The sequence below is a fragment of the Caulobacter sp. Root487D2Y genome (genome assembly GCF_001427165.1).
Lineage (GTDB): Bacteria > Pseudomonadota > Alphaproteobacteria > Caulobacterales > Caulobacteraceae > Caulobacter.
In genome coordinates this window covers 95,416-151,181 of record NZ_LMFD01000001.1, presented here as the reverse complement: position 1 = coordinate 151,181, position 55,766 = coordinate 95,416, and the positions used below count along the sequence as shown (strand labels likewise).

Sequence of the window (55,766 nt, the reverse complement as noted above, 5' to 3'; positions counted from 1 at the left end):
ATCCAGGGCGGGGCGGCCGCCGAGGGCCGGGTGCCGGTCGGCGCCAACGCCGCCGAGATCGTCATCGCCGCCAAGGACCGTCGCGGCCTGTTCGCGGATCTGGCCCTGGCCATCTCCTCGCTGGGCGGCAACGTCGTGGGGGCCCGGGTCTTCACCTCGCGCCAGGGCCAGGCCCTGGACGTGTTCCATGTGCAGGACGTGACCGGCGCGGCCCTGGGCTGCGAGAACCCCCGCGCCCTGCGCCGCCTGGCCGACGCCCTGGAGGCGGCCGGCCGCGGCGAGCCCCTGACCCTGGAGCCGCGCCGCGGCGGCGAGCCGTCGCGCACGGCGGCCTTTTCGATCGCCCCGACCGTGGTCATCGACAACGAGGCGTCCAACGAGGCCACCGTGGTCGAGGCCTCGGGCCGCGACCGTCCCGGCCTGCTGCAGGCCCTGGCCCGCACCCTGGCCGACAACGGCCTGTCCATCCAGTCGGCCCACATCGACGGCTACGGCGAGCGGGCGGTCGACGCCTTCTACGTCCAGACGTCCGAGGGCGGGAAGGTGGCCGACGCCAAGAAGGTCACGGCGTTGAAGGCCGACCTGCTGGCGGCGCTGGAGCAGAACGAGGCCGGGGCGCCGAACACGCGGCCGGGGCTCAAGCGGGCGCGGGCCAGCGTGGCGCGGTAGTTGGGGCGGGCCTCCGTCGGCTCTAGGCTAAGTGCTCGGATCCATTTGGTCGCCAAACCCGAGATCGAGGCACAAGGCGCTGACCGCATCGACAAACGCCTGAGCGGATTGAACTAGGCGTTCGCGTTCGGCTGCGAGTTCGGACCGTCGGAAATAGCGCTTTTCGATCTTGTCTGGGGTGGTCTTGGTCCCAGGAACAAAGCGCCGAAATTGAACTGCCATGTCGCCCGCGAGGGTGAAGTGGAACTCGCAAAATCCGTGGACCAACAGATGGCGGGTGGCTGCCAGTGCCGGATCACAAAACTCTTCGATGAGAGGGCCGATCTTGGATGCATAGGGATTGAAGGGGCCATGCTTCAACATATCGCGGACTTCGCTTGCTCGGCGTTCTAAGTTGCGTTGAATTCGCCAACCCTCCTTGCGGTATTCGGGCACCCGCTGTGCGGCGACTGTTAGATGCCCGAGAAGAAATTCGACCTGTGCATAGCTGTTTACAATCCAGCCGCGATGCAGAGCGATTGCTTCAAGCTCGTCCTTCCATTCCTGCTTGACCTCATCCATGTGGTTCTGAGTAGCTCCCCATCCGCCCCGGATGGGGCCACGCCTTAAAGCCTTGGTGGATCGGAGCTCTGGCGTCTGGCCGTGTCAAGGACGGCGCGTCGCGCCGCCGCGACGCGTCCTTGACACGGCCAGACGCCAGAGCAGGCTCGCCATCAAGGTTTCAAGGCGCGGCCTCGCCGCTGGCGATGACGTCAGGAGTGTTTCCGGCAAACGCCCAGTCCCTCCCCTTGCGGGGAGGGTGGCGGCGAAGCCGACGGGTGGGGGATCGGTGCAGGGTGTTGGACGCGGGGCTTGTGCTGCTGACTCAGCAGCCCCCCACCCGACCCTGGCGCTGCCAGGGCCACCCTCCCCGCAGGGGGGAGGGAAGGGTTTGCGCTCAGCGGATAGCGAACGAAGTCCAGCGATTTCAACGCCCTGAACTTTCTCGACCCGATTTGGTCCTCACCCCTTTTGACCACCCGCATAATGATCCCACCTGAGGGCACGGGGAGGGCGCACGTACGGCGACCGCTGCGGCTTTCGGGGGTGGTCGAACGGGAAGCGCTTGTCGGTGGTCTTCAGTGACAGCCTTCGCGACGGTCCTGGGCAGGTTCCTTGCAACACAGGACGAAGCCCAGGCGGCGGGGGATCGACGGACGCGGCAGGCCTGGGCTGAAATCGCCCAGGCGGTCCAGGACGCGCCAACGTCCCGCCCGTCGGGGGCCTCCATCGGAGCGGGTTAAGAATCCGCGATCCGAAGGCTTCCGGATAACGGCCGCGCGAAGCGCCTGACTTCGTCGAAACGGTACACACATCAAAGCTGCTCCGGGCGAGGCCCGGGCGCTTCGCACCCTCCCCACTAGCTCAGCGGGTTTCCGCGTGAGACCGAAAAGCCGTGCCCGCTAACACTTGCCCCCTACGGACCGCTTCGCGGTCGTCTTCCCCCACAGGGGGAAGAGGTTCCGCCGCCGCCGCCGCCGCGCGCGCGTCCTCCGCCCCCCATGGGGGCGGACAGACCGCGAAGCGGTCCGGTGGGGGCAAGTGCGTGAGCGTCCCCCTACCGCCGATCGCTCATCTGGAACGGCGGGATCAGGACGCAGCGGGCCTTGCCGTCGACCACCCCCACCCGGACGGCGCTCATCAGGGGCGGCGCGAAATAGGCCTGGGTTCCGGGCGTCTTGACGGCCAGCAGGACCGGTCCGGTGAACTGGCAGACCGGATGCTCGCCCCAGCCTTTCGCGTCGGGCCGATGGACGCACATCATGTGGCCGACCCGGTATTCGAAGCTGGCGTCCTCGAAGGTGGTGACCTTGGCCACGCCGGGAGCGGCCACGTAGGTCGCCGCGTCGACGGTCGGGCAGGGCGGTCCGTCGAGACTCCAGGCCGCCGCCTCGGCGTCGTCGCCCTGTCTCTGCGTGACATAGATGTGAGTGAAGGCCGCCAGCCCCAGCAGCACGACGAACGCCGCGCCGAGCATCTGGCCGCGACCGAAGATCCTGTTCGCCATGGGCATGGAAGTCCGGTTCCAGGGTTCGGGAAGGTCAAGCCTAGCGGCGCCGTGGGCGGCGCGCCAGGGCGCCGGCGGGAGGTCCGGCGACGTCGCGTCGGCGAACACTTGCCCCCACCTGACCGCTTCGCGGTCTGTCCGCCCCCACAGGGGGCGGAGGGCGCGCGCACAGTCCCTCTTCCCCCTGTGGGGGAAGACGACCGCGAAGCGGTCCGTAGGGGGCAAGGAGGCGGTGCACTGGAAACCCTCCGGAAATCCCCAAACCCTCGCTTGACGGCCTCTCGCCCAGCCCCCAGAAGCCATGCGTGACCGACATCGCGCCCCCCGAACAAGCTCCGACCGACCCGGCCCCCGCCAAGAAGGCCGGCGGGCTGCTCAAGTCGTCGATGATCTATTCCAGCCTGACCCTGGTCAGCCGGTTCATGGGCTTCGCGCGCGACCTGGCGGTCTCGTACCGGATGGGGGCCAGCGCCACCCCGGCCGCCGACGCCTACAACGCGGCCCTGGCCTTCCCGAACCTGTTTCGCCGGTTCTTCGCCGAGGGCGCCTTCGCCGCGGCCTTCGTGCCGGCCTACGCCAAGTCGCTGCAGACCGACGGCGAGGAGACGGCCGACATCCTGGCCGCCGACGCCATGGCCACCCTGGCGGCCTCGACGATCATCATCACCGTGATCTGCCAGTTGGCCATGCCCTGGCTGATGATGCTGATCAGCCCGGGTTTCGGCTGGGGCACCGAGAAGTACAAGCTGGCGGTGCTGCTGACCCAGATCACCATGCCCTACCTGCCGTGCATGGCCATCGTCGCCCACCTGTCGGGGGTGCTGAACGCCCGCGACCGTTTCGTGCTGTCGGCCGGGGCGCCGGTCCTGCTGAACATCGCCACCCTGGTCTTCATCCTGCCCCAGACCACCGCCGTCTCGGCCGCGACCTGGGGTTCGGTGGGGGTGATCGTGGCCGGCGTCGCCCAGGCGGCCCTGCTGACCTGGGGGGTCAACAAGTCCGGGGCCAAGGTCCACTGGCGGCTGCCGCGCCTGACGCCCGAGGTGAAGGCCCTGATCGGCAAGGCCATCCCCGGGGCCCTGGCGGCCAGCGCCACCCAGGTCAACATCTTCATCTCCGGCAACCTGGCCAGCAACGTGCCCGGCGGCCGCACCTGGCTGGCCACGGCCGACCGCCTGTACCAGCTGCCGCTGGGCCTGGTGGGCGTGGCGATCGGGGTGGCCCTGCTGCCGCGCCTGTCGCGGGCGGTCAACACCGGCGACGGCCACGACGCCCAGACCGCCATGGACCAGGCCATCACCCTGGCCATGGCCCTGACCATCCCCGCCGCCGCGGCCCTGGTCTCGATGCCGGGCTTCCTGTCGGACGCCCTCTACACCCGGGGCCAGTTCACCACCTTCGACGCCAGCCAGACGGCCTCGGCCCTGTTCTTCTACGGGCTGGGCACGCCCGCCTTCGTGCTGCAGCAGCTGTATTCGCGGGCCTTCTTCGCGCGGGGCGACACCAGGAGCCCGATGCGCTTCGCCCTGATCTCGGTGGCGATGAACATCGGCCTGGGCATTCTGCTGTTCAACCTGGTCGGGGTGAAGGGCATCGCCGCCGCCACCGCCGTCGCCTCGTGGATCAATGTCGGCCAGATGGCCTTCGGCCTGTCGCGCAAGAACCACTACAGCCCGTCCCTGGCCACCTGGTCGCGGGTGGCGCGGATCCTGGCGGCCAGCGTGGCCATGGGCGGCGCCCTGGCGGCGGCCTCGCACTGGCGGACGCTGATCGAGGCGCCGCTGCGCGAGCTGGGCCTGCGCGGCCACACCCTGGGGGCCAAGGAAGCGGCCCTGCTGCTGACCGTGCTGGTCGGCGGGGCGCTGTATCCGCCGCTGGTCTTCCTGTTCGGCGGGGTGACGCCGGCCGAGCTGAAGGGCGTGCTCAAGCGGGGCAGGGGGTAGGGGGCCTGGCATTTGCCGCCGCAGAGCCGCCCTCGTCCTTCGACAAGCTCAGGATGAGGGCTATTTTCAGCGCCGGCGCAGTAGGAAACCTCATCCTGAGCTTGTCGAAGGACGAGGTTTTCGGACCAAGAACGCGACTATCCACGGAACCTGGCGCCTTGCCCTCTCAGCCCCGGCCCGGTAACGAACAGCCATGGCTTCGATCGGTTCTTCCGCGCCGCGATGGCGCCGCTTCTTCTGATCCGTTCCGCCGCGCTTCCGGCGCGGACCGCGCAGTTGCGCGTTCGCCATACCGCTTTCAAGTACCAAGGCTGAAGCCATGACCGACCACACCCCTGTCGCCTACACGGGCCCGACCCGCGTGCTCTCCGGCGTCCAGCCGTCCGGCGCCCTGCACCTGGGCAACTATCTCGGCGCCCTGGTGAAGTTCGCTAAGCTGCAGCACGAGATGGACACCTTCATCTTCGTGGCCGACCTGCACGCCATCACCGTCTGGCAGGACCCGGCCGCCCTGGCCCAGCAGACCCGCGAGATCGCCGCCGCCTACCTGGCCGCCGGCCTGGATCCGACGAAGGCGACGATCTTCCCGCAGTCGGCGGTGCGCGAGCATTCCGAACTGGCCTGGATCTTCCAGTGCGTGGCCCGCCTGGGCTGGCTGGACCGCATGACCCAGTTCAAGGAGAAGAGCGGCAAGCACAAGGAGCGCTCCAGCGTCGGCCTCTACACCTATCCGGTGCTGCAGGCCGCCGACATCCTGGTCTACAAGGCCACCCACGTGCCGGTCGGCGAGGACCAGAAGCAGCACTTGGAACTGACCCGCGACATCGCCGGCAAGTTCAACCACGACTTCGGGGTTCCCGCCTTCTTCCCGCAGCCCGAGCCGCTGATCCAGGGTCCTGGGGCGCGGATCATGTCCCTGCGCGACGGCTCGGCCAAGATGAGCAAGTCCGATCCGTCGGACTACAGCCGCATCAACCTGACCGACACGGCCGACGACATCGCCGCCAAGGTCCGCAAGGCCCGCACCGACCCGGAGCCTCTGCCCGAGACCCTGGAGGAACTGACCGCCCGCCCCGAAGCCGACAACCTGGTCGGCATCTTCGCGGCGCTGTCGGGCCGGACCAAGGCCGAGGTGCTGGCCGAGTACGCCGGCAAGGGCTTTGGGACCTTCAAGCCGGCCCTGGCCGACCTGGCGGTCGACAAGCTGGCCCCGGTCGGCGAGACGATGCGCCGGTTCTTGGCCGACCCGACCGAGATCGACCGCATCCTGAAGGCCGGCGCGGAACGGGCGTCCGACGTCGCCGCCCCGACGGTGGCCGAGGTGAAGAAGCTGGTCGGGTTCTGGGGGGCTTAGCCTTGAACCCTCTCCCAAAGGGAGAGGGAGGGGCCCGCCGCGTAGCGGTGGGAGGGTGAGGGGTTAGGGACGTTCGACGGCGTGCCGGCACGCCGGCTGGCGGCGTCACCCCTCATCCTCCCACGCCGGACGGCGCGGGCCCCTCCTTCTCCCCTCCGGGAGAAGGTGTTTAGAGCCGCGACGGAATCCGCACCGGCAGGCTCTCATAGCCCTTCACGAAGCTGGAATAGACCCGCTTGGGCTCGCCCATCACCTCGATCTTCGGGAAGCGCTTGAGGATCTCCTCCCAGATGATCTTCAGCTGCAGCTCGGCCAGGCGGTTGCCGACGCAGCGGTGGATGCCGAAGCCGAACGACAGGTGGCGGCGGGCGTTGGGACGGTCGATCAGGAAGGCGTTGGGGTTGTCGATGACCGTGTCGTCGCGGTTGCCCGAGACGTACCACATCACCACCTTGTCGCCCTTCCGGATGGTCTTGCCCGACAGCTCGAAGTCCTCGATGGCCGTGCGGCGCATATAGGCCAGCGGGGTCTGCCAGCGGATGATCTCCGAGACCATGTTGGGGATCAGCGACGGGTCGGCCCGCAGCTTGGCTTCCTGGTCGGGGTTCTGGGAGAGGGCCAGCAGGCCGCCGGTGATCGAGTTGCGGGTCGTGTCGTTGCCGCCGACGATCAGCAGGATGATGTTTCCCAGATACTCCATCGGCGGCATGTTCCGCGTCGCCTCGCCGTGGGCCAGCATCGAGATCAGGTCGTTGCCGGGCTCGGTCGAGTTGACGCGCTGGTTCCACAGCTCGGTGAAATAGGCCAGGCACTCCATCAGCTCGGCCCGGCGCTGCTCCTCGGTGTCGACGACGCCGGCGCCCGGCACGGCGGTCGAGACGTCGGACCAGCGGGTCAGCTTGCGGCGCTCCTCCCAGGGGAAGTCGAACAGGGTGGCCAGCATCTGGGTGGTCAGCTCGATCGACACCTTGTCGACCCAGTCGAAGGTCTCGCCGATCGGCAGGCCGTCGAGGATGCCCCCTACCCGTTCGCGGATCGTGCCCTCCAGCATCGCCAGGTTCACCGGCGAGACGATCGGGCTGACGGTCTTGCGCTGGATGTCGTGCTTGGGCGGATCCATGGCGATGAACATCGGCAGGACGAAGTCCTCGTCGAAGTTGCGGATCGTGATGCCGCCGAAGCTCGAGTCCGACGAGAACACCTGGTGGGTGGTGTCGACGGTCATGATGTCGTTGTAGCGGGTGACCGACCAATAGGGCCCGTGTTCGCTGTCGGCGCAGTAGTGCACCGGGTCCTCGGCCCGCAGCCGCTCGAAATAGGGCCAGTGGGCGTCGGCCTGGAACAGGGCGGGATCGGCGACGTCGATCTGCTCCAGCGGCATGGCGTAGGCCTTGGCCCGCGCGGCCTCCTTCTGGGCGTCGCCGGAAAGATCGATGGCTCCGTCGCTCATGGCGACCTCCCCTGAAAACTTGGGTGTGAAACGTTTGTTTTGATCATGGAGACATAACGCGGTTCGTTTGTCACGATGACGCAAGCGGCAGCCTGGCACTTGTCCTGGCGGCTTCCCGGGTCCATTTCTCCGGCATGTTCATCCAGACCGAAACCACGCCCAATCCCGAGGTCCTGAAGTTCCTGCCCGGCCGCGAAGTGCTGGGGGAAGGCGCGCGGGAGTTCAAGACGGCCGAGGAGGGCGACGCCTCGCCGCTGGCCGAGGCCCTGTTCCGCCTGGGCGACGTCAACCGCGTGTTCTTCGGCCCGGACTTCTTGACGGTGACCAAGGCCGAGGGCGCCGAATGGCCGCACCTGAAGGCGCCGATCCTGGCCGCCATCATGGACCACTTCACCAGCGGCCGCCCCTTGCTGCTGGACCAGATCGAGAGCGGCCACGACGAGGACGGCGTCTACGACGAGGAAACCTCGCAGATCGTCGCCGAGATCAAGGACCTGCTCGACACCCGCATCCGCCCGGCCGTGGCCCAGGACGGCGGCGACATCGTGTTCTCCAAGTTCGAGCCGGCCACCGGCGTGGTCTGGCTGCACATGCGCGGCGCCTGCTCGGGCTGCCCCTCCTCGTCGGCCACGCTGAAGGCGGGCGTCGAGAACATGCTCAAGCACTATGTGCCGGAAGTGACCCGGGTCGAGCAGACCCTCTAGGGCGCCTTCATCGTGCGCGCGAGCGCGAGGGAATGCGCCTCGGGCGCCTTGCCAGCGCCGCTGAGCGTCCTTATCGTAACTGTATAAGTTGCAATTATATCGCTTACAAGGATCGCTGATGGCCAAGCTCGCCGACACGACTCTCGACCAACTGTTCACGAAGGCCCGCACCCGCAACGGCTGGAGCGACCAGCCCATCCCGGAAGCGGTTCTGCGCGAGCTCTACGACCTGGTGAAGTTCGGCCCGACCGCGGCCAACACCACGCCGGCCCGGTTCGTGTTCGTGCAAAGCCCCGAGGCCAAGGCCCGGCTGGCGGCCCTGTCGTCGGGCTCGAACGGCCCGAAGATCCTCAAGGCCCCGGTGACGGTGATCGTCGGCTACGACCTGGACTTCCCCGAGACCCTGGACCGCCTGTTCCCCAACGCCCCGGGCGCCAAGCACTGGTTCGGCGACGCCGTGGCCAAGGAGTGGGGCGCGCTGCGCAACAGCTCGCTGCAGGGCGGCTATTTCATCATGGCCGTGCGGGCCTTGGGCCTGGACGCCGGTCCGATGTCGGGCTTCGACAACGCCGCCGTCGACAAGGAATTCTTCGCCGACACCAACATCAAGTCCAACTTCATCGTCTCGATCGGCTACGGCACCGAGGAGAACCTGTTCCCGCGCAATCCGCGCCTGGACTTCGAGGAAGCCGCGAAGATCATCTGATCGACCGCGACGCCCCCTCCGTCGGGCTTCGCCCGCCACCTCCCCCGTTTCACGGGGGAGGAGAGGCTGATCCGTTTCCTCCTCACCCGCGAAGCGGGGGAGGTGGCGCGATGCGAATACGCATCGCGACGGAGGGGGCGTCTCGCCGCCTGGATGAAAGATGCTAAAAGGCGCCCCATGACCCCGCGCCTCGCCCTGATCGCCGCCCCGCTGCTGCTGCTCGCCGCCTGCGGCCCCGCCAAGCAAGCCGACACCGCCGCCCCGTCGGCCGTCGAAACGCCGAAATCCGGACCGGTCACGATCGCGGTCACGCCCTATGTCGGCGGGCCGTTGCCTGTCCGCGCCGACGGGGTGGGTCCGATCACCGGCGAGACGGCCTTCGACGCGGCGACGATCAAGGCCCTGTTCCCCAAGGCGGTGGTCAAGAGCGCCTTCATCCACACCGGCGAGGGCCCGCCCGGACCGATCCTCACCGTCGAGCAGGACAACGTCCCGCTGCTGGAGATCGGCAAGGACGCCGAGGGCGGCATCGGCGAGATCCGCCTGGCCGGCGGGCCCGTCGAGGGCCCCAAGGGCGAAGCCCTGCTGGCGAAATGGACCGACCTCGGCTTCGACATCGCCCAGTGCCGGGCCGGCGAGGGCCGCACGGTCAACCAGACCGTCTGCGTGCGTCCCGAGGCCCCGACCGTGTCCTATGTGTTCGGCGTGCCGGGCTGGACGAGGGGCGGCCTGCCGCCGGTCGAGGTGCTGAAGGCCAAGGGCCAGCTGAACGAATTCGTCTGGCGGCCGGCCGAGAAAGCCGCCGTCGGCGCGGCCTGATCCGATGGTCCGACACCTCCTCCTCGCCGCGCCGCTGCTGGCCCTGGCCGCCTGCGGTCCGGCCGACAAGCCCGGCGCTTCCAAGACCGCGCCGCCCGCCGGGGCGCCGGCCCCCGCCGTGGTGACCCGCCAGGACGCGTCCGGCGCCGTCGATCGTTTTACGCCCTATGAAGGCGGCCCGCTGGCCCTGGACGAGTTCTCGGTCGGCCCGCTAATGGCCCAGACCGAATTCTCGATGGAGGCGATCAAGCCGCGCTTCCCAAAGGCGAAGGTCGAGGGTGTGTTCATGCGGGAAGACGGCTCGAAATCGACCCTGATGGGAATCACGGTCGAACAAGACGGCGGCGTGATCGAGATCCATGGCAATCCCGGTACGGCCACGGTCGGCGACATCCGGATCAGCGGCGGAAAGCCGGAAGGTCCGCGCGGCGAGATCTTGGGCATGAAGTGGGCGAACGCCGACATGGACTATCCGCGCTGCTGGATGGGCAAGGACCGCGACGCTCACGCCGTGATCTGCACCCAGCCCGGCGAGCCGGTGCTGCGCTACGTGTTCGCCGTCCCCGGCTGGACCCAGGACGCGATGCCGCCCGAGGCGGTGCTGCGCGACAAGGCGGTCCTGCGCGAGTTCCTGTGGCGCGGCGGGGCGCCGGTCCAATGATCCCCTCTTCCTTGATTTTGGCCATCGACACCTGCCTGGCCGCCAGCTCGGTCGCGGTGCTGGACGGCGACGTCGTCCGCGCCGCCCGCAGCGAGCCGATGACCCGCGGCCACCAGGAGCGCATCGCCGTCCTGGCCCGCGAGGTCATGGCCGAGGCCGGGGTAAAGTTCACCGACCTGACCCGCATCGCCGTCACCGTCGGTCCGGGCTCATTCACCGGCCTGCGCGTGGGGCTTTCGTTCGCCAAGGGCCTGGCCACGGCCCTGTCGATCCCCTGCGTCGGGGTCAACACGCTGGAGGCCCTGGCCGCTTCGACCGACGCGGCCGGCCTGGTCGCCGGGGTGCTCGACGCCAAGATGGGCCAGGTCTATCTGCAGGTCTTCGACGGCGGAAAGGCGCTGATGGCTCCGGACGCCCTGGAGGTCGGGGTCGCCGCCGCGCGCCTGGCCGAGCTCTATTCGGGCGGCTCGGCCACGCTGGTCGGCTCGGGGGCGCCCTTGATCGCCGACGTCCTGCCCCATGCGGCCGTGCTGACCCCGGCCTACGCCGATCCGGTCGCCGTCGCCCGCCTGGCCGCCGCCAAACCGGCCCCCACCCATTCGCCCCGGCCGCTCTATCTGCGCGCCCCCTACGCCGTGGCGCCCGCCGCATGATCCTGCGTCCCGTCGGGCTGGAAGCCTGCTTCACCCTGGCCGACCTGCACGACCGGGCCTTCGACCGGCCTTGGTCGGCGGAAGAGCTCGAGACCCTGCTCAAGGGCCCCGGCGCCTTCGCGGTGCTGGGCGAGGCGGGGGATCCGGAAGACGCCAAGGGCTTCATCCTGTGCCGCGCCGTCGCCGGCGAGGCCGAGATCCTGACCGTGGCCGTCGATCCGGCCGCCCGTCGCCGTGGCTGGGGCGCGGCCCTGGTCGAGATGGCGGCCGGGATCGCCCGGGAGGCCGGCGCCTTGGAGATGTTCCTGGAGGTCGCGGCCGACAATGTCGCGGCGATCAAGCTCTACGAGGCCGCCGGTTTCGGACGCGTCGGCCTGAGAAAGGGCTATTATCCCCATCCCGATGGGGCCAAGGACGCGGTGGTGATGCGTCGGACGCTTAACAGCTAGCGCCCAAGCCCCTATCTTGCCCGCGAATCTCGCTTGGATTCATCTTTCCGGAGACGCCGCCGTGGACCGCCTCGAAAAGCTCTGCATCGAAAAGGGCATGCGCATGACCGACCAGCGTCGGGTCATCGCCCGCGTGCTGTCGGCGGCCACCGACCACCCGGACGTCGAGGAGCTGCACCGCCGCGCCCACGCCGTGGACCCGCACATCTCGATCGCCACGGTCTATCGGACGGTTCGCCTGTTCGAGGAGAGCGGCATCATCGAGCGGCACGACTTCCGCGACGGTCGCTCGCGCTACGAAGAGACCCCCGACCATCACCACGACCACCTGATCGACATGAAGACCGGCAAGGTCGTCGAGTTCGTGGACGAGGAGATCGAGGCCCTGCAGAACGCCATCGCCCGCAAGCTGGGCTACAAGCTGGTGGATCACCGGCTGGAGCTCTACGGCGTTCCGATCGAGGAGTGATCCTCCACTTGCCCCCACCTGGCGGCTTCGCCGCCTGTCCGCCCCCATAGGGGGCGGAGGACCGCCACGCGACTCCTCTTCCCCCCATGGGGGAGGAGGGCCGAAGGCCCGGAGGGGGCAAGGGTGTGGCGCCCGCGTCCTTGCAAGGTCGCCCCCTCGCGCCCATAACCTCGCCGCATGAGCGAGACCCCGCAAAAGCGCCTCTATATCAAGACCTACGGCTGTCAGATGAACGTCTATGACAGCGAGCGCATGGCCGATGTCCTGCGTCCGCTGGGCTATGGCGTGGTCGACGATCCCGAAGGGGCCGATCTGGTGGTGCTCAACACCTGCCACATCCGCGAGAAGGCCACCGAGAAGGTCTATTCCGAGCTCGGCTACATCAAGCAGATGAAGAACCGCAAGGCCGAGGCCGGCGGCAAGATGACCATCGCCGTGGCCGGCTGCGTGGCCCAGGCCGAGGGCAAGGAGATCATGCATCGCCAGCCGGCGGTCGACCTGGTGGTCGGGCCCCAGGCCTATCACCAGCTGCCCGAGCTGATCGCCCGCGCCCATCGGGCGACCGGCGAGCGCCTCTCCGCCGACTTCGCCGCCGACGAGAAGTTCGACGCCCTGCCGGCCGAGCGCCAGGTCAACGGCGTCACCGCGTTCCTGACCGTGCAGGAGGGCTGCGACAAGTTCTGCACCTTCTGCGTGGTGCCCTACACCCGGGGCGGGGAGTGGTCGCGGCCGCCCGAGGCCATCGAGGACGAGGCCAAGCGCCTGGCCGACCAGGGCGTGCGCGAGGTCACCCTGCTGGGCCAGAACGTCAACGCCTATGACGGCGGCGGCTACACCCTGGCCAGGCTGGTCCGTCGTCTGGCCAAGATCCCGGGCCTCGATCGCATCCGCTACACCACCAGCCACCCGCGCGACATGGGCGACGACCTGATCGCGGCCCACGGCGAGCTGCCCGAACTGATGCCCTATCTGCACCTGCCGGTGCAGGCCGGGTCGGACAAGATCCTCAAGGCCATGAACCGCGACCACACGGCCGAAAGCTATGTGCGGCTGATCGAGAAGATCCGCGCCGCCCGGCCCGACATCGCCATGAGCGGCGATTTCATCGTCGGCTTCCCCGGCGAGCGCGACGGCGATTTCGAGAAGACGCTGGAGCTGGTCCGCGAGGTCGGCTTCGCCTCGGCCTTCTCGTTCAAATACTCGCGCCGCCCCGGCACGCCGGCCTCGGCCATGCCCGGCCAGGTGGACGAAACGGTCAAGGCCGAGCGTCTGGATCGCCTGAACGCCCTGCTCGACGAACAGCAGAAGGCCTTCAACGCGCTGCAGGTCGGCAAGGTCATGCCGGTGCTGTTCGAGAAAAAAGGTCGCAACCCCGGTCAAATCGTCGGCCGCAGTCCCTATCTGCAAGCGGTGCACGCGGTGGGCCCCGACAGCCTGCTGGGCCAGATCGTTCCCGTCCGCATCGAGTCGTCGGCCAAGATGAGCCTGGGCGGCGTGCTCGAAAGCCAAGTCATCCTGGAGTCCGTTTGAGCCGTACGCCCGAGTTCCTGCCCCTGTCCGACACCGCCGTCCGCGCCGTTTCCGGCCCGAACGGCCGTCACGCCGCCCTGATCGAGGACGCCTTCAAGGTGCTGATCGAGACCCCGGGCGGCGGGGTGACGATCACCGGCGACGTCAAGGCGCGCTCCAGCGCCAAGCGGGCGATCCAGGCCCTGGCCCACCGGGCCGACGCCGACGACGAGGTGGTCGAGGCCGACGTCCGGGTGGCCGTGGGCGAGGCTCACAGCGCGTCGGGCCAGGCCTCGCCGCGCGCCGTGCGCAAGGGTTCGGTCTCGCCCAAGACCAAGGGCCAGGCCAAGTACATGGAGGCCATGACCAGCCATCCGCTGTGCTTTGGCCTGGGTCCCGCGGGCACCGGCAAGACCTTCCTGGCCGTGGCCCACGGCGCGGGCATGCTGCTGCGCGGCGAGGTCGATCGGCTGATCGTCACCCGTCCCGCCGTCGAGGCCGGCGAGAAGCTGGGTTTCCTGCCGGGCGACCTGAACGAGAAGGTCGACCCCTACATGGCCCCCGTCTGGGAGGCCCTGACCGACATCATGGGCGCCGACCAGCTGCGCCGCCGTCGCGAGAAGCTGGAGATCGAGGTCGCCCCGATCGCCTTCATGCGCGGCCGCACCCTGGCTCATGCGTTCGTCATCGTCGACGAGGCCCAGAACTGCTCGCGCCTGCAGATGAAGATGGTCCTGACCCGCCTGGGCGAGGGCGCGCGGATGGTGGTGACCGGCGATCCGACCCAGGTCGACCTGCTCAATCCCCGCGATTCCGGCCTGGCCCACGCTGTGTCGATCCTGGAGGGCGTCGAGGGCGTGGCGGTGTCGCGCTTCACCTCGGCCGACGTGGTGCGCCACCCGCTGGTCGAGCGCATCGTCAAGGCCTACGACGCCGACGCCCTGCAGACGACGACGCGCTAGATGGCCATCGCTTCCCAATGATCACGGTCGACATCGAGATCGAGGACGAGGCCTGGATCCAGGCCGAGCCAGACGTCGAGGCCCTGGTCTGGCGCGCCGCCCAGGCGGTGCTGGACGCCCACGAGGCCATCGAGGGCCACGGCATCGTCATCCTGCTGGCCGACGACGACAGCGTCCAGGCGCTGAACCGCGACTTCCGCCAGAAGGACTACGCGACCAACGTCCTGTCCTTCCCCTCGCCGCCAAATCCGGAGGGCCAGATCGGCGACATCGCCCTGGCTTTTGGCGTCTGTCGGCGCGAAGCGGCCGAGCAGGGCAAGCCGCTTGCGCATCATTTGCAACATCTGGTGGCGCACGGGGTGCTTCATCTCTTAGGATACGACCATCAGGACGACGCCGAGGCCGAGGCCATGGAAGCGTTCGAGCGCGAGATCCTCGCGGGCTTGGACATTCCGGACCCCTACGCCGACCCGCCGTCCCCAAAGGGATAACCAAGCCAGGGCATGCCCAGCGACGACCAGAGTTCCTCGCCCGCCGGTTCGGCTCGCCTGAGCCGGGGCGTGCGGGCGTTCTTTCGCAAGATGCGCAAGGACCTGGCCGGCCGGGGGGCGCCGCGCCTGTCCGAGGCCACGCGCTCGGCTGACTCCGCCCTGGTCCACGAGGTCGACATGGTCGACCAGGCCGAGGCCTTCCAGAGCCTGCGGGTGGCCGACGTGATGACCCCGCGCGCCGACATCGTCGCCGTCGAGGTGGGCGCGCCGTTCGAGGCGGTGGTGGCCCAGTTCACCGAGGCCGAGCATTCGCGGATGCCGATCTATCGCGAGACGCTGGACGACCCGGTGGGCGTGGTCCACGTCAAGGACGTGTTCCGCCTGCTGGCCAGCGACCAGAAGCGTCCGGCCTCCGGCGACCAGATCCTGCACCGGCTGCGGCGCGAGGCCCTGTACGTGCCGGCCTCGATGCGGGCCGCCGACCTGCTGCTGCGCATGCGCACCAGCCGCATCCACATGGCCCTGGTCATCGACGAGTTCGGCGGCACCGACGGCCTGGTGACCATGGAGGACCTGATCGAGGCGGTGGTCGGCGAGATCGACGACGAGCACGACGACGCCCAGGTCTCCAGCATCGTCGCCCGCCCGGGCGGGCTGTTCGAGGTCGACGCCCGCGCGCCGCTGGAGGATCTGGAAGCCGCCCTCGACCGCGACCTGGCCCCGCCGGACATGGAAGAGGACATCGACACCGTCGCCGGCCTGGTCGTGGCCCTGGCGGGCCGCGTGCCGCAGCGGGGCGAGGTGATCGCCCACCCCGCCGGCTTCGACCTGGAGGTCGTCGAGGCCGATCCGCGCCGCGTGCGCCGGGTGCGGGTGCGGCCGGCGGCCGTCGTGGAGGCGGCTGAACCGCCCGGGCGGATGGCCGCTTCGTGAACCTGCCGGCCCTGCCGAAGCTGACGCCGTGGCGGGCGCGGGGACTGGCCCTGGCCGCCGGCCTCGCCGCGGCCCTAGCCCATCCGCCGTTCGGGATCCTGCCCGGCCTGCTGGGCTACGCGGCGCTGCTGTGGCTGCTGGACGCCGTCGACGGACCGCGCCCCCTGCGCTCGGCCTTCCTGCGCGGCTGGCTGATGGGCTTGAGCTACTTCGCCCTGGGCACATGGTGGATCGCCGAGGCCTTCATGGTCGACGCCGCCAACCAGGGCTGGATGGCCCCGTTCGCGGTGGCCGCCATGGCCGCGGGCATGGCGCTGTTCTGGGGCCTGGCGGCGGTGCTCTACCGCCTGATCCGTCCGGCCGGCGTGCGGCGGCTGCTGGTGTTCGCCGGGGCCTTCGCGGTGCTGGAATGGACGCGCGGCCACATCCTGACCGGCTTTCCCTGGAACCTGCCGGGCGAGACCTGGCGGGCCGGCTCGGCGCCCTCCCAGGCCGCCGCCCTGGTCGGCGCCTACGGCCTGACCTGGATCACCCTGGCCATCGCGGCGGCGCCGGCCGTGTGGCGCGACGGCAGGCGGGGACGGATCGCGGTCGGCGCGGCCGTCGGCGGCCTGGCCCTCCTTTACGCCGGCGGCGCCGCCCATCTCGCGCGGCCGCGCGACACCGAGGTCCACGCGCCGACGAGGGTCCGCATCGTCCAGGCCGACATTCCCCAGGAGTCCAAGTGGGACGCCGAGCGCTTCGGCCAGATCGTCCAGGCCTATGTCTCGCTGACCGCCAAGCCCTACGCCGGCAAGCCCGCCGACATCGTGGTCTGGCCCGAAGGCGCCCTGCCGCTGGCCATCAACGACTACATGGTCCCCGGCAGCTGGGTGCGGCAGGCGATCGTCGACGCCCTCCAGCCCGGCCAGCTGATGCTGATCGGCGGCTACCGCTACGAGGGCACGCCCGACAAGCCGGTCTATTACAACAGCCTGGTCGCCCTGCGCCGCACGGCCGACGACGTCGTGGTGGTCGGGATCTACGACAAGCACCGACTTGTGCCGTTCGGGGAATATCTGCCCGCCGACGCCCTGATGACCAAGCTGGGCGTCAAGAGCATGGCCCATCTGGGCGAAGGCTTCGCCACCGGTCCCGAACCCGCGCCGCTGCGTGTGGCTCCGGACCTGCTGATCCAGCCGCTGATCTGCTACGAAAGCCTGTTCCCGCGCCTGGCCAAGCCGGTTCCCGGCGTGCGCGCCATCGTCAATGTCTCGAACGACGCCTGGTTCGGAGTCACCTCCGGCCCGTTGCAGCACCTGAACCTGGCCAGCTATCGCGCCATCGAAACCGGAACGCCGATCATCCGGGCGACCCCGACCGGCGTTTCCGCCCTGATCGACGCTCAGGGAAGAATTTTGCACGGCGAGCGCTTGAAACTTGGCGAATCAGGGGTGATCGACGGTAATGTACCGTATGTTGGATCGCCGACCTTGTTCTCCAAGCTTGGGCACTGGCCGTTCGGGGTGCTGCTTTTGGTTTCATTTGCCGCCGCGATTCGCGTTTCAGGAAGTCGACGCTTGGAAAAGGTCGTAAATTGAAACAGACAAGCTTCCAGATACCCGTGGCTTCCTCCCAGTGATTGAAACGGCATGAACACGATTCCTGACCAAGAACGCTCTCCCAATCCGGTCGACCTGCACGTCGGCGCCCGGATCCGCATGCGGCGTAAGATCCTCGGCGTCAGCCAAGAGCGTTTGGCGGATGATCTCGGCCTGACCTTCCAGCAGGTGCAGAAGTACGAGCGGGGCGCCAACCGCGTCAGCGCGTCCAAGCTCTACGAGATCGCCAAGAGCCTGCAGTCTTCGGTGTCCTACTTCTTCGAAGGCCTGGCCGATCCCACGGACCTCGAGGGTTTCGAGGAAAACGGTTCGGAACAGTTCGTGCACGACTTCCTGATGACCCCGGAAGGTCTGGAGCTGGCCGCGCTGTTCCCGCGCATCGGCAAGTCCCGCGTGCGCCGGCGCATCCTGGACCTCGTCCGCTCGATGGCCGAGGACATGATCGAGGAAGAACCGGAAGCCTGATCCTGGCCCTGATCCGGCGAAAGCCGGACAGGGCGGCTTGCGGACATAAACATATCTTTATATGTTCACGTGGTCCCTCGGGCAGATCGTCCGTGCGGGCGATGTCATGTCCGGAGCTGACCCTTGAGCCGTTCTTCTTACATCTTCACCAGTGAAAGCGTTTCCGAAGGTCATCCGGACAAGGTCGCCGACCGGATCAGCGACACCGTCGTCGACGCCTTCCTGAGCGCCGATCCCGAGGCGCGCGTCGCCTGCGAGACCCTGGTCACCACCAACCGCATCGTCCTGGCGGGCGAGGTCCGGGCCGGCAAGCCCGGCGGTGACAAGGCCGCCAACAAGCAGCTGACCAAGGACATCATCAAGTCGCTGGAGCCTAAGGTCCGGGCCGCGATCAAGGACATCGGCTACGAGCAGAAGGGCTTCCACTGGGAGAAGGCCAAGTACGCCAACTACCTGCACGGCCAGTCGGCTCATATCGCCCAGGGCGTGGACGCCTCGGACAAGAAGGACGAAGGCGCCGGCGACCAGGGCATCATGTTCGGCTACGCCAGCACCGAGACCCCGGAGCTGATGCCGGCCACCCTGCAATACAGCCACAACATCCTCAGCCGCCTGGCTCAGCTGCGCCACAGCGGCGAGCTGCATGAGCTGGAGCCCGACGCCAAGAGCCAGGTGACCCTGGAATACGACGCCGCCGGCAAGCCGGTTCGCGTCGTCTCGATCGTCGTGTCGCACCAGCACAAGAAGAAGATCGACGGCAAGGCCGCGACCTCCAAGCGCGTGCTGGACCTGATCAAGCCGCACATCCTGCCGATCTTCCCGGAAGGCCTGATCACCAAGAAGACCCAGTGGCTGATCAATCCGACCGGCCGCTTCGAGATCGGCGGTCCGGACGGCGACGCCGGCGTCACTGGCCGCAAGATCATCGTCGACACCTACGGCGGCGCGGCTCCGCACGGCGGCGGCGCGTTCTCGGGCAAGGATCCGACCAAGGTCGACCGCTCGGCCGCCTATGCCTGTCGCTACCTGGCCAAGAACGTCGTGGCCGCGGGTCTGGCCGACCGCTGCACCATCCAGATCGCCTACGCCATCGGCGTGGCCCAGCCCGTGTCGTTCCATGTCGACCTGCACGGCACCGGCAAGGTCGATCCGGAAGCGCTGGAAAAGCTGCTGCCGCAACTGATCGGCGGCGCCACCCCGCGCTCGATCCGCGAGCACCTGCAGCTGAACAAGCCGATCTACGCCCGCACCGCCGCCTACGGCCACTTCGGCCGCACGCCGGACAACGAAGGCGGCTTCTCCTGGGAGAAGACCGACCTGGTGTCGGAGCTGAAGGGCCTGGCGTAGGCCTCACCCCTTCCAGATCTACCGGAGCGGGCCTCGATCATCCGATCGGGGTCCGTTCTCGTTGAGGCCGTGCGTCCTTCGAGGCTCGGCTTCGCCTCGCACCTCAGGATGAGGATGTTTGTGCGTTTCTGAATTCCTCATCCCGAGGCGCCCGCGCGGCGGGCCTCGAAGGACGCCAGGCGGCGCCGCTGGCCTCTTATGAGGATCACCGCTAAGACCCCGCCCATGACCAATCCCCAACAGCCCCACGGGCCGCTGCGCTCGTTCGGCCGCCTGAAGTCTCGGCCGGTGAAGCCGCGTCAGCAGGCCTTGCTCGACAGCCTGTTGCCGACGATCGCCGTGCCGGCCGCGCCGTTCCAGCCTCACGACCTGATGCCCGAGGCCAGGGAAGTCTGGCTGGAGATCGGTTTCGGCGGCGGCGAGCACATGGCCGCCCAGGCCGGCAAGCGCCCCGACGTGCTGGTGATCGGGGCCGAGCCCTTCGTCAACGGCGTGGCCAGCGCCGTGCGTCACGTCGAGGAGCAGGCGCTCAAGAACGTCCGCATCCACGAGGGCGACGCCCGCGACGTGGTCGGCTGGTTGCCGGACGCCTCGGTGGACCGCCTTTTCATCATGTTCCCCGACCCCTGGCACAAGGCTCGGCACAACAAGCGCCGCCTGATCCAGCCGGCCTTCGTGGCCGAGCTGGCGCGGGTGTTGAAGCCCGGCGCGGCCTTCCGCTTCGCCACCGACTGGGCCGACTACGCCGAGTGGACGGTCGAGCGGGTGCTGGCCGACCCGGCCTTCCGCTTCGCCGAGCCCGACGCCGACCGCAACGCCGCGCCGGCCGACCACGTGACCACCCGCTACGAGGAAAAGAAGCTGGGCGACTGTGCGCCGGTGTTCCTGGATTTTGTTCGAACTTGAGTTCGTCCCTCCCCCTTGCGGGGAGGGTGGCCCTGGCGGAGCCAGGGTCGGGTGGGGGCTTGCCGAGTCAGCGGACCCCACCCACCAGCTTCGCTGGTCCCCCCTCCCCATAAAGGGGAGGGAAGAAATCCAAATCAGTAGCTTTCGTCGTGCCGCTTGATCGCCGCGCGGATGATCTCGGCGGTTTCCTCCGGATCGGCCCAGCCGGTGATCTTGGTCGACTTGCCCTTTTCCAGATCCTTGTAATGCTGGAAGAAGTGGGCGATCTGCTCGGTCAGGATCACCGGCAGGTCGCGCCAGCTGGACACGCCCGTATAGAACGGGTGCAGCTTGTCGACCGGCACGGCCAGGATCTTTTCGTCGCAACCGGCCTCGTCGACCATCATCAGGGCGCCGATCGGGCGGCAGCGGATGATCGCGCCGGGCACCACCGGGGTCGGGCCCACGACCATGATGTCGGCCGGGTCGCCGTCGTCGGCCAGGGTGTGGGGGATGAAGCCGTAATTGGCCGGGTAGAACATCGCCGTGTGCAGGAAGCGGTCGACCATCAGCGCGCCGCTGGCCTTGTCGATCTCGTACTTCACCGGCTCGCCGCCTTGCGGGATCTCGATGACGGCGTTCAGGTCGTACGGCGGGTTCACGCCGACGGCGATCTTGGAGAGGTCCATTGTGACTCTTCGTGTGGGAGAGGTCCCGCGGGGAGGCGGGCCTGCGCGGGGGCGCTTATAGGCCACAAGTGCTGCAATGCGGAAGGGGCGACGACGCCTCGCGACGGCAGGGGCTTCCAACGGCCCAAACATCGCGCTATATAGCTCCTACATCGTCCGTCAGCGCTGATAGCGCTTTCGAGCGGCGGCCCGAAAGGCTGCCGCTTTTTCTTTGGCCGTTCGCCAGCTTGGCTTTTGTCGAGCGTCGGGCGGCCGCCAACGAGTTGAGAGAACCGTGCGCGGCAAGACGCAGGAAGATATCGGTCTGGTCGAACTGCTGGATCCCGTCGCCGAGTCCGTCGGCTACGAGATCGTCCGCCTGCGCCTGATGGGCGGGGCCGAGCAGCGTCGCCTGCAGATCATGGCCGAACGACCGGACGGCGACATGAACGTCGAGGACTGCGCCAGGCTGTCGCGCGCCATTTCCGAGATCATGGACGCCGCCGACCCGATCACCGGCGAATACACCCTGGAAGTCTCCAGCCCGGGCGTCGACCGCCCGCTGACCCGGCTGAAGGACTTCGACACCTATGCCGGCCTCGAGATCCGCATCGAGCTGGACCGGGTCGCCGAGGGCCGCAAGCGCTTCAAGGGCGAGCTGGCCGGCGTCGAGGACGGCCAGGTGGGGCTGAACCTCGAGGGCGAGGACGACACCACCGTCTATTTCCCGTTCGAATGGATCGTCGACGCCAAGCTGGTGTTGAACGACGAACTGATGAAGCGGGGCGCCCAACAGCGCGCCGCCCGCGTTGGGGCCGATGGCGCCGACGCGGACGAAAACCTCGGCGAAGACCACGCCGACGACATTGACCTGTCCGAAAGTGAAGAGGACTGACCATGGCTATCGGCATCTCCGCCAACCGCCTCGAGCTGCTGCAGATCGCCGACGCGGTCGCGCGTGAAAAAGGCATCGAGAAGGAAGTCGTCATCGAGGCGATCGAGGACGCGCTGCAGAAGGCCGCCCGCGCCCGCTACGGCGCCGAGCACGACATCCGCGTCAAGATCGACCCGCGCACCGGCGAGACCACCCAGAAGCGGGTGATCGAGGTCGTGTCGGACGACTTCGAGCTGGAAGGCGAGATCGGCAAGGTCCAGCTGTCGTCGGCCAAGCGCACCTGGCGCGACGCCGAGGTCGGCAAGATCTACGAGGAAAGCCTGCCGCCGTTCGAGATCGGCCGCGTCCAGACCCAGATGGCCCGCCAGGTCGTCATGCATAAGGTCCGCGAAGCCGAGCGCGAGCGCCAGTACGACGAGTACAAGGATCGCGCCGGCGAGATCGTCAACGGCAGCGTCAAGCGCGTCGAATACGGCAACGTCATCGTCGACCTGGGCCGCGGCGAAGGCATCATGCGCCGCGACCAGTCGATCCCGCGCGAGAACTTCAACGTCGGCGACCGCATCCGCGCCTACATCTACGACGTCCGCCGCGAGACCAAGGGTCCGCAGATCATGCTGTCGCGCGCCCACGGCGGCTTCATGGCCAAGCTGTTCGCGCAGGAAGTGCCGGAAGTCTATGACGGCGTCATCGAGATCCGCGCCGTGGCCCGCGACCCGGGCTCGCGCGCCAAGATGGCCGTGATCTCCAACGACTCCAGCATCGACCCGGTCGGCGCCTGCGTCGGCATGCGCGGCTCGCGCGTGCAGGCCGTGGTGGCCGAGCTGCAGGGCGAGAAGATCGACATCATCCAGTGGTCCGAGGACGAGGCGACCTTCATCGTCAACGCCCTGGCTCCGGCCGAAGTCTCCAAGGTCGTCATGGACGAGGAAGACGAGCGCGTCGAAGTCGTGGTGCCGGACGAGCAGCTGTCGCTGGCCATCGGCCGCCGCGGCCAGAACGTGCGCCTCGCCTCGCAGCTGACCGGCTGGCAGATCGACATCATGACCGAAAGCCAGGAAAGCGAGCGCCGCCAGCGCGAGTTCTCCGAGCGCACGGCCCTGTTCCAGGAAGCCCTGGACGTCGACGAGGTCATCGCCCAGCTGCTGGTCACCGAAGGCTTCGCGGCCGTCGAGGACGTCGCCTATGTCGAGCCGCATGAGATCGCGGCCATCGAGGGCTTCGACGACGAGACCGCCGACGAGCTGCAGACCCGCGCGCGCGAATTCCTGGAAAAGGAAGCCGCCGCCCTGGACGCCAAGCGTCTGGAGCTGGGCGTCGAGGACAGCCTGCTCGAGATCGAAGGCGTCACCCTGCCCGTGGCCGTGGCCCTGGGCGAGGGCGACGTCAAGTCGGTCGAGGACCTGGCCGGCCTGATCCCCGACGACCTGCGCGGCTGGTTCGAGACCAAGGACGGCGAGCGCGTGCGCGAAGCCGGCATCCTGGACAGCTTCAACCTGTCGCCGGAGGACGCTGAGGCGCTGATCATGCGCGCCCGCGTCGTCATGGGCTGGGTCGAGGCTCCGCCCGAGCCGGAATATGTCGAGGAAGAAGCCGAGTTCGAGGAAGAGGCGGGCGAGGAGCCGGCCGAGGTCTCGGAAGAGGTCGTCGCCGACGAACCGGCCGAAGAAACCAAGGAAGACTGATCTGAGATCCGGGCCTCCGACGAAAGTCGGAGGCCCGGCGCCTTTCGAGACCCATGACCGACGCAGACGCGCCCCATACCCCCGTGGCGAAGACCCACGCCGAAGCCAATCGCCTGCGCAAGGACATCGTCCTGGGCGAGGCGACGGATGAAGCGCGCCTGGTGCGGTTCGTGGTCGGGCCCGACGGGACGGTGGTTCCGGACGTGGCGCGCAAGCTGCCTGGCCGCGGCATGTGGGTCGACGCCACCCGCGAGGCGGTGACGACCGCCGCCAAGAAGGGCCTGTTCTCGCGCTCGGCCAAGACCAAGCTGACCGCCCCGGCCGATCTGGCCGACCAGGTGGAACGGCTGCTGACCAAGCGGGTTCTGGACGGTCTGGGGCTTGCAAGGCGCGGCGGAACGATTATCTCAGGCTTCGAAAAGGTCTCCGCGGCCCTGGCCTCGGGAAAGACCGCCTGGTTGATCGAGGCGTCCGACGGCGCTGGGGACGGTCGCCGAAAGATTCTCACCGCGGTCCACAAGGCCCCGAACAGTCCCAAAATCTGCGGGATGTTCAGCTCGGACGAATTGGGTTTGGCCTTGGGTGGGGAGAATGTGATACACACGGCGCTCCTTGCCGGGCGCGGCACTGATCGCTGGACTTTGGACGTCGAGCGGTTATCAGGCTTCCGCCCACTCCTTCCCTCGAGTTGGTCGGCGAGTTGGCGCGAGGAGCCCTAGGCCCCTGGCTTCGACGAATGGCTCTCATTCGTCGGCGACAGAGGTCTGGAACTTGAAATGAGGAGCGTGATCCGCTCCTGAGCGAAGGGTCGGGAAACGCGCTTCCTTTGGGAAGTACGTCCAGGCCCCTTTCTCGCATGGATCAAACGGTTTTTGGCCGGCCCACGCCGGCGGAAGTACAAGCGAGCGCATGAGCGACGAGAACGATAACGGTCGGCCTGGTTCCAACCCCGGCGGGCGAGCGCCCATCACGCTGAAGCCCCGTCAAGGGTCTGTCAGCGCCGGCGTCGTGAAGCAGAGCTTCAGCCACGGCCGCACCAAGACGGTGGTGGTTGAAACCAAGCGCGTGCGTCCGCACGTGCAGCCGGCCGGCAACCTCGCCGCGCCGTCCTCGGCCGAGCGCCGCCAAGGCGACGCCCCGCGTCCGCAGTCGTCCCAAGGGGGCGGCCAAGGGGGCGGTTCGGCCGGTGGTCTGTCGCAGAGCGAGATGGTGGCCCGCCAGCGCGCCATCGAAGCCGCTCGTGAGCAGCAGGAACGCCAGGCGGCCGACCGCAACGCCGCCGCGGCCCGCGCCGCGGCCGCCGAAGCCGCGGCTCGCGAAGCCGCCGCCAAGGCCGCCGCGACCGCCAAGGCCGCCTCGGCGCCGACCCCGGCTCCCGAAGCGCCCGCCGCTCCGGCGGCTCCGGTCGCTCAAGCGCCCGCCGCCCCGACGGCTCAGGCCCCGGCTCCGGCCGCTCCCGCGCCCCAGGCTCCGACGCCGGCTCCGGCCGCGCCGCCGGTTCGGGCCGAGGCTCCGCGCCCCGCCGCCCCGCCGGCCGCCGGTCAGACCCGCACCTACGAGCCCAGCCGCGAACGTCGCGACGACCGCTCGTCGACCACCACCTATCGTCCGGGTCCGGGCGCGCACCAGGGCGACCGTCCGCAAGGCGATCGGCCCCAGGGCGACCGCCCGCAGGCGTTCAACCAACGCGCCCCGCGCCAGGACGGCCCGTACAACCAGCGCACCCCGCGTCCCGACGCCGGCGGTCCGCCGCGCGGTCCCCGTCCCGAGGGCGCCGGCGGCTATCGCAACGACCGCCCGCAGGGTGACCGTCCGCAAGGCGATCGTCCCCAGGGCGACCGTCCGCAAGGTGACCGTCCGACCCAGACCGTCCGCTACTCGGCTCTGGCCCCGCGCCCGGCGCCCGGCGCCCGTCCGGGTCCCGGCGGTCCGCGCGGCGCCCGTCCGGGCGTCCCGGCCTCGGCTCCGGCCACCCCCGAAATCCAGCGCGCCACGCGTTCGGCTCCCCGCCCCGGCAGCGACATCGGTCGCAAGCCCGAGGAGGACGATGACCGCCGCAAGGCCGCGGCCCCCGGCAAGGCCGTCAGCCGCGCCAAGGGCGCGCCGGTTCGCCGCGAAGGCCGCCTGACCATCCAGACCGTGGCCGGCGACGGAGATTCCGCCGACCGCATGCGCTCGCTGGCCTCGGTTCGCCGGGCCCGCGAACGTGAGAAGGAAAAGCGCCGCGGCGGTCCCGCCGACGTCGTCAAGGTCAGCCGCGAAGTGGTCATTCCCGACGTCATCACCGTGCAGGAGCTGTCCAACCGGATGGCCGTGCGCGGTGTCGAGATCATCAAGTTCCTGATGCGTCAGGGCGTGATGCTGAAGATCAACGACGTCATCGACAACGACACCGCCGAGCTGGTGGCCACCGAATTCGGCCACACCGTCCGCCGCGTGTCGGAAGCCGACGTCGAAGAAGGCTTCATCGGCGCCGAGGACATCGACGATCACCTGGAGCCCCGGCCCCCGGTCGTCACCGTCATGGGTCACGTCGACCACGGCAAGACCAGCCTGCTGGACGCGCTGCGCAAGGCCGACGTGGCCGGCGGCGAGCACGGCGGCATCACCCAGCACATCGGCGCCTACCAGGTGCGTCTGGAAAATGGCCAGAAGGTCACCTTCCTCGACACCCCGGGCCACGCGGCCTTCTCGCAAATGCGGGCTCGCGGCGCCAACATCACCGACCTGGTGATCCTGGTGGTGGCCGGCGACGACGGCGTCATGCCGCAGACGATCGAGGCGATCAAACACGCCAAGGCCGCCGAAGTGCCGATCATCGTGGCCGTCAACAAGATGGACAAGCCCGGCGCCGACTCCACGCGGGTCGTCAACGAGCTGCTGCAACACGAGATCGTCGTGGAAAGCCTGGGCGGCGACACCCAGATCGTCGAAGTCTCGGCCAAGACCGGCCAGGGCCTGGACGAGCTGATCGAGCGCATCCTGCTGCAGGCCGAAGTGCTGGACCTGAAGGCCAACCCCGACCGCATCGCCGACGGCGTGGTGATCGAGGCCAAGCTCGACAAGGGCCGCGGCGCGGTCTCCACCGTGCTGGTCAAGCGCGGCACGCTGAAGCGCGGCGACATCGTCGTGGCCGGCAGCCAGTTCGGCCGGGTTCGCGCCCTGCTGAACGAACGCAACGAGCAGCTGACCGAAGCCGGTCCCGCCACCCCGGTCGAGATCCTCGGCCTGGACGGCGTGCCTTCGCCCGGCGACCCTTTCGCGGTCGTCGAGAACGAGGCCCGGGCGCGCGAACTGACCGAGTACCGCATCCGTCTCAAGCGCGAGAAGTCGATGCACCCGGTCGGCGCGGGCGCCACCAGCATGGCCGACATGATGGCCAAGCTGCAGGACAAGAAGTACCGCGAGCTGCCGCTGGTCATCAAAGCCGACGTGCAGGGCTCGGCCGAGGCGATCATCGGGTCGCTGGACGCCATGTCGACCGACGAGGTCCGCGCGCGGATCATCCTGTCGGGCGCCGGGGCGATCAGCGAAAGCGACGTGATGCTGGCCAAGGGCGCCGGCGCGCCGCTGATCGGCTTTAACGTCCGGGCTTCCGCCCAGGCGCGGGCGCTGGCCGAACGCGAAGGCGTCGAGATCCGCTACTACGCGATCATCTACGACCTGCTGGACGACATCAAAGGCGTGCTCTCGGGCATGCTGGCCCCGATCCAACGCGAAACCTTCCTCGGCAACGCCGAAGTCCTGCAGGCCTTCGACATCTCCAAGGTCGGCAAGATCGCCGGCTGTAAGGTCACCGAGGGCGTGGTCCGCAAGGGCGCCAAGGTCCGGATCATCCGCAACGACATCGTCGTTCTGGAGCTGGGCACCCTGGCGACGCTCAAGCGCTTCAAGGACGAGGTCAACGAGGTCCCGTCCGGCCAGGAGTGCGGCATGATGTTCGCCGGCTTCCAGGACATCAAGGTCGGCGACACCATCGAGTGCTTCACCGTCGAGGAGATCAAGCGCCAACTCGACTAGGCGTTCGATCAAACTTCAGCTTAAGATTGAAGGCGCGGGCTCCGGCTCGCGTCTTTTTTCTTGACCCTGGGGCGGCCATGAACGGCATGCGGTCTGCGCGAAGAGGTGTTCTGGGCGCCCTGGCGGTCTTCAGTCTGGCCGGCTGCGCGCACCCGATTCCTCCCGGCACATGCTTCGGCGGCGCGTTGCGGATCACGCTTACCCTGCCGGACGGCGGCGAGGCGCCCTTGCCCGCGGAGAGCCGGCTGCAGGTCATCTCGATGGAATTCCATCCAGACTTTCCGGCGGAAGATCACGGCGTCTATCGTTGCGCGCCGACGGGTGAGTGCCGTTCGATCACGGTCGACCCGAAACTGAAGTACATGGCGCTTCCGCAGAACCTGCTGTTCTTCGTCAAGGGGGAGGCCGTGCCGCCCGAAGGGTTGGTGGTGCGAGCGGATTTCAAGGTTCTCGAGCGGCCCGCCTGTACGCCGGAGTTCTGACCTCGGCCGCCCGGACTGGAATTCGCCCGATTTCGGGCCTAACCCTAACGCCATGCGCATCCGAGCCCTCCTCGCCGTCAGCCTCGCCGCCGTCTCGCTGTCGGCCTGCGCCACGGCCACCCGCTACGACGCGGCCGGCGACGTCCACGCCCTGCTGGTGGCGATCCGCGACAACGACCACGCCGCGTTCGACGCCCGCGTCGACCGTCCGGCCCTGAAGGCCGAGATCGAAAGCCAACTGGTGCGCAAGGCGCGGGGCTCGAACCTGGGCGGCTGGCAGGCGGCGCTCGTCGCCCTGGCCGGCCCGGCCGCCGACATCGCCGGCGAGGCGTTGATCCGGCCCGAGACCTTCCGCTACGCGGCCGACTATTACGGCTACACCCCCGACAAGCCGATCCCCGACCGGATCAGCATCGCCGCCGGCCTGCGCTACATCGGCTCCGACCAGGTCTGCGCGGCCAAGACCAAGACCGGCCCCTGCCTGCTGACCTTCACCCTGGAGGGCGGGACCTGGCGGCTGTCGGGCTTCGATCCCGAAACGGCCAAGCGGCATCTGAAGCTGTGAGGTCGGCGGGGGGCAAGGCCGTGCGCAAGACAGGCCTGAAGGTCGCTCTGGGCCTTGTGTTGACGTGCTTGGCGGCCGGGACGGCGGGCGCGGCCCACGCCGAGCGCAAGATGTACTCCTACGATCCGATCTCGGCGGACGCCAAGCGGCTGACCGGGGCGGGCCTGACGGTGCTGTTCGACAAGAAGCTGACCGGGACGCGGATCGAGAAGGTCCTGGCCACAGGGGTGCCCGTCCAGGGGCGGCTGATCGACGGCCGCGAAAAGGACCTGGGTCCCGGCGGACTGAAGGCGATCAGCGGTGGCGACGCCGACGCGGCGCTGTACGAGATCGATCCCAAGTTCGAACAGGGCAGGATCTACATCCGCGCCTTCTGCCCGGGTTCCAAGCGGCTGTGGCTGAGCTTCAGCAAGCTGGCCATCCACCGGGATCTGCGCGTCCAGGCGTTCGGCGACGACCCCAAGGGCGGCCAGGCCAGGCTGTGCGGCACGCTGGACTTCTCGTACCGGGGCGAATGGAAGCTGCCGAACGGCAGCCTGCCCGACCCGATGGAGGACTGGAGCGGCGGCAGCGGACCGGGCTAGGGCCTGTCGATATTCATCGCGTCTGGCGGCTTGGTTCGGTTCTGGACCGTTCCCCTTTTCATCCCGTCATTCCCGCCCTTGTGGCGGGAACCCCTCTCACGGTCGCAGGTGCAGTGGTGTGGCGCGCCAGCGCGCCAAGGCGCTGTCCCGCCAACTGAACCAGGGGTTCCCGCCACAAGGGCGGGAATGACGGATAATTGGGGGGCGGGTTTGAATGTTGATACGCCCCAGGCGGCGCGGCTGGCGTCCTCCACGGTTTCCTTTGAGAACGGCGTTCGCCCTGTGCCATGCTCGCGCAAACAGGGCAGGGGGCGGACATGGGCGAGGCGCTGGCGGGGTTCACGAAGTTCGAGTTCGACGACGGGCGCTGGACCCGTCCGGTCTATCGCATCGGCTCCGGCCCGGCGGTGATCGTCATCCACGAGATCCCCGGCCTGCATCCGCTGGTGCTGGACTTCGCCCGCGACGTGGCGGCCGAGGGCATGACGGTGTTCTGCCCCAGCCTGTTCGGCGAGCCCGGGCGACCAGTCTCGACCGGCTACGCGATCGGCGTGATCGCCAAGACCCTGTGCGTGCGCCGTGAGTTCACCGCCTGGGCCGGCGGGCGCTCCAGCCCGATCGTCGACTGGCTGCGGGCCCTGGCGCGCAAGGCCCACGCCGAATGCGGCGGCAAGGGCGTGGGGGCGGTGGGCATGTGCTTCACTGGCGGCTTCGCCCTGGCGATGATGACCGAGCCATCGGTGGTGGCGCCGGTGCTGTCCCAGCCCTCGCTGCCGCTGGGCAAGAAGGGCGCGGCGGCGCTGGACTGTTCGCCGGCCGAGCTGGCGACCGCCAAGGCGCGGATGGAGGCCGAGGATCTGTCGCTGCTGGCCCTGCGCTTCGAGGGCGACGCCATCGTGCCCTGCGCCCGGTTCCAGACCCTGGCGCGCGAGCTGGGGCCCCGGGCCGAGCTGCACACCCTGTCCGACGCCTCGGCCCGCAAGGGAACCGGCCGCGCCCCGCACTCGGTGCTGACCCTGCACCTGAACCGCGACGACCCGGACGGCGAGACCATGAAGGTCCACCGCCGGGTGCTGGACTTCTTCCGGGAGCGGACGGGAGCGTAGAGCAGCCCCACTCAATCCGCTCATCCCGGCGAATGCCGGGACCCAGATCCCATAGCGGAGAGGGTGATTGGAAGAGCTCAACGCTTTTGGCGTCAGCCACACCGCCATTCCATCTGGGTCCCGGCATTCGCCGGGATGAGCGGATCAAAAAGAGGCCATAGGACCTAAGCCAGTCCCCGCACTGGACTTTTGCCCCCCACGCGCCTAGACACCCGCCTCCTATTTCTCCCCGCGACCCGGCGTTCGATCCGCCGGCCGGGCATCGAGGCGACCGCGCCATGAAGCGCCATTCCGAAAACAAGAAGAGCGGACCCGTGGGTCCGTCGCAGCGTCAGCTGCGGGCCGGCGAGCTGATCCGCCACGCCCTGGTCGAGATCCTGCGCGAGGAAGACCTGGTCGATCCGGCCCTGCAGGGCATTTCGGTGACCATCTCCGAAGTGCGAATGAGCGCCGACCTCAAGCACGCCATCTGCTTCGTCGAGCCCCTGGGGGCCAGCATCGCGCCGCAGATCGAGCGCGAGCCGTCCTCGCCCTCGCGCACAGTGGTCGTGCCGGGCAGTCCCGCCGAGGTGGTGGCCGGCCTCAACCGCCTGACCAAGTTCCTGCGGGGGCGCCTGGCCAAGGTCATCGACATGAAATTCACGCCCGACCTGAAGTTCCTGCACGACGAGACCTTCAACTCGGCCACCTACATGGATCGCCTGTTCGCGGACCCGCGCGTGGTTCAGGACGTGCGCCGCCTGAGCGACGTGGCCCCCAACGAGCTTGGTGACGAGGAAGCCTGATGGCGCGCCGCAAGAAGGGCGACGCCATTTCCGGCTGGGTTTGCCTGGACAAGCCCTACGACCTGACCTCGACCAGTGCCGTCAGTCGCGTGCGCCGGGCGTTCAACGCCCAGAAGGCCGGCCACGCCGGCACGCTGGACCCGCTGGCCACCGGCATCCTGCCCCTGGCCCTGGGCGAGGCGACCAAGACCGTCCCGTTCCTGATGGACGCCGACAAGGCCTATCGCTTCATGATCCAGTGGGGGCGTTCGACCACCACGCTGGATCGTGAAGGCGAGACGACCGACAGCAGCGACGTGCGCCCGACCCGCGAGCAGGTCGAGGCCGCGCTTCCCGCCTTCGTCGGCGAGATCGATCAGGTGCCGCCCAACTATTCGGCCATCAAGGTCGACGGCGAGCGCGCCTACGACCTGGCCCGCGAGGGCGTCGAGTTCGAGCTGAAGACCCGCAAAGTCGTCGTCCACGCCCTGCGCGTCAGCGCTTGTCCAGACGCCGATCACATCGAGCTGGAGATGGAATGCGGCAAGGGCACCTATGTCCGCGCCGTGGTCCGCGACCTGGCCGCGGCGCTCGGCGCCTGCGGTCACGTCGACCAGCTTCGCCGGACGAGAGTCGGCCGGTTCGGCGAGGATTCGGCGATAGGCCTGGAAACCCTGGAGAATTTGAGCTATGAGGCGCGCCTGTCGGAGGCATTGCTTCCGGTCGAGACCGCGCTGGACGACATCCCGGCGCTGGCCGTGACCGATGAAGACGCCTTCCGGCTTGCGCAAGGACGCGCCATCGTTCTGCTCCCAAGGCAGGTTGAAACGCTGAAAACCGAGCTCACGCCCGGTGATCGCACCGTTTCCGCCATGTCCGGAGGGAGGCTGGTGGCCTTGTGCGAGATGCGCGCCGGAAAGCTCAATCCGGTGCGGGTCTTCCAACTCACCTGAGCGGAGACAACCCGATGTCGATCACTGCCGAGCGCAAGACCGCTCTTATCGCCGAACACGCCCGCACCGAGGGTGACACCGGCAGCGCCGAAGTCCAGGTCGCGATCCTCTCCGAGCGCATCGCCAACCTGACCGAGCACTTCAAGACCCACAAGAAGGACAACCACAGCCGTCGTGGTCTGTTGATGATGGTTTCCCAGCGTCGCAGCCTCCTCGACCACCTGAAGAAGTCCGATCTGGGCCGTTACACGGTCCTCATCGAAAAGCTGGGTCTGCGCCGCTAGTCTAGGCGCGATTTCGCCGCCCTACGCGAGTGGGGCGGCGAAATGCATTTCTAGTCGCCGTTTCAAGACAGGCTGAAACGGATGACCGCTGCGGGACCGCACATCGCGGGACCGAATGTACGTCCGAGGATCACGATCGTCGGGAGCCTGTCGAACTGGATGAGGAAACCTCGGGACCGCCATTCGGCCGCCCGCCCCTGTCCGTCCTGAAGGAAATGGGTCCTTCGGAACCGAAAGAAGCAAAAATGTTCGATATCAAGCGCAAGACGATCGAGTGGGGCGGCAAGACGCTGGTCCTCGAAACCGGTCGCATCGCCCGTCAGGCCGACGGCGCCGTTCTGGCCACCATGGGCGAAACCGTCGTCCTGGCCACCGCCGTGTTCGCCAAGAAGGCCAAGCCGGGGCAAGACTTCTTCCCCCTGACCGTCAACTATCAGGAAAAGACCTTCGCGGCCGGCAAGATCCCCGGCGGCTTCTTCAAGCGCGAAGGCCGTCCGTCGGAAAAGGAAACCCTGGTTTCCCGCCTGATCGACCGTCCGATCCGCCCGCTGTTCGTCAAGGGCTTCAAGAACGAAGTCCAGGTCGTCGTCACCGTGCTGCAGCACGACCTCGAGAACGATCCCGACATCCTGGGCATGGTGGCCGCCTCGGCCGCCCTGGTCCTGTCGGGCGCCCCGTTCATGGGCCCGATCGGCGCCGCGCGCGTCGGCTATATTGACGGCGGCTACGTGCTGAACCCGACGCTCGACGAGCTGAAGGAAAGCAAGATGGACCTGGTCGTGGCCGGGACGTCCGAAGCCGTGATGATGGTCGAATCCGAAATCCAGGAGCTCTCGGAAGAGATCGTCCTGGGCGGCGTCAACTTCGCCCACAAGGAAATGCAGACGGTGATCGACGGGATCATCGAGCTGGCCGAGCACGCCGCCAAGGAGCCCTTCGACTTCCAACCGGAAGACACCGACGCCCTGAAGGCCGAAGTGAAGAAGGCCGTCGGCAAGGACCTGGCCGCCGCCTACACGATCCGCGCCAAGGGCGACCGCGTCGCCGCCCTGTCGGCCGCCAAGAACAAGGCCGTCGAGACCTTCGCCAAGAGCGACACCAACCCGGCCGGCATCGATCCGCTGAAGCTGATCTCGGTGTTCAAGGAACTGGAAGCCGACATCGTCCGCCGCTCGATCCTGGACACCGGCATCCGCATCGACGGCCGCACCGTCGACACGGTCCGTCCGATCCTGGGCGAAGTCGGCATCCTGCCGCGCACCCACGGCTCGGCCCTGTTCACCCGCGGCGAGACCCAGGCGATCGTGGTCGCCACCCTGGGCACCGGCGACGACGAGCAGTTCATCGACGCGCTGGAAGGCACCTACAAGGAATCCTTCCTGCTGCACTACAACTTCCCTCCCTACAGCGTCGGTGAGACCGGCCGCATGGGCAGCCCGGGCCGCCGCGAAATCGGCCACGGCAAGCTGGCTTGGCGGGCTCTGCGTCCGATGCTGCCGGCCAAGGAAGACTTCCCCTACACCATCCGCCTGGTCTCCGAGATCACCGAGTCGAACGGCTCGTCCTCGATGGCCACGGTCTGCGGCAGCTCGCTGGCCATGATGGACGCGGGCGTTCCGCTGATCCGTCCGGTCTCGGGCATCGCCATGGGCCTGATCCTCGAAAAGGACGGCTTCGCCGTTCTGTCCGACATCCTGGGCGACGAAGATCACCTGGGCGACATGGACTTCAAGGTGGCCGGCACCAGCCAGGGCCTGACGTCTCTGCAGATGGACATCAAGATCGCCGGCATCACGCCCGCGATCATGGAGCAAGCGCTGGCCCAGGCTAAGGGCGGCCGCGAGCACATCCTGGGCGAGATGAACAAGGCCATGGACGCGCCGCGTGAAGACGTCGGCGACTACGCGCCCAAGATCGAGACCATCACCATCCCGACCGACAAGATCCGCGAAGTGATCGGCACCGGCGGCAAGGTGATCCGCGAGATCGTCGCCACCACCGGCGCCAAGGTCGACATCAACGACGAAGGCACCGTGAAGGTCTCGGCCTCGGACGCCGCCAAGATCAAGGCGGCGATCGACTGGATCAAGTCGATCACCCAGGAAGCGGAAGTCGGCGCGATCTACGACGGCAAGGTCGTCAAGGTCGTCGACTTCGGCGCCTTCGTGAACTTCTTCGGCGCCAAGGACGGCCTGGTCCACGTCAGCCAGATCAGCAACGAACGGGTGGCCAAGCCCTCGGACGTGCTGAAGGAAGGCCAGATCGTGAAGGTCAAGCTCCTGGGCTTCGACGATCGCGGCAAGACCAAGCTGTCGATGAAGGTCGTCGACCAGGAAACCGGCGAAGACCTGTCCAAGAAGGAAGCCGTGAGCCCGGAGGAAGCCGTCAACACCTGAGGGTGATGGCGGTCTCCATCGTGAGACTTTAGCAGGCGGGCGGCTCCGAAAGGGGCCGCCCGTTTTGCGTTTGGGGGGTGCGCCGCAGGGGCTTGGCAGAGGCGCCGTTCTTCGGGATAGCCTCGCCGAATGGATTTCACACACTATCGCTGTGACTGGGAGCATCCCGCGTCGGAAAATCCGATCACTCTCTTCTACGAAGTGAGTGCTTCTGGAGATGTGCCGCGCGCCATCGACGTTTTCGCCAATGGCCAAACGGTGTGCCGCGCCGTCGCGGATTTCGCAGGCCGGATGAACGAACTGCCTGGCTTTAATAGTCTCGTAGAAGGCTCATTCTTCGACACCCTCGTCGGACACGAGTTGGGCGTTCCGAGCAAATCCGGTGGCGACAGGCTCACCATCTTCCAGATCCCCTATTCGGAATTCAGAAAAGTGTGGTGCGACCAACGCGGGTATTGATGGCCGCATCCGCCCGTGGATGCGGCCCCGCCTCAAATCCTTGGTGGATCGGAGCTCTGGGGTCAGGCCGTGTCAAGGACCGGCCTTCGGCCGGCCGCGCCGCGGCGACGCGGAGCGTCGTCCTTGACACGGCCTGACCCCAGAGCAAGCTCGCCTCCATGGATCTAAGGCGGGGCCTGTCCGCCGAGGGCGGCCGGTCGCCGCAAACCGCCTGTCCGGTTCGCCGGCTCCCGGCCGCGCCCCTTCCAGCCAAGCGTCCCGCCCCCAACCCGTTTTGCGTTTCCGTTCAAAGGGGTTAGCTTAACCATAAGCGTTTGGGGGGCGCTTGGGATGAACGACGATCCGAGACGAATTCACTGCGACCGCCACGGGGCGCAAAGACCCGCCTTCGTGTGCGGGCACCTGGTCTCGGGCGTCGGGCTCGGCTTCGTTGAACCGGAGGGGCCGCAGGACGAGGACGCGTCGGACGAACAGGCGGCTTGGTGCGACCGCTGCGAGACGGCCCGCCTGGCCGGCGGCGGCTGGACCGCCCAGTCCGAGGCCGCCGCGGGGATCACCCTGGTCTGCGCCGTCTGCTTCGAAGCCTCGCGGGCCCGCAACACCCATTGGATGGAAGGCGTGGCGCGCGGCTGGCGACATACCGACGCGCGCTAGGGTCGGTCGTCCTTCGACAAGCTCGCGATGAGGTTTTCCACCGCCACCTGCACTCGGTCCTCATCCTGGGCCTGTCGAAGGACGAGGACCACGCACCCTGCCTGAAGGTTGGTCGGCCCTAGCCCCTCGGCGTCACCTGCACGATCACGTCGTCCGGCGTCCCGTTCCCGCCCCGGCACGCCGCCGGCTTGAACTTCAGGTCCATGCAGATCCAGACCTCGATCAGGCGGCCCTCCTTGTTGACCCGCACGTTCAGGCCGTCGGCGGTCATGCCGCGATTGCGCTTGAGGAAGGCGGCGCGCACCTCGCCGGCGGTCAGGGTCCCGCTCGGGCCCGGCTTGAGGTCCGGAACCTTGAAGCCGTCGCGCACGGCGCGGGCCTTCTTGAAATAGGCCTCGGGCGTGTCCCACTGGCAGGTGCCGTGCGCCTGCCACTCGTGCTGCTGCAGCCAGGGCGAGGGGGTCATGCACAGATTGGCCATCACCGTGGCCGCGCTCATCGGCGGGCTGGGCTTGCAGTAACGGGGATGGACCTTGTCCGGTCCGCTGGGCCACAGGCCGTGCACCGTGAAGCCGAAGCTGTTGGTCTGGCACTGGATGACCTTGTCCGACTCCGGGATGCCCGCGCGGCACGCCTCGGGCGACCAGAACAACGCCAGCAGATAGGCGGCCGTCGGGACGTCGGTGTGGATCTCGCGGGCGGGCGGAACCTCGGCCGCGGCCGGGATCACGCTGGGCGGGATCGCGCAGGACTTCAGGCTGGAGGCCTGGGCGGCGCCGGCCAGGGCCAGGGATGCGAAAAGGCCGAGCACGGCCTGGGTGATCTTGGACGACGGCATGGGGGCTCCGGGGCTCACCGCGCCCTGTCTAGCACGTCACGACCGTCCCTCAATTCCGCTCATCCCGGCGAACGCCGGGACCCAGATCCAAAAGCTGGGTGGCTGATTGGAAGGGCTCAACGTTCTTGGCGTCAGCTCCAAAGCCATCCATCTGGGTCCCGGCATTCGCCGGGATGAGCGGATTTGAATTACCGCCGCGCCTCGGTGGCCATCCGCACCGCCAGCCCGCCCAGCACCGAGGCCATCAGCCAGCGCTGGATCAGGGCGAAACTGGGCCGGGTGGCCAGGAAGCCGGCGATGGTCCCGGCGGCCAGGCAGATGCAGCCGTTGACCGTCAGGCTGATCACGATCTGGCTGCCGCCCAGGACCAGGGACTGGCCGAAGATCGCGCCGCGGTGCGGGTCGATGAACTGCGGCAGCAGCGACAGATAGAGCATCGCCGCCTTGGGGTTCAGCAGGTTGGTCAGGAAGCCCATGCTGATCAGCCGGGCGGGGCTGTCCTTGGGCAGCTGGCGCACCTGGAACGGCGAGGCGCCGCCCGGCTTGATCGCCTGCCAGGCCAGCCACGCCAGATAGAGCGCGCCGCCGAACCGCAGGATGTCGTAGGCGATCGGCGCGGCCATCAGCAGGGCGGTGATCCCCAGGGCCGCGCAGACCAGATAGACGATGAACCCGGCCGCCGTGCCGACCAGCGACACGATCCCGGCCCAGCGGCCCTGGCAGATCGAGCGGCTGACCAGATACAGCATGTTCGGCCCGGGGGTCAGGGCCATGCCCAGGCAGACGAGACTGAAGGCGATCCAGGTCCTGGCTTCGGGCATGGGCGAGTTCCGTTTGCGAAAAGGTGGGCGCCCAGGCGAACGGCTCATGACGTCCGCGCTCCCTCAGGGTGCTCCCTGTGATCGCCAGTCACGCGGACTCGGCGTGTGTACACTGGTTCGCGGTGAAGGTTGAAGCCAGGTTTCCTGGGGGCCTTGCTAGGAACGGGCGGGGACATGCTCTCACACCAGGGCGCTGGCAGGGTTGCAGAGCGTTCGCCGTGAGTGCGTGTCCCCAACGTCATCCGCTGCGCTTGGTTGTTGTCCAGGATCAAGGTTTGACGTCGAGGATGTCGTTGGGGACACGCACTCACTCCACGCTTCTGAGGCGATTTGGCGAGGCCGTGCCGTGAGAGCATGTCCCCGGTTGGCGGCGCTCAGCGATCAAACCCTCGCGATTCAACGTCCTGAACTTTCTCGACCCGATTTGGTCCTCACCTCCCAAACCGCCCGTATCCTGATCTCTCCCTTTCCGTCACCTCAGCGGCCCGCCGCGTGAGCTTGAGACGTCGTGCCGGCTAACACTTGCCCCCACCCGACCGCTGCGCGGTCTGTCCGCCCCCATGGGGGGCGGAGGGAAACATTTTTGAGAATGATTATCATTGCACTCTTGCAACGCTCCAGCTAAGAACGCGTCGCAATTACGATTAGGGCCGCGCGTCTCGGCGGCCTTGCTGGGGTTCCTGATGCAAAAGACTTCCAAGCCCGCCGTCGCCGGCGTCCGCAGCCAAGCCCGCGCCGCTCTGGGCGCGGCCGCCGTGGCGGGTCTGGCCGGCCTGGCCATGGCCCCGTCGGCCCTCGCCTCGGCCCCGGGCGCCGATACGGCGCTCGTCACGGCGGCGTCGGCCGACGCGGCGACCGAGGTCTCGGGCGTCAAGGTCGACGGCCGGCGCGTCGCCGACGTCCCGTCGGCCAAGATCACCGCGCCGCTGGTCGACACGCCCAAGTCCATCACGGTCATCCCGCGCAAGATCATCGAGCAGACCGCCGCCACCTCGCTGACGGACATCCTGCGCAACTCGCCGGGCATCACCTTCGGGGCGGGCGAGGGCGGCCAGCCTCTGGCCGACCGTCCGTTCATCCGCGGCCAGGCCTCGGGCAACAACGTCTTCGTCGACGGCGTGCGCGACAGCGGCGGCCAGACCCGCGAGGTGTTCAACCTCGAGCAGGTCGAGGTCGTGAAGGGTCCGGACTCGGCCTATAGCGGCCGCGGCTCGGGCGGCGGCAGCATCAACCTGACCTCCAAGAGCCCCAAGGCCGACGACTTCGCCACCGGTTCGCTGGGCGTGGGCACGGACGCGTATGTCCGCGCCACGGTCGACCTGAACCACAAGATCAACGACAGCGTCGCCGTGCGCCTGAACCTGCTGGGCACGCAGGGGAACACCCCGGGCCGCAAGGCGGTGGACTTCGACCGCTGGGGGATCGCGCCGTCGGTCGCCTTCGGCCTGAACGGCCCGACCCAGCTGGTGCTCAGCTACTACCATCTCGACGGTAACAACATGCCCGACTACGGCATCCCGCTGTCGACCAAGACCGCCCAGCCGCGCACCGAGGACGGCATACTGGCGGTCGATCCGCGCAGCTTCTACGGCCTGCGCTCGCGCGACTACCAGAAGACCAAGGCCGACATCGGCACGATCGCCTTCGATCACCAGATCAACGAGAACTTCGGCGTTCGCCAGGTGCTGCGCTACTCCAAGACCCTCAACGACTACATCGTCACCAATCCTGGCGACGGCGGCCCCGCCCAACTGGTCGACGGGTCGTGGTGGATGAAGCGCGCCACCAAGACGCGCTGGAACCCGACCACGACGATCGCCGCCGTGACCGATTTCCACGGCAAGTTCGACACCGGCGCGATCAATCACAGCTTCGATCTGGGCCTGGAGCTGAGCCGCGAGAAGAACCTCAACGCCACCTACACCACCTTCACGACCAGCGGTTCGACCTGCCCGACCGGCTTCTCGATGACCGCCGCGAACTCGACCAATCTGGGGGCGGGCGACTGCACCCTGGTCTACGCGCCCAACGACAAGGACCCGTGGGCCGGCGTCATCAACCGCAGCCCGGCCAACTACAACCTCAGCAAGACGGCGGCGGTCTACGCCTTCGACACCATCGAGTTTGGCGAAAAGTGGTTGCTGAACCTGGGCGTCCGCCACGACAACTACCAGAGCTCGGGCCACGACTACTCCAGCTTCACCCAGAACCAGGGCGTGTTCTCGGGCGGCACGATCACCTATCGCGACGCCGAGTGGAGCTTCACCAACTACCAGGCCGGCCTGGTCTACAAGCCGACCGAGGACTCCAGCCTCTACGTCTCCTACGGCACCGCCTCGACCCCGCCCGGCATCGCCGGCGGCGACCAGAACAGCAACGCCACCAACGGCGCGGGCAACCTGTCCGGCCAGGTGCTCGAGCCCGAGGACAGCGAAAGCTTCGAGGCCGGCGCCAAGTGGAACGTCTTCGACGACAAGCTCGCCCTGTCGGGCGCGGTGTTCAAAACCATCCGCGAGAACGCCCAGATTCAGGTCCTGCCCGGCGTCTACCAGCAGGTCGGAGAGACCCAGGTCCAGGGCTTCGAACTGGGCGTCTCGGGCAACATCACGTCCAAGTGGCAGGCCTTCGGCGGCTACACCTACATGGACAGCGAACTGGTCCGCGGCGCCTATAACGGCGTCAACCAGGGCGATCCGCTGGCCAACACCCCCGAGCACACCTTCAGCCTGTTCTCGACCTATCGCGTGATCCGCGCCCTGTCGCTGGGCGGCGGCGCCTACTACGTCTCCGACAGCTTCGGCGGCAACCAGGGCGGCGCGGGCGGCGGGGCCAACAAGGTCTACGCCCCGGCCTACTGGCGCTTCGATGCCTTCGCCAGCTACGTGGTCAATGACAAGGTCGACCTGCAGCTGAACGTCCAGAACCTCGGCGACGAGCGCTATATCGCCAACACCAACGGCGTCCACCACGCCAATCCGGCCCCCGGCCGGCAGGCGATCCTGACCTTGAACGTCAAGTACTGATCCCCTCCCTCCCCGGAGTCCGATCGTTGACGTTCGAGCGCGTCGTCCGGGAGCGGCCTCCCGGACGACGCCATGTTTCTGATAGGAGTCGGATCATGATGATCCAGATCCCCGACGTCCTGACGCCCGCCGAGGTGTCCCACTGCCGGGCCGTGCTCGACGCGGCCGACTGGATCGACGGCAACGCCACCTCGGGCTTCCAGGCGGCGCTGGCCAAGAACAACCGGCAGCTGCCGCAGGACGGCGCGACGGCCCGCGAGCTCGGGGCGATCGTCGTCCAGGCCCTGCAGGCCAATCCGCTGTTCGTCTCGGCCGCCCTGCCGCGCACCATCCTGCCGCCGCTGTTCAACCGCTACGGCGTCGGCATGGGCTTCGCCGACCATGTCGACAATTCGATCCGCCGCGATCCCTCGACCGGCCAGCCCCTGCGCACCGACCTGTCGATCACGGTCTTTCTGAGCGATCCGGACGACTATGACGGCGGCGAGCTGGTGGTCGAGGACAGCTACGGCAGCCATCTGGTCAAGCTGGCGGCGGGGGCGGCGATCCTCTATCCGGCCTCCAGCCTGCATCACGTCACCGAGGTGACGCGCGGCGTTCGCACCGCCAGCTTCTTCTGGATCCAGAGCCTGGTGCGCGACGACGCCAGGCGCGCCCTGCTGCTGGACCTGGACGTGGCGATCCAGCGACTGTCTCTCGCGGTGGGGTCCGCCGACCCCTCGGTGCTGTCGCTGACCGGGACCTACCACAACCTCCTGCGAATGTGGGCCGAAGTCTGACGCGTGGTCGGCGAACAATGATCTCTGACGCCAACCATAAGTTTACTCTTGAGCTTCACCATCCGGCCGCCGATCCCTGGAGCCGCGATGACCTCGCCTTCGAAATCCCCACGATTGAGCGACGCCGAGAGCGCGCAATGGTTCTTCGACCATTCGCACGATCTGTTCGCCGTGGTTTCGAAGGGGCGGCTCGTCACGGTCAATCCGGCCTGGACCCGGGTGACAGGCTGGACCCGCCAGGAGCTGATCGGCCAGCCCGCCCTGCGCTTCGTGCATCCGGACTCCCGCCAGGACTTCATCGAGAGCGCGGCCCTGATCCGCGCCTCCGGCGAGGCGGTCAACAGCCTGAAGGTGCTCCGCAAGGCCGGCGGCTGGGCGTGGCTGGAGGGAAGCTCGCGCCTGGGCCCCAACGGCGAGATGATCGGCGCCCTGCGCGACGTCACCGCCGACATGGCCCGCCGGGCCGAGATCGCCGCCGCCCGCCAGACCCGCGAACTGCTGGCCTCCGCGGCCGGCATCGGCGTCTGGAGCTACGAGCCGCACGAACAGCACATCGAATGGTCTCGCGACATCTTCGCCGCCACGGGCCTTGAGCCCGACGACGTGGCCCGGCCCGACAAGTTCTGGGAGCATCTCGATCCGGCCGATCGCGAAGGCCTGCGCGAGGCCTTCGACGCGGCCGTGCGCACGGGCCAGGGCGGGACCATCGAGCACCGCCTGCGCGGCGCCCGCGACCAGTGGTTCACCTACCGCGCCACCTTCCGCACCGAGCCGCGCGCCGACGGCCTGTTCGCCCTGAAGGGCATTTCCCAGAACGTCACCGACGTGGCCCGCACCCGCGACGCGGCGGTCTGGAGCGAGCGCCAGGCCCGCCGGCTGGTGGAGGAGGCCCCGTTCGCCGTGGCGCTCTACGACCGCGATCTGCGCCTGCAGGTGGTCAGCCCGCGCTTCCTGGAAACCTTCCACGCCACCGAGGCGGAGGTCATCGGCCGCACCTTGCACGACCTGACCTCCGGAACCCGCAAGCGCTTCGTCAGGGCCGTCGAGCGCGCCTTGGCGGGCGAGACGCTGGTGCGGCGCGAGGATCAGTTGCGCGACGGACTCGGCCGCAGGCACACCCTGCGCTGGGAGGCCCGTCCTTGGCGCGACGCCCAGGGCGAGATCGTCGGCGTCATCACCTACATGGACGACGTCACGGCCCTGTCGGAGGCCCGTCGCGAGGCGCACGCCAACGCCCGGCGGCTGCGGGTCGCCCTGGGCGCGGCCCAGGCCGGAGTCTACGAGATCGACCACGCGGGCAAGAGCTTCTGGGGCTCGCCCGAGTTCCACCGCATCCTCGGTCGTCGGGTCACCTATGACGACGTGCGCAGCGCCGTCTGGCCGATGATCCACCCCGAGGACGTGGCGGCGGTCTACGAGGCCGCCGCCACGTCGCGGCGCCACGAGGACGGCCAACCGGACTCCAAGGGGCGCTCCTTCGACGTCCGGGTGGTCACGCCCGACGGCGACGAGCGTTGGATCCGCATCTTCCACGAGGTGCGGACCGACAGCAGCGGCCGCATCCGCAAGGCGTTCGGCCTGATCCTCGACATCGACGACAAGAAGCGCGCCATGCTGGCCCTGGTCGAGGCCGAGCGCACGGCCCAGGCCGCCAACGAGGCCAAGGCCCAGTTCCTGGCCAATATGAGCCATGAGATCCGCACGCCGATGAACGGGGTGCTGGGGGTCATGCACCTGCTCAAGCGCGAGAAGCTGCCGGACGAGGCCGACCACCTGCTGGGCGAGGCCCTGGCCTGCGGGCGCATGCTGTCGACCCTGCTGGACGACGTGATCGACTTCTCGCGCATCGAGGCCGGGCGGCTGGACGTCACCCGCGAGGCGGTCGACCCCAGCGCGCTGGCCATGAGCGTGGCCCGGCTGCTGCGCGCCCAGGCCGAACACAAGGGGCTGGAGCTGCGGGTCGACGCCCCCGACGTCGGGCTGGTCCTCACCGACCCCAGCCGGCTGCGCCAGGCGCTGTTCAACCTGGTGGGCAACGCCGTGAAGTTCACCCTGGCCGGTTCGGTGACCCTGAGGGTCCGCCGCCTGGAGGGGTCTGGAGGCGAGACTGGGCCGCGCGTCGCCTTCGAGGTGATCGATACCGGGGTCGGCATCGCCGCCGAGGCCCAGGCGCGCCTGTTCGAACGCTTCCAGCAGGCCGACGCCAGCACCACCCGCCGGTTCGGCGGTTCGGGCCTGGGCCTGGCCATCACCCGGCGTCTGGCCCAGATGATGGGCGGCGAGGTCGGCTTCACCTCCCGCGAGGGGGTCGGTTCGACCTTCCTGCTGACCATCGCCGCGCCGCCGGCCCAGGCCCTCGCGGCCGAGGCCGAGATGGCCGACGGACTGCTGCAGGGCCTGAAGATCCTGGTGGTCGAGGACAACGCCACCAACCGCCTGGTCGCCCGCCGCATCCTCGAGCAGCTGGGCGCCAGCGTCGAGACGGCCGAGGACGGGCTCGACGGCGTGACCACGGCGGCGCGGGGCTTCGACCTGATCCTGATGGACGTGCAGATGCCCGGCATCGACGGGCTCGAAGCGGCCCGCCGCATCCGCAAGCTGCCGGGCCGCGCCGCCCGCACGCCGATCATCGCCCTGACCGCCAACGTGCTCTCGCACCAGCGCGCCGCCTATCTGGCCGCGGGCATGGACGGCGTCGCCGCCAAGCCGATCGCCCCCGCCGCCCTGATCGGCGAGATCGTCCGACTGGCGGGCGGCCAGGTGGAGGACGTGGCGGCGGTGGCCTAGGCGCCTCGCCCGAAACCGCGCTAAGCATTCCCCCAAAGAACTCGGGGGAAACCAACGCATGACGGCTCAGGATCGGGGTGGGGACCGCGCGTCGATGCGCACGGTGGTGGCGGCCTCGTCGGCGGGCACCGCCTTCGAATGGTACGACTTCTTCATCTTCGGCAGCCTGGCCCAGGTGATCTCCAAGACCTTCTTCACGGGCCTGTCCGACACGGCCGGCTATGTCGCGGCCCTGGCCCTGTTCGGCGTCGGCTTCGCCTTCCGGCCGCTCGGGGCGCTGGTGTTCGGCAAGATCGGCGACCAGGCGGGCCGCAAGGGCGCGTTCCTGGCCACCGTCCTGCTGATGGGCGGGGCGACCTTCGCCATCGCCCTGCTGCCGACCTACCAGCAGGCGGGAATCATCTCGCCGATCCTGCTGATCCTGCTGCGTTGCGTGCAGGGGTTCGCCCTGGGCGGCGAATACGGCGGGGCGGCGATCTATGTGGCCGAGCACTCGCCGTCGAACCAGCGCGGCTGGTCGACCTCGTGGGTGCAGACCTCGGCGGCGTTCGGCCTGTTCGGCGCCCTGCTGGTGATCCTGGCGACCCGTTGGGTCCTGGGCCAGCACGCCGCGCCCGGCGCCTTCGACGCCTGGGGCTGGCGCATTCCGTTCGCCGTCTCGATCGGCCTGCTCGGCGTCTCGGTCTGGATGCGCCTGAAGCTGACCGAAAGCCCGGCCTTCGCGCGGATGGAGGCCGAGGGCGCGGCCTCCAAGGCGCCCTATGCCGAGGCCTTCGGCCAGTGGAAGAACCTCAAGCTCGTGCTGCTGGCCTTCTTCGCCATGATGTCGGCCCAGGGGGCGGTCTGGTACACCAGCTTCTTCTACATCCAGACCTTCATGGAGAAGTTCCTGAAGGTCTCGCCGGGCACGATCAACGGCCTGATGATGGCCGCCACCGCGGTCAGCGCGGTATTCTACGTCGTGTTCGGCGCTCTGTCGGACAAGGTCGGCCGCAAGCCGGTGATGCTGGGCGGCATGACCCTGGCCCTGGCGTTCTACTTCCCCGGCTTCCATCTGCTGGAGCGCGCCGCCAATCCGGCCCTGGCCGAGGCCGCCGCCAGCGCCCCGGTCAGTGTCACCGCCGATCCCAAGGACTGCGCCCTGCAGTTCGATCCGGTCGGCAAGGCCGCCTTCGTCTCGTCCTGCGACATCGCCAAGAGCGCCCTGGCCAACGCCGGGATCTCCTACGCCAACCATGCGGGGCCCGCCGGTTCGGAGGCGGTCGTCCGGGTGGGCGAGACGCGGATCGTGTCGCGAAGCGCCGAGGGCCTGCCGGCCAAGGAGGCCAAGGCGGTGAAGACCGCCGGCGAGGCCGCCATCAAGGCCGCCCTGGCCGAGGCGGGCTATCCGGCCAAGGCCGATCCGGCGCGGATGAACTGGTGGGGCATGTTCGGCGTGCTGATGGTCTTCGTGATCGCCGCCACCGCCCTGTTCGGACCGCTGGCCGCCTGCCTGGTCGAGCTGTTCCCGACCCGGGTGCGCTACACCGCCCTGTCGCTGCCCTACCACATCGGCACGGGCTGGATCGGCGGCTTCGTGCCGTTCAGCGCCTTCGCCATCGTGGCGGCGGTGGGCAACATCTATGCCGGGCTCTGGTACCCGGTGTTCTTCACCCTGATCAGCGTGCTGACGACCCTGTTCTTGCTGCCCGAGACCAAGGACCGGGCGCTGGACTAGGCGGCCGGCGCCGCCATCAGCACCTCGACCGCCACCGAGGCGGCGGCGAGGGCCTGAACCAGGGCTGGATCGACCGGGGCCACGATGAGCCGGACGATCTGTTTTCCCTCGCGGGCCAGTTCGATCAGCTTTTCGGCCCCGACCTCGGCGGGCTCCAGCCGCTGCACGTCGCGGCGGGCCATGATCACGACATCCGGGTCGGCGCCGTGGTCGGCGATCAGCACGTCGGCCGCGCCCAGGGCGCGCAGGGCGCGCAGCGTCAGCAGGTCCGAAGGGCCCTTGCCGGCGATGAACCGCACCTTGCCTTCGCGGCCGACGCCCTTGGCCAGGGCCTGGCGAAACAGCTGGCCGGCCTTGTCCATGTCGCCCGCCATGGCCGCCTGGGCGGCTTCACCGGCCACGGCGTCGCGCAGGAAGGCTCGCCGCTCGTGCAGGGCGGGCAGGGCGCCGCGCACCTCGTCCTGGAACTTGCGCAGCAGGGCCGCCACCCGGCCCGACCCTTCCGGGACCTGGGCCTCGATGTCGTTGCGCAGCTTGGTGGCCAGGGTCGGCGAGGCGCCGCCGGTGCCGACGGCCGCCACCACCTCGCCGCGGTCGATCACCGCCGGGGTGTTGAAGTCGCTCATCGCCGGCTTGTCGACGACATTGACCAGCACCCGCGCCGCGCGCGCCGCGCTCGCCGCGCTCTGCAGGAACACCTCGTCGTCGCCGGCCACGAAGGCCAGGATCGCGCCGGCATAGGTTCCCGGCAGGAAGGCGGCGTGGCCGTCGACCCGCACCAGCGTCGCCGGCGACCCGTCGAACAGCCGCGCCTTGTTGTCGGCGGCCTCGCCGCTGCCGGCGATCACGACCTTTCGGCCGGCCAAGGGGAAATAGGCGGGGAAGGAATCCAAGGCGCGGGTCCTGACCGAAACAGCGAACGTCGCGGCTAGGCTAGCCTGCCTGACTCAAGATTTCACTGGCGGGTTTGGGTTTGAGCAGTGTTAGATTCGGCCAAACGGGTCGTCGGACCCCGCTTTTTCGTTGGGAGGCGAAAGCCCATGACGTCGACCCTGGACATCAACGGCAAGGCGGTCGCCGTCAAGGCGGACCCGCAGACGCCCCTGCTGTGGGTGCTGCGTGACGAACTGGGCCTGACGGGCACGAAGTTCGGCTGCGGCATGGCCCAGTGCGGGGCCTGCACGGTTCACGTCAACGGCGAACCCATGCGGTCCTGCGTGACGCCGATCGCGGCGCTGGCGGGCGCCAGGATCGCCACGATCGAGAGCCTGGGCGGCCAGCACCCGCTGCAGCAGGCCTGGGTCAAGCACGACGTGCCGCAGTGCGGCTACTGCCAGTCGGGCCAGATCATGTCGGCCGCGGCCCTGCTGGCCCAGACCAAGTCGCCCAGCGACGAGGACATCGACAACGCCATGAGCGGCAACATCTGTCGCTGCGGCACCTACCAGCGCATCCGCGCCGCCATCAAGGACGCCGCCGGCCTGACCGCCGCCCCGATGGTCGCGGCGGACGCCGCCAAACCCGCCGCCTCGAACGAGGTCGACGACGAGATCGCCGCCGCCTCGGGCTCGACCGGCCGGGAGAAGGGCCAATGAACCGGCTGATCCAGAAACTGCAACGGCAGGAGGGCGTCAGCCGTCGCGACGTGGTGGTGGGCGCGACGCTGGTCGGCGGAGCCCTGCTGGTCGGCTGCTCGCCCGCGGATCTGATGAGCGCCGGCTCCAAGGTCGAGCCCGGGGCCTTCGGGCCGTTCATCCAGTTCGATCCGGACGGCGCGGTGACGGTGCTGTCCAAGCACATCGAGTTCGGCCAGGGCAATCACGCCGGTCTCGCGGCCATCGTCGCCGAGGAGCTGGACGCCGACTGGAGCCGGATCAAGGTCGTCCATGCCCCGGCCAACGCCAAGCTCTATGGCAACACCACGGCCGGCATCCAGCTGACGGGCGGCTCGTCGGCGATCTCCAATTCCTGGGAGCAGCTGCGCAAGGCCGGGGCCGGCGCGCGGGCGATGTTCGTGCAGGCGGCGGCGACCCGCTGGAACCTTCCGGTCGGCCAGATCACCGTCAAGGACGGGGTGGTCGGCCACGCCAGCGGCAAGAGCGCGGGGTTCGGCGAACTGATCGCCGAGGCCGCCAATGTGACGCCGCCCGAGAACCCGACCCTGAAGGATCCCAAGACCTTCACCCTGATCGGCACCGACCGGGTGCGCCGCAAGGACAGCCTGATCAAGAGCAACGGCTCGGCCCGCTACACCCAGGACGTCCAGCTGCCGGACATGCTGGTGGCGGTGGTCGCCCACGCGCCCCGGTTCGGCGCGACCGTGAAGAGCTTCGACGCCGACGACGCCAAGAAGGTGGCGGGGGTGGTCGACGTCTACGAGATCCCGACCGGAATCGCGGTGGTCGCCGACACCACCTACGCCGCCCGCATGGGCCGCGAGGCCCTGAAGGTCGAGTGGGACGAGGGCAAGGTCGAGACCCGAGGCTCGGCGACGATCGCCCAGCAGTGGCGCGACATCGCCGCCGGCAAGGGGCCCGCCGACCTGAAGTGGCAGGCCTTCGATTCCAAGGGCGACGCGGCGGCCGCCTCGGCTGGAAAAGGGGCCGGGGTCTTCGAGACCACCTACGACTTCCCCTATCTGGCCCACGCCACCATGGAGCCGATGAACTGCGTGGCGATCGTCAGCGGCAACAAGGTCAAGCTTATCCATGGCTCCCAGGCCCAGACCCTGGACCAGATGAACGCGGCCAAGATCGTCAAGACCTTGCCCGGTTCGGTCGAGATCGAGACCCTGTTCGCCGGAGGTTCGTTCGGCCGGCGGGCCAACTTCCCGTCCGACTACGTGGCCGAATGCGTGACCATCGCCCAGAAGGTCGGCCAAGGCCGACCGGTCAAGCTGGTCTGGACCCGCGAGGACGACATGCGGGCCGGCTATTACCGGCCGCTGGTCCACCACGCCGTGCGGGTGACCCTCGACAAGGACGGCTATCCGGCGACCTGGCGACATCGGATCGTCACCCAGTCGATCATGAAGGGTTCGCCGATGCCCTCGAAGGGCCCGGACCAGACGGCGATCGAGGGAACGGCGGGCTCGCCCTATCTGAAGGCCACGCCGATCGTCGACGCCCAGCTGGCCCTGCCCGAGGGCGGCGTGCCGGTCCTGTGGTGGCGATCGGTGGGCGCGACCCACAACGCCTTCGTGATGGAGCACACCATAGACCAGCTGGCGCTCAAGGCCGGCAAGGACCCGGTCGAGTATCGCCGGGCGCTCTACGCCAAGGCGGGCGCTCAACGACACCTGGCGGCCCTGAACCTGGCGGTCGAAAAGGCCGGTCCGAGGCCGGCCGCGGGTTTCGCGCGCGGCGTGGCGGTGCACGAAAGCTTCGGGTCGGTGGTCGCCCAGGTCGCCGAGGTCAAGCTGGTCGGCGGCGAGCCTCGGGTGGGGCGCGTGGTGACGGCGATCGACTGCGGCGTGGCGGTTTCGCCCGATCAGGTCGCGGCCCAGATGGAGGGCGGAACCTGCTACGGCCTCTCGGCGGCGCTCTATGGCGAGATCACCCTGACGGACGGAAGGGTCGATCAGAGCAATTTCGACACCTACCGCGTGCTGCGGATGAACGAGGCGCCGACGGTCGAGACCTATATCGTGCCTTCCGGCAATCCGCCGAGCGGCGTGGGCGAGCCCGGCACGCCGGTCATCGCTCCGGCCGTGGCCAACGCTCTCCTGGCGCTGTCCAAGACCCCGACCAGCCGTCTGCCCTTTGTTCGGGCCGAGGCCTGACGGTCGGGCGACCGACACTAAAGAGCGTTGGCCGTAGCGAAATTCGATGTGGATTTGACGGAACCGGGCCCACGGCGACACGTTCAGTCAAGTCTTGCTGGACGTAAGGCGAGCCGCGAACCATTTTAGCGGCATGGTGGACTCCGGCGACAACCTGAGCTTCGAGCGGCTGACTCCTCGCGAGCGAGAGATTCTGCGGCTTATCGCTCAGCATCGACAGTCCAAGGAAATCGCCCGCCTGCTGCGGCTTTCGCCCAAGACGGTCGAGATGCACGTGCTCAGCGCACGGCGCCGATTGGCCGGTCTGAACCGCCGCGACGCCGCCCTGGCGTTCATCGCCTGGGAAACCGACCCCGGTAATGACTACCGTAAGCAATCGGCCGAGCTAGCCACGGCCCAGTCAGAGGTTTCTTCTCGCTTCAACAGCGAGAGCAGCCATGACGAAATCTTCCACCAACAATCCGAACCCGGCCTCGGCCTTCTTCATCGCGAGCTGGCAGTCCCTGGAAGAAGGCCTGACCCTGATGGCGGGAACGCCGGAACGCGGTCGGCTGGTGGCGGAGACGGTCTCGGCGCTGCGCAAGGCGCAGGCGGCGGGCGATCCGCCCGGCAAGCTGCTTCTGAGAGTCCTGGCCGCGACGGCCTTCCTGGCGGACGACACGCCGCTTCGTATGGAAGGAGTTGGCGCGATGACCTGACTCCCTTGCAGTGGTTGGGCCTGATCCTCGCGATCGCCACCCTGGGCGGAATCCTGCTCGGGACGGTCACGATGGGCGCCCACGAATTCCTCTACGCCCTCCAGCGGTTCCGCGAGGGCTGGAGCCCGCCCCCGGCGCACTGACGCCGAACTTCCAGAAACATTTCATCGACTTGGACGTGCGGGGGGCACCCGTGCGATCGGGAGAGTCATGCCATGAAACGCTCCGAAGCCGCGCGCGCTGGCGCCGAAAAGCTGATGCGCGCCGAAGCCGCGATCGACGCCGCCCTGCGCGAAACCGCCGAACTGATGGGCCTGCTGCCCACGCTGCGGCTCGAGACCAAGCTGTCGGCCGTGCTGGGCCAGCAAGCCGTCGCCAATCTCGGGGAGACTCTGGCCCACATCGTTTCCGCGCGCCGGACGATCATCGAGACCCACAGCGCCCTGGCCACCGTGCGCACCCAGATCGGCTGCGGCGCCCTGGCCGTCGGCGACATGGACAAGGAGGGCGATCCTCCGCGCACGTCCGGATTTCACACCGTCGCCGGAGGACGCGCCGCCTAGGGGCGCCCCAATCGTTCGTCCATGGCGAAAGCCGCCTCCTTCTCACAATGAGATGCGCAATGAGCACCGCCCAGATCACCCACCAAGACAACGTGTCCGAAGAGCTGCAGGAATTCCGTCAACACCTGCGGACGCTCGGGCCCGTGCAGCGCCGCATTCTCTCGGTGCTGATGCCCCAACTGATCGCCCTGGAGGAAGCCGGCGATTCCGACGGCGCGCTGAGCATCATCGAGGAGGTGAGGACCATCCTCTGGGAAGGCAAGCGCACGCGGCACTGACCGACCCTAGGTTGCTTCTCCAGGCTTCGCGCCTGAGGCATGATGGTGCTCGAACCTCGTTTCGAGCGCCATCGCCTTGCAGCTTCATACCCTCATATCCCTCATCCTGGCCGTCCTGATCTGCGGCCTGGCCATGTGGCGCGGCGACCAGGCCGCCCGCTGGAGCGGCGCGGCCCTGCTCGCGTCATGGGTGGGGTCGCTGCTGGTCTACCGCCACGACCCCCACAACGCCGACTACGGCATGCTGGCGATCGATGTCCTGACGCTGGTCGCCTTCGTCTGGATCTCGATGCGCACGCGGCGGATCTGGACCCTGGTGGCCGCCGCGTTCATGGCGATCATCGTCGCCTCCCACCTGGCGGTCATGATCGATCTGCGGGTGACCCTCGGCACGCTGTGGATCAGCATGGCGATGTGGAGCTACGGCCTGCTGGCCTGCATCGCGTTCGGGACCTGGGCGGCCTGCCGCGACCGCGCGGCGATCTGATCGCCAGGCCTGGCGGACGTCAGGCCAGGTCCTGGGGTCGGTCGACATCGAACAGGACGCCGGCGTCGGGCGAGTCGATCAAGGCCAGACGCTCGCCGATCGAGGCCAGCACCTCGCGGGCGCCGACGTCGCCGCTCAGTCCGCGCAGGGCGGCGAAACAGGCTCCTCCAAACAGCACGGGGTGTCCGCGCCGCCCCGCGAAGCGCGGCGCGGCCGCGTCGAAGCCGGGCGTCAAGGCGTCGAGCAGGGCCTGGGCCAGACCGGCCGGAACGCGCGGCATGTCGCCCAGGAACACCAGGACGGCTTCGATCTCGGGCGACAGGGCCGCGACGGCCGCGCCCAGCGATGCGCCCATGCCCTCGGCGGCGCGCGCCGCCACGACGATGTCGAGATCGTCCTCGCGGCCCAACGCCCGGGCATGGTCGCGGGCGATCGCGGCCAGCTCCAGGTCGCCGCCGGTGACCAGCAGCACCCGCCGCGCTGGGCTGCCGAAGGCGGCGTCCAAAGCGCCCGCCACCAGCGGACGGCCTTCGAACGGCGCGAGCAGCTTGCGGCCCCCGGATTGCTCGGCGAACCGCCGCCCGGCCCCCGCCGCCAGGATCACGGCGGCCAATCGCGCGCTTTCTCTTTCCGCCATGTCATCCCGCGCCTATCTTGCAAGTCGACATGACGCCCTATGACGCCAGCCCCACGCAAGCGGTTACCCGCGCCCCGCGCCTGCCCAGCCGCTTGATCGACGGTTTCGGCCGCGCGGTGACCTATCTGCGCGTCTCGGTCACGGACCGCTGCGACCTGCGCTGCACCTACTGCATGGCCGAGCACATGACCTTCCTTCCGAAGGCGGAGGTTCTGTCGCTGGAGGAGCTGGATCGCCTGGCCTCGGCCTTCGTCGGCCTGGGCGTGCGCAAGCTGCGGCTGACCGGCGGCGAGCCGCTGGTGCGCAAGGGGGTCATGACCCTGGTCGAGCGGCTGTCGCGGCATCTGCGGTCCGGCGCCCTGGACGAACTGACCCTGACCACCAACGGGACGCAGCTGGCCGCTCACGCCGACGACCTGGCCCGCCTGGGCGTGCGGCGGATCAACGTCTCGCTCGACACCCTCAAGCCCGACCTGTTCCGCAAGCTCACCCGGGGCGGCGACCTGTCCAAGGTGCTGGCCGGGATCGACGCGGCCCTGGCCGCGGGGCTGCAGGTCAAGGTCAACGCCGTGGCCCTCAAGCACGACAACGCCGCCGAGCTGCCGGCCCTGATCCAGTGGGCGCACGGCCTGGGCGCCGACATGACCCTGATCGAGACCATGCCGCTGGGCGAGGTCGATGTGGACCGCACCGACCAGTACCTGTCGCTGAAGGATGTCCGCCGTGACCTGTCCTCGTTCTGGACGCTGACGGACCTGGCCTACGCCACCGGCGGCCCGGCCCGCTATGTCCGCGTCGAGGAGACCGGCGGGCGGCTGGGCCTGATCACCCCGCTGAGCCACAATTTCTGCGAGGCCTGCAATCGGGTGCGCCTGACCTGCACCGGCACCTTGCACACCTGCCTGGGCCGCGACGACGCCAGCGACCTGCGGGCGGTGATCCGCGGCGGGGCCGACGACGTGGACCTGGAGCGGGCGATCTTCGCGGCCATCGGCGCCAAGCCCGAGGGCCACGACTTCCAGATCGAGGGCGCGCGCCCGGCCGTGGCTCGCCACATGTCGACGACCGGCGGTTGAAGGGGGGCGGCTGATCATGGCGCGGGTGCTGCTGTTCGGACGTCTGGCTGACCAGGCCGGCTGGCGCGACCGCTCCGTCGAGGCCGCGTCCCTGACGGCTCTTCGCGACGCCCTGGCCGCCGTCGATCCGGACCTGGGCGAGGCCCTCGGCGGTCCCGGCGTGCAGGTGGCGGTCGACAAGACCATCGTTCGCGGCGAGGCGGCCCTGGCCGCCGCCACCGAGGTGGCCTTCCTGCCGCCGATGAGCGGCGGATGACGGCCTTTCCGTCCATCAGCCTGACCGCCCAGGCCTTCGAGCCGGGCGCCCTGCTGACCACCTTCTGCGCCGGCCGGGACGAGACCGGAGCGGTGGCCAGCTTCGTGGGTCTGGCGCGCGCAGAACAAGGCCAGGCTCGGGCGCTGGAGCTGGAGGCCTATCCCGGCTTCACCGACGCCGCCATCGCCCGGATCGCCGAGGACGCCAAGGCGCGCTTCTCGCTGCACGACTACCGCATCGTCCACCGCATCGGTCCCATCAAGCCCGGCGAGGCCGTCGTCTTCGTGGCCACGGCGGCCGGCCATCGCCGCGCCGCCTTCGAGGCCTGCGACTTCCTGATGGATTATCTGAAGAGCCGGGCGCCCTTCTGGAAGAAGGAGCATGGCCCGGACGGCGACCGCTGGATCGAGCCGACGACGCAGGATAGGACCGACGCGGAACGCTGGGACTGAAGCGGGATTGGGAGAACACGATGTCGGCAGGCCTCATCCCGGGCGGCGGTGTCAAGCCGGAGCTTCCGTTCAAGCCGGTGCGGGTGGCGATCCTGACCGTGTCGGACACCCGCGACGAGGCCAGCGACACCTCCGGCCAGTTGCTGATCGACCGGGTCAGGGCCGCGGGCCATGACCTGGCCGGCCGGGCGGTGGTCCGCGACGACGTCGAGACCATCCGCCGGACGGTGCGCGACTGGATCGCCGGCGGCCAGGTCGACGCCGTCGTCTCCACCGGCGGCACCGGCTTGACCGGCCGCGACGTCACGGTCGAGGCCCTGGAACCGCTGTTCGACAAGAAGATCGACGGCTTCTCGGTGGTGTTCCACCTGGTCAGCTACGCCTCGGTGGGGCTGTCCACCCTGCAGAGCCGCGCCACGGCGGGCCTGATCGGCGGGGTGTTCGTGTTCTGCCTGCCGGGCAGCAACGGCGCGGTCAAGGACGGCTGGGACAAGGTCATCTCGGCCCAGCTCGACAGCCGCCACAGGCCCTGCAACATGGTCGAACTGATGCCGAGGCTTCTGGAACAATGACCCGCCTGACCCACATCGACGACCAGGGCCGCGCCCGCATGGTCGACGTCTCCGACAAGGTCGAGACCACCCGCGAGGCGATCGCCGTCGGCTTCGTGCGGATGCGGCCCTCGACGCTCGAACTGGCCGTCTCGGGAACCGGCCGCAAGGGCGACGTGCGCGCCGTGGCCGAGATCGCCGGGGTGATGGCGGCCAAGAAGACCTCGGACCTGATCCCGCTGTGCCACCCTCTGGCCCTGTCCAAGATCGAAGTCTCGGTCGAGCCGGCCGAAGGCGGGCTGGCGGTGATGGCCCGGGTCAAGCTGAAGGGCCAGACGGGCGTGGAGATGGAGGCCCTGACCGCCGTCTCGGTGGCCTGCCTGACAATCTACGACATGCTCAAGGCCGCCGAGAAGGGCATGGTCATCGAGGCCGTGCGCCTGATCGAGAAGACCGGCGGCAAGTCCGGCGACTGGCGGGCGGAGTAGGGCGGGCGGCCTTCGGCCCAAGTCGGACCCTTCAAGCGTCCGCTACCGGGCGCGCGGGTCTATGGTCCGCTTGCGGGGACGGCGCCAGTTTCCGCTTCCGACCCATAGGCGATCTTGAGCGCATCGGCTAAGCTAGAGCGCCTTCTCCAAAGCTCACAGCGCATGACCGTTTCCAGGACGAAGATCGACCGCAGATGGGCGCTGAAAGGACGGCTGATCGCCCTCCTTGGCGCGACGCTGATTTTCATAGGCCTTGGCCTAGATATTTGGGGAGGCAGCTGGGGCTGGCTTGGCCGTATCCTAACCCTTTTGGGAATTGTGATCGGCTTAGCGGGTGCTGCGCGTCTGCGCGAAGATCGAAAGAAACACCTGCGGCAAGGCGCGAACGACAGCCTGTAAATCTAGCGCGCATGTTCGGCTCACCACCCTTCTCGGACCTCTGAAACGTCCGCTTGGCGAATGCCTGCATCCACGCCAGAGCAGGCTCGCCATCAAGGTTTTAAGGCGCGGCCTCGCCGCTGCGGGCGGACTTTCTTCTCCTCACCCGTGAAACGGGGGAGGTGGCTCGGCGCGCAGCGACGAGACGGAGGGGGCGTCCAGCGGCGGCCGACGCCCCCTCCGTCACGATGCGTATCCGCATCGCGCCACCTCCCCCGCGTTGCGGGTGAGGAGAAGGGTGTTCGCGGGGATCCAGCCGCGTCCATCCCCGTCAGCGCCGCGAGAAACCCCAACCTTCCCAACGCCCTGAAGAAAAAACAGCGTCACAAATCCTCGAACCTCAAACCGCCCGCATAATCAGAGCTGTCTCCATCACGGGGAGGGCTCTTGGTACCGGCCCAAGCAGGCGATGGAGGTGGAACCGAGCGGGGCCGCCTGGCCTTGGCGATCGGATCGCGTTTGGC

The 55,766-nt window shown here is 68.5% G+C and carries 57 protein-coding genes, 3 pseudogenes and 1 riboswitch (1 of these 61 running past the window's edge); of the genes and pseudogenes, 51 read left to right on the top strand and 9 right to left on the bottom strand.

From position 1 onward, the window contains the following. Window positions 1-669, top strand: the 3' end of a protein-coding gene (locus tag ASD38_RS00735; RefSeq protein WP_056436994.1) for a [protein-PII] uridylyltransferase. The gene continues 2,157 nt to the left of window position 1, outside the view; 669 of the gene's 2,826 nt are visible here — the last part of the coding sequence; its start codon lies off the left edge, out of view; the stop codon is at window positions 667-669. 27 nt (window positions 670-696) lie between these two features. Here the strand turns inward: ASD38_RS00735 and ASD38_RS23625 are convergent, their stop codons facing one another. Both ASD38_RS23625 and ASD38_RS00725 read right to left on the bottom strand, forming a co-directional pair. After that, the gene (locus tag ASD38_RS23625) at window positions 697-1,230 is read right to left on the bottom strand and encodes a hypothetical protein (RefSeq protein ID WP_156390513.1); all 534 of its coding nucleotides are present in this window, start codon (window positions 1,228-1,230) and stop codon (window positions 697-699) included. Between the two features lie 1,036 nt (window positions 1,231-2,266). Further along, a complete protein-coding gene (locus tag ASD38_RS00725) occupies window positions 2,267-2,722 on the bottom strand; it encodes a hypothetical protein (RefSeq protein ID WP_056456782.1) in 456 nt (151 codons plus the stop codon). A 299-nt stretch (window positions 2,723-3,021) separates the two neighbouring features. On the opposite strand from ASD38_RS00725, the gene murJ reads away from it, so the two are divergent. Both murJ and trpS read left to right on the top strand, forming a co-directional pair. Continuing rightward, complete coding sequence (gene murJ, locus ASD38_RS00720) at window positions 3,022-4,659, top strand: murein biosynthesis integral membrane protein MurJ (protein WP_056456778.1); 1,638 nt, start codon at window positions 3,022-3,024, stop codon at window positions 4,657-4,659. 319 nt (window positions 4,660-4,978) lie between these two features. Continuing rightward, window positions 4,979-6,013, top strand: coding sequence for a tryptophan--tRNA ligase (gene trpS / locus ASD38_RS00715; RefSeq protein WP_056456774.1), 1,035 nt, complete (start codon window positions 4,979-4,981; stop codon window positions 6,011-6,013). 4 nt (window positions 6,014-6,017) lie between these two features. Here the strand turns inward: trpS and ASD38_RS24390 are convergent. Together ASD38_RS24390 and ASD38_RS00710 are read right to left on the bottom strand one after the other, a co-directional pair. Continuing rightward, window positions 6,018-6,126, bottom strand: a pseudogene (locus tag ASD38_RS24390) (hypothetical protein); the annotation flags it as partial. A 56-nt stretch (window positions 6,127-6,182) separates the two neighbouring features. Next, entirely contained in the window at window positions 6,183-7,463 is a 1,281-nt protein-coding gene (locus ASD38_RS00710; RefSeq protein WP_056437005.1) for a cytochrome P450, read from the bottom strand. 134 nt (window positions 7,464-7,597) lie between these two features. Here ASD38_RS00710 and ASD38_RS00705 point away from each other — a divergent pair, with 134 nt between their 5' ends. From ASD38_RS00705 to trmB, 16 genes and pseudogenes are all read left to right on the top strand, one after another. After that, entirely contained in the window at window positions 7,598-8,167 is a 570-nt protein-coding gene (locus ASD38_RS00705) for a NifU family protein (protein WP_056437008.1), read from the top strand. Window positions 8,168-8,285: 118 nt separating this feature from the next. Further along, entirely contained in the window at window positions 8,286-8,873 is a 588-nt protein-coding gene (locus ASD38_RS00700) for a malonic semialdehyde reductase (protein WP_056456771.1), read from the top strand. 177 nt (window positions 8,874-9,050) lie between these two features. Then, window positions 9,051-9,692: a DUF1131 family protein gene (locus tag ASD38_RS00695; protein ID WP_056456769.1), complete on the top strand. Its 642-nt coding sequence runs from the start codon at window positions 9,051-9,053 to the stop codon at window positions 9,690-9,692. Between the two features lie 4 nt (window positions 9,693-9,696). Continuing rightward, entirely contained in the window at window positions 9,697-10,353 is a 657-nt protein-coding gene (locus ASD38_RS00690) for a DUF1131 family protein (RefSeq protein WP_056456766.1), read from the top strand. A gap of 11 nt (window positions 10,354-10,364) precedes the next feature. Beyond that, a complete protein-coding gene (gene tsaB, locus ASD38_RS00685) occupies window positions 10,365-11,006 on the top strand; it encodes a tRNA (adenosine(37)-N6)-threonylcarbamoyltransferase complex dimerization subunit type 1 TsaB (protein ID WP_056437124.1) in 642 nt (213 codons plus the stop codon). Continuing rightward, complete coding sequence (locus ASD38_RS00680) at window positions 11,003-11,455, top strand: GNAT family N-acetyltransferase (RefSeq protein ID WP_056437020.1); 453 nt, start codon at window positions 11,003-11,005, stop codon at window positions 11,453-11,455. Before tsaB ends, ASD38_RS00680 begins: the two co-directional genes overlap by 4 nt. Window positions 11,456-11,516: 61 nt before the next feature. Beyond that, on the top strand, window positions 11,517-11,924 hold the full coding sequence (locus tag ASD38_RS00675) for a Fur family transcriptional regulator (protein ID WP_056437023.1): 408 nt from the start codon (window positions 11,517-11,519) through the stop codon (window positions 11,922-11,924). A 177-nt stretch (window positions 11,925-12,101) separates the two neighbouring features. After that, on the top strand, window positions 12,102-13,454 hold the full coding sequence (miaB, locus tag ASD38_RS00670) for a tRNA (N6-isopentenyl adenosine(37)-C2)-methylthiotransferase MiaB (RefSeq protein ID WP_056437026.1): 1,353 nt from the start codon (window positions 12,102-12,104) through the stop codon (window positions 13,452-13,454). Next, a complete protein-coding gene (locus ASD38_RS00665; protein WP_056437028.1) occupies window positions 13,451-14,395 on the top strand; it encodes a PhoH family protein in 945 nt (314 codons plus the stop codon). The genes miaB and ASD38_RS00665 overlap by 4 nt, the downstream gene beginning before the upstream one ends. A 32-nt stretch (window positions 14,396-14,427) precedes the next feature. Next, window positions 14,428-14,886 (top strand): rRNA maturation RNase YbeY, encoded by a 459-nt coding sequence (gene ybeY, locus ASD38_RS00660; protein WP_162250204.1) that lies wholly within the window; start codon window positions 14,428-14,430, stop codon window positions 14,884-14,886. Between the two features lie 12 nt (window positions 14,887-14,898). Beyond that, entirely contained in the window at window positions 14,899-15,819 is a 921-nt protein-coding gene (locus ASD38_RS00655) for a hemolysin family protein (RefSeq protein WP_056437032.1), read from the top strand. Further along, window positions 15,816-17,399 (top strand): apolipoprotein N-acyltransferase, encoded by a 1,584-nt coding sequence (gene lnt / locus ASD38_RS00650; RefSeq protein WP_056456763.1) that lies wholly within the window; start codon window positions 15,816-15,818, stop codon window positions 17,397-17,399. Before ASD38_RS00655 ends, lnt begins: the two co-directional genes overlap by 4 nt. Window positions 17,400-17,450: 51 nt before the next feature. Next, the gene (locus tag ASD38_RS00645; RefSeq protein ID WP_056437038.1) at window positions 17,451-17,885 is read left to right on the top strand and encodes a helix-turn-helix domain-containing protein; all 435 of its coding nucleotides are present in this window, start codon (window positions 17,451-17,453) and stop codon (window positions 17,883-17,885) included. Window positions 17,886-18,008: 123 nt separating this feature from the next. Further along, the gene (gene metK / locus ASD38_RS00640; protein WP_056437040.1) at window positions 18,009-19,232 is read left to right on the top strand and encodes a methionine adenosyltransferase; all 1,224 of its coding nucleotides are present in this window, start codon (window positions 18,009-18,011) and stop codon (window positions 19,230-19,232) included. 71 nt (window positions 19,233-19,303) lie between these two features. Then, window positions 19,304-19,415: pseudogene (locus ASD38_RS25015) on the top strand (hypothetical protein); the annotation flags it as partial. Window positions 19,416-19,457: 42 nt separating this feature from the next. After that, window positions 19,458-20,138 carry a tRNA (guanosine(46)-N7)-methyltransferase TrmB gene (gene trmB, locus ASD38_RS00635; RefSeq protein ID WP_056458199.1) on the top strand — a complete coding sequence of 227 codons (681 nt, stop codon included), beginning with the start codon at window positions 19,458-19,460 and terminating at the stop codon, window positions 20,136-20,138. A gap of 134 nt (window positions 20,139-20,272) precedes the next feature. Here the strand turns inward: trmB and ppa are convergent, their stop codons facing one another. Continuing rightward, window positions 20,273-20,806, bottom strand: coding sequence for an inorganic diphosphatase (gene ppa / locus ASD38_RS00630; protein ID WP_056437041.1), 534 nt, complete (start codon window positions 20,804-20,806; stop codon window positions 20,273-20,275). 274 nt (window positions 20,807-21,080) lie between these two features. On the opposite strand from ppa, the gene rimP reads away from it, so the two are divergent. The 14 genes from rimP to ASD38_RS00560 all read left to right on the top strand — a co-directional run bounded on the left by rimP (window position 21,081) and on the right by ASD38_RS00560 (window position 35,632). Then, window positions 21,081-21,680: a ribosome maturation factor RimP gene (gene rimP / locus ASD38_RS00625; RefSeq protein ID WP_056437044.1), complete on the top strand. Its 600-nt coding sequence runs from the start codon at window positions 21,081-21,083 to the stop codon at window positions 21,678-21,680. Between the two features lie 2 nt (window positions 21,681-21,682). Continuing rightward, window positions 21,683-23,365 (top strand): transcription termination factor NusA, encoded by a 1,683-nt coding sequence (nusA, locus tag ASD38_RS00620; protein ID WP_056456760.1) that lies wholly within the window; start codon window positions 21,683-21,685, stop codon window positions 23,363-23,365. Window positions 23,366-23,418: 53 nt separating this feature from the next. After that, entirely contained in the window at window positions 23,419-24,084 is a 666-nt protein-coding gene (locus ASD38_RS00615; protein ID WP_056456757.1) for an RNA-binding protein, read from the top strand. A 190-nt stretch (window positions 24,085-24,274) separates the two neighbouring features. Further along, window positions 24,275-27,385, top strand: coding sequence for a translation initiation factor IF-2 (gene infB, locus ASD38_RS00610; protein ID WP_056437048.1), 3,111 nt, complete (start codon window positions 24,275-24,277; stop codon window positions 27,383-27,385). Between the two features lie 77 nt (window positions 27,386-27,462). After that, window positions 27,463-27,867: a hypothetical protein gene (locus tag ASD38_RS00605; protein ID WP_056437051.1), complete on the top strand. Its 405-nt coding sequence runs from the start codon at window positions 27,463-27,465 to the stop codon at window positions 27,865-27,867. A 52-nt stretch (window positions 27,868-27,919) separates the two neighbouring features. Continuing rightward, window positions 27,920-28,432 carry a DUF2939 domain-containing protein gene (locus ASD38_RS00600; protein WP_056456752.1) on the top strand — a complete coding sequence of 171 codons (513 nt, stop codon included), beginning with the start codon at window positions 27,920-27,922 and terminating at the stop codon, window positions 28,430-28,432. A gap of 20 nt (window positions 28,433-28,452) precedes the next feature. Beyond that, complete coding sequence (locus ASD38_RS00595) at window positions 28,453-29,016, top strand: hypothetical protein (protein ID WP_056458195.1); 564 nt, start codon at window positions 28,453-28,455, stop codon at window positions 29,014-29,016. 317 nt (window positions 29,017-29,333) lie between these two features. Continuing rightward, window positions 29,334-30,122, top strand: coding sequence for a dienelactone hydrolase family protein (locus ASD38_RS00590; protein ID WP_082560636.1), 789 nt, complete (start codon window positions 29,334-29,336; stop codon window positions 30,120-30,122). Window positions 30,123-30,400: 278 nt separating this feature from the next. Continuing rightward, on the top strand, window positions 30,401-30,907 hold the full coding sequence (rbfA, locus tag ASD38_RS00585) for a 30S ribosome-binding factor RbfA (RefSeq protein ID WP_056437055.1): 507 nt from the start codon (window positions 30,401-30,403) through the stop codon (window positions 30,905-30,907). Beyond that, window positions 30,907-31,839, top strand: a complete 933-nt coding sequence (gene truB / locus ASD38_RS00580) for a tRNA pseudouridine(55) synthase TruB (protein ID WP_056456746.1) — start codon at window positions 30,907-30,909, stop codon at window positions 31,837-31,839. The genes rbfA and truB overlap by 1 nt, the downstream gene beginning before the upstream one ends. Window positions 31,840-31,853: 14 nt before the next feature. After that, window positions 31,854-32,123 carry a 30S ribosomal protein S15 gene (gene rpsO / locus ASD38_RS00575; protein WP_056437057.1) on the top strand — a complete coding sequence of 90 codons (270 nt, stop codon included), beginning with the start codon at window positions 31,854-31,856 and terminating at the stop codon, window positions 32,121-32,123. Window positions 32,124-32,368: 245 nt separating this feature from the next. Continuing rightward, the gene (gene pnp, locus ASD38_RS00570) at window positions 32,369-34,519 is read left to right on the top strand and encodes a polyribonucleotide nucleotidyltransferase (RefSeq protein ID WP_056437060.1); all 2,151 of its coding nucleotides are present in this window, start codon (window positions 32,369-32,371) and stop codon (window positions 34,517-34,519) included. Between the two features lie 129 nt (window positions 34,520-34,648). Beyond that, window positions 34,649-34,978, top strand: a complete 330-nt coding sequence (locus ASD38_RS00565) for a hypothetical protein (protein WP_156390512.1) — start codon at window positions 34,649-34,651, stop codon at window positions 34,976-34,978. 330 nt (window positions 34,979-35,308) lie between these two features. After that, entirely contained in the window at window positions 35,309-35,632 is a 324-nt protein-coding gene (locus ASD38_RS00560) for a hypothetical protein (RefSeq protein ID WP_156390511.1), read from the top strand. A gap of 118 nt (window positions 35,633-35,750) precedes the next feature. Here the strand turns inward: ASD38_RS00560 and ASD38_RS00555 are convergent, their stop codons facing one another. Next, window positions 35,751-36,470 carry a ribonuclease T2 gene (locus ASD38_RS00555; RefSeq protein WP_056456738.1) on the bottom strand — a complete coding sequence of 240 codons (720 nt, stop codon included), beginning with the start codon at window positions 36,468-36,470 and terminating at the stop codon, window positions 35,751-35,753. Between the two features lie 188 nt (window positions 36,471-36,658). Beyond that, window positions 36,659-37,291, bottom strand: coding sequence for a LysE family translocator (locus tag ASD38_RS00550; protein ID WP_056437069.1), 633 nt, complete (start codon window positions 37,289-37,291; stop codon window positions 36,659-36,661). A gap of 22 nt (window positions 37,292-37,313) precedes the next feature. Further along, window positions 37,314-37,393, bottom strand: a riboswitch (ZMP/ZTP riboswitch). Window positions 37,394-37,974: 581 nt separating this feature from the next. Here ASD38_RS00550 and ASD38_RS00545 point away from each other — a divergent pair. The 4 genes from ASD38_RS00545 (at window position 37,975) to ASD38_RS00530 (ending at window position 45,597) form a co-directional block, all read left to right on the top strand. Next, window positions 37,975-40,314, top strand: coding sequence for a TonB-dependent receptor (locus ASD38_RS00545; RefSeq protein ID WP_056458192.1), 2,340 nt, complete (start codon window positions 37,975-37,977; stop codon window positions 40,312-40,314). Window positions 40,315-40,409: 95 nt separating this feature from the next. Beyond that, the gene (locus ASD38_RS00540; RefSeq protein WP_056456735.1) at window positions 40,410-41,093 is read left to right on the top strand and encodes a Fe2+-dependent dioxygenase; all 684 of its coding nucleotides are present in this window, start codon (window positions 40,410-40,412) and stop codon (window positions 41,091-41,093) included. An 87-nt stretch (window positions 41,094-41,180) separates the two neighbouring features. Then, complete coding sequence (locus ASD38_RS00535; protein ID WP_056456731.1) at window positions 41,181-43,880, top strand: PAS domain-containing hybrid sensor histidine kinase/response regulator; 2,700 nt, start codon at window positions 41,181-41,183, stop codon at window positions 43,878-43,880. Window positions 43,881-43,938: 58 nt separating this feature from the next. After that, a complete protein-coding gene (locus ASD38_RS00530) occupies window positions 43,939-45,597 on the top strand; it encodes an MFS transporter (RefSeq protein ID WP_056456728.1) in 1,659 nt (552 codons plus the stop codon). Here ASD38_RS00530 and ASD38_RS00525 read toward each other — a convergent pair. After that, complete coding sequence (locus tag ASD38_RS00525) at window positions 45,594-46,490, bottom strand: NAD(P)-dependent oxidoreductase (protein ID WP_056437076.1); 897 nt, start codon at window positions 46,488-46,490, stop codon at window positions 45,594-45,596. The genes ASD38_RS00530 and ASD38_RS00525 overlap by 4 nt on opposite strands. Before the next feature lie 147 nt (window positions 46,491-46,637). Between ASD38_RS00525 and ASD38_RS00520 the strand changes: the two genes are divergently transcribed. From ASD38_RS00520 to ASD38_RS00495, 8 genes and pseudogenes are all read left to right on the top strand, one after another. Beyond that, a complete protein-coding gene (locus tag ASD38_RS00520; RefSeq protein WP_056456726.1) occupies window positions 46,638-47,192 on the top strand; it encodes a (2Fe-2S)-binding protein in 555 nt (184 codons plus the stop codon). After that, window positions 47,189-49,378, top strand: coding sequence for a xanthine dehydrogenase family protein molybdopterin-binding subunit (locus ASD38_RS00515; protein WP_056456723.1), 2,190 nt, complete (start codon window positions 47,189-47,191; stop codon window positions 49,376-49,378). Before ASD38_RS00520 ends, ASD38_RS00515 begins: the two co-directional genes overlap by 4 nt. 133 nt (window positions 49,379-49,511) lie before the next feature. Further along, window positions 49,512-49,694: pseudogene (locus ASD38_RS25010) on the top strand (response regulator transcription factor); the annotation flags it as partial. A gap of 121 nt (window positions 49,695-49,815) precedes the next feature. Then, complete coding sequence (locus tag ASD38_RS00510) at window positions 49,816-50,076, top strand: hypothetical protein (RefSeq protein WP_056437079.1); 261 nt, start codon at window positions 49,816-49,818, stop codon at window positions 50,074-50,076. 5 nt (window positions 50,077-50,081) lie between these two features. Continuing rightward, window positions 50,082-50,219 carry a hypothetical protein gene (locus ASD38_RS24135; RefSeq protein WP_162250201.1) on the top strand — a complete coding sequence of 46 codons (138 nt, stop codon included), beginning with the start codon at window positions 50,082-50,084 and terminating at the stop codon, window positions 50,217-50,219. Between the two features lie 72 nt (window positions 50,220-50,291). Further along, window positions 50,292-50,639 (top strand): hypothetical protein, encoded by a 348-nt coding sequence (locus ASD38_RS00505; protein WP_056437081.1) that lies wholly within the window; start codon window positions 50,292-50,294, stop codon window positions 50,637-50,639. Window positions 50,640-50,698: 59 nt separating this feature from the next. Beyond that, window positions 50,699-50,917 carry a hypothetical protein gene (locus ASD38_RS00500; protein WP_056437083.1) on the top strand — a complete coding sequence of 73 codons (219 nt, stop codon included), beginning with the start codon at window positions 50,699-50,701 and terminating at the stop codon, window positions 50,915-50,917. 76 nt (window positions 50,918-50,993) lie between these two features. Continuing rightward, window positions 50,994-51,404, top strand: coding sequence for a hypothetical protein (locus ASD38_RS00495; protein ID WP_056456720.1), 411 nt, complete (start codon window positions 50,994-50,996; stop codon window positions 51,402-51,404). Between the two features lie 19 nt (window positions 51,405-51,423). Here ASD38_RS00495 and ASD38_RS00490 read toward each other — a convergent pair whose 3' ends face one another. Next, the gene (locus ASD38_RS00490) at window positions 51,424-52,041 is read right to left on the bottom strand and encodes a nucleotidyltransferase family protein (RefSeq protein WP_056456718.1); all 618 of its coding nucleotides are present in this window, start codon (window positions 52,039-52,041) and stop codon (window positions 51,424-51,426) included. A gap of 29 nt (window positions 52,042-52,070) precedes the next feature. Between ASD38_RS00490 and moaA the strand changes: the two genes are divergently transcribed. The 6 genes from moaA to ASD38_RS23615 all read left to right on the top strand — a co-directional run bounded on the left by moaA (window position 52,071) and on the right by ASD38_RS23615 (window position 55,263). Further along, window positions 52,071-53,117 (top strand): GTP 3',8-cyclase MoaA, encoded by a 1,047-nt coding sequence (moaA, locus tag ASD38_RS00485; RefSeq protein ID WP_056456715.1) that lies wholly within the window; start codon window positions 52,071-52,073, stop codon window positions 53,115-53,117. A gap of 16 nt (window positions 53,118-53,133) precedes the next feature. Beyond that, window positions 53,134-53,373: a MoaD/ThiS family protein gene (locus tag ASD38_RS00480; protein WP_056437097.1), complete on the top strand. Its 240-nt coding sequence runs from the start codon at window positions 53,134-53,136 to the stop codon at window positions 53,371-53,373. Continuing rightward, window positions 53,370-53,825, top strand: a complete 456-nt coding sequence (locus tag ASD38_RS00475) for a molybdenum cofactor biosynthesis protein MoaE (protein WP_056437100.1) — start codon at window positions 53,370-53,372, stop codon at window positions 53,823-53,825. Before ASD38_RS00480 ends, ASD38_RS00475 begins: the two co-directional genes overlap by 4 nt. Window positions 53,826-53,845: 20 nt before the next feature. Beyond that, window positions 53,846-54,397, top strand: a complete 552-nt coding sequence (gene moaB, locus ASD38_RS00470) for a molybdenum cofactor biosynthesis protein B (protein ID WP_056437101.1) — start codon at window positions 53,846-53,848, stop codon at window positions 54,395-54,397. Further along, window positions 54,394-54,864 carry a cyclic pyranopterin monophosphate synthase MoaC gene (gene moaC / locus ASD38_RS00465; RefSeq protein WP_056437102.1) on the top strand — a complete coding sequence of 157 codons (471 nt, stop codon included), beginning with the start codon at window positions 54,394-54,396 and terminating at the stop codon, window positions 54,862-54,864. The genes moaB and moaC overlap by 4 nt, the downstream gene beginning before the upstream one ends. 162 nt (window positions 54,865-55,026) lie before the next feature. Beyond that, window positions 55,027-55,263 (top strand): hypothetical protein, encoded by a 237-nt coding sequence (locus ASD38_RS23615; RefSeq protein ID WP_156390510.1) that lies wholly within the window; start codon window positions 55,027-55,029, stop codon window positions 55,261-55,263. Window positions 55,264-55,766: the final 503 nt, after the last annotated feature.

Bases quoted from the DNA above. Each gene is read 5' to 3' on its own strand.
- ASD38_RS23625 (WP_156390513.1), bottom strand. From the start codon at position 1,230: ATGGATGAGGTCAAGCAGGAATGGAAGGACGAGCTTGAAGCAATCGCT.
- ASD38_RS00725 (WP_056456782.1), bottom strand. From the start codon at position 2,722: ATGCCCATGGCGAACAGGATCTTCGGTCGCGGCCAGATGCTCGGCGCG.
- trpS (WP_056456774.1), top strand. From the start codon at position 4,979: ATGACCGACCACACCCCTGTCGCCTACACGGGCCCGACCCGCGTGCTC.
- ASD38_RS00710 (WP_056437005.1), bottom strand. From the start codon at position 7,463: ATGAGCGACGGAGCCATCGATCTTTCCGGCGACGCCCAGAAGGAGGCC.
- ASD38_RS00705 (WP_056437008.1), top strand. From the start codon at position 7,598: ATGTTCATCCAGACCGAAACCACGCCCAATCCCGAGGTCCTGAAGTTC.
- ASD38_RS00700 (WP_056456771.1), top strand. From the start codon at position 8,286: ATGGCCAAGCTCGCCGACACGACTCTCGACCAACTGTTCACGAAGGCC.
- ASD38_RS00695 (WP_056456769.1), top strand. From the start codon at position 9,051: ATGACCCCGCGCCTCGCCCTGATCGCCGCCCCGCTGCTGCTGCTCGCC.
- ASD38_RS00690 (WP_056456766.1), top strand. From the start codon at position 9,697: ATGGTCCGACACCTCCTCCTCGCCGCGCCGCTGCTGGCCCTGGCCGCC.
- ASD38_RS00680 (WP_056437020.1), top strand. From the start codon at position 11,003: ATGATCCTGCGTCCCGTCGGGCTGGAAGCCTGCTTCACCCTGGCCGAC.
- miaB (WP_056437026.1), top strand. From the start codon at position 12,102: ATGAGCGAGACCCCGCAAAAGCGCCTCTATATCAAGACCTACGGCTGT.
- ASD38_RS00655 (WP_056437032.1), top strand. From the start codon at position 14,899: ATGCCCAGCGACGACCAGAGTTCCTCGCCCGCCGGTTCGGCTCGCCTG.
- ASD38_RS00645 (WP_056437038.1), top strand. From the start codon at position 17,451: ATGAACACGATTCCTGACCAAGAACGCTCTCCCAATCCGGTCGACCTG.
- trmB (WP_056458199.1), top strand. From the start codon at position 19,458: ATGACCAATCCCCAACAGCCCCACGGGCCGCTGCGCTCGTTCGGCCGC.
- ppa (WP_056437041.1), bottom strand. From the start codon at position 20,806: ATGGACCTCTCCAAGATCGCCGTCGGCGTGAACCCGCCGTACGACCTG.
- nusA (WP_056456760.1), top strand. From the start codon at position 21,683: ATGGCTATCGGCATCTCCGCCAACCGCCTCGAGCTGCTGCAGATCGCC.
- ASD38_RS00615 (WP_056456757.1), top strand. From the start codon at position 23,419: ATGACCGACGCAGACGCGCCCCATACCCCCGTGGCGAAGACCCACGCC.
- infB (WP_056437048.1), top strand. From the start codon at position 24,275: ATGAGCGACGAGAACGATAACGGTCGGCCTGGTTCCAACCCCGGCGGG.
- ASD38_RS00605 (WP_056437051.1), top strand. From the start codon at position 27,463: ATGAACGGCATGCGGTCTGCGCGAAGAGGTGTTCTGGGCGCCCTGGCG.
- ASD38_RS00600 (WP_056456752.1), top strand. From the start codon at position 27,920: ATGCGCATCCGAGCCCTCCTCGCCGTCAGCCTCGCCGCCGTCTCGCTG.
- ASD38_RS00590 (WP_082560636.1), top strand. From the start codon at position 29,334: ATGGGCGAGGCGCTGGCGGGGTTCACGAAGTTCGAGTTCGACGACGGG.
- rbfA (WP_056437055.1), top strand. From the start codon at position 30,401: ATGAAGCGCCATTCCGAAAACAAGAAGAGCGGACCCGTGGGTCCGTCG.
- truB (WP_056456746.1), top strand. From the start codon at position 30,907: ATGGCGCGCCGCAAGAAGGGCGACGCCATTTCCGGCTGGGTTTGCCTG.
- rpsO (WP_056437057.1), top strand. From the start codon at position 31,854: ATGTCGATCACTGCCGAGCGCAAGACCGCTCTTATCGCCGAACACGCC.
- pnp (WP_056437060.1), top strand. From the start codon at position 32,369: ATGTTCGATATCAAGCGCAAGACGATCGAGTGGGGCGGCAAGACGCTG.
- ASD38_RS00565 (WP_156390512.1), top strand. From the start codon at position 34,649: ATGGATTTCACACACTATCGCTGTGACTGGGAGCATCCCGCGTCGGAA.
- ASD38_RS00560 (WP_156390511.1), top strand. From the start codon at position 35,309: ATGAACGACGATCCGAGACGAATTCACTGCGACCGCCACGGGGCGCAA.
- ASD38_RS00555 (WP_056456738.1), bottom strand. From the start codon at position 36,470: ATGCCGTCGTCCAAGATCACCCAGGCCGTGCTCGGCCTTTTCGCATCC.
- ASD38_RS00550 (WP_056437069.1), bottom strand. From the start codon at position 37,291: ATGCCCGAAGCCAGGACCTGGATCGCCTTCAGTCTCGTCTGCCTGGGC.
- ASD38_RS00545 (WP_056458192.1), top strand. From the start codon at position 37,975: ATGCAAAAGACTTCCAAGCCCGCCGTCGCCGGCGTCCGCAGCCAAGCC.
- ASD38_RS00540 (WP_056456735.1), top strand. From the start codon at position 40,410: ATGATGATCCAGATCCCCGACGTCCTGACGCCCGCCGAGGTGTCCCAC.
- ASD38_RS00535 (WP_056456731.1), top strand. From the start codon at position 41,181: ATGACCTCGCCTTCGAAATCCCCACGATTGAGCGACGCCGAGAGCGCG.
- ASD38_RS00530 (WP_056456728.1), top strand. From the start codon at position 43,939: ATGACGGCTCAGGATCGGGGTGGGGACCGCGCGTCGATGCGCACGGTG.
- ASD38_RS00520 (WP_056456726.1), top strand. From the start codon at position 46,638: ATGACGTCGACCCTGGACATCAACGGCAAGGCGGTCGCCGTCAAGGCG.
- ASD38_RS00515 (WP_056456723.1), top strand. From the start codon at position 47,189: ATGAACCGGCTGATCCAGAAACTGCAACGGCAGGAGGGCGTCAGCCGT.
- ASD38_RS00510 (WP_056437079.1), top strand. From the start codon at position 49,816: ATGACGAAATCTTCCACCAACAATCCGAACCCGGCCTCGGCCTTCTTC.
- ASD38_RS00505 (WP_056437081.1), top strand. From the start codon at position 50,292: ATGAAACGCTCCGAAGCCGCGCGCGCTGGCGCCGAAAAGCTGATGCGC.
- ASD38_RS00500 (WP_056437083.1), top strand. From the start codon at position 50,699: ATGAGCACCGCCCAGATCACCCACCAAGACAACGTGTCCGAAGAGCTG.
- ASD38_RS00490 (WP_056456718.1), bottom strand. From the start codon at position 52,041: ATGGCGGAAAGAGAAAGCGCGCGATTGGCCGCCGTGATCCTGGCGGCG.
- moaA (WP_056456715.1), top strand. From the start codon at position 52,071: ATGACGCCCTATGACGCCAGCCCCACGCAAGCGGTTACCCGCGCCCCG.
- ASD38_RS00480 (WP_056437097.1), top strand. From the start codon at position 53,134: ATGGCGCGGGTGCTGCTGTTCGGACGTCTGGCTGACCAGGCCGGCTGG.
- ASD38_RS00475 (WP_056437100.1), top strand. From the start codon at position 53,370: ATGACGGCCTTTCCGTCCATCAGCCTGACCGCCCAGGCCTTCGAGCCG.
- moaB (WP_056437101.1), top strand. From the start codon at position 53,846: ATGTCGGCAGGCCTCATCCCGGGCGGCGGTGTCAAGCCGGAGCTTCCG.
- moaC (WP_056437102.1), top strand. From the start codon at position 54,394: ATGACCCGCCTGACCCACATCGACGACCAGGGCCGCGCCCGCATGGTC.
- ASD38_RS23615 (WP_156390510.1), top strand. From the start codon at position 55,027: ATGACCGTTTCCAGGACGAAGATCGACCGCAGATGGGCGCTGAAAGGA.